Annotated in this window: 46 protein-coding genes and 2 pseudogenes; 24 read left to right on the top strand and 24 right to left on the bottom strand. The window is 42.6% G+C overall.

Annotated elements, in window-relative coordinates; all coding sequences use genetic code 11:
* From AB4161_RS21185 to AB4161_RS21175, 3 genes and pseudogenes are all read left to right on the top strand, one after another.
* Positions 1-445: pseudogene (locus tag AB4161_RS21185) on the top strand (hypothetical protein); the annotation flags it as partial.
* A complete protein-coding gene (locus AB4161_RS21180; protein ID WP_137001468.1) occupies positions 445-1017 on the top strand; it encodes a bifunctional 2-polyprenyl-6-hydroxyphenol methylase/3-demethylubiquinol 3-O-methyltransferase UbiG in 573 nt (190 codons plus the stop codon). The pseudogene AB4161_RS21185 and the gene AB4161_RS21180, both read left to right, overlap by 1 nt.
* A 2-nt stretch (positions 1018-1019) precedes the next feature.
* Positions 1020-2018, top strand: coding sequence for an HNH endonuclease (locus AB4161_RS21175; RefSeq protein WP_137001467.1), 999 nt, complete (start codon positions 1020-1022; stop codon positions 2016-2018).
* Here AB4161_RS21175 and AB4161_RS21170 read toward each other — a convergent pair whose 3' ends face one another.
* Complete coding sequence (locus tag AB4161_RS21170; protein WP_372084216.1) at positions 2019-3968, bottom strand: recombinase family protein; 1950 nt, start codon at positions 3966-3968, stop codon at positions 2019-2021.
* Positions 3969-4352: 384 nt separating this feature from the next.
* Between AB4161_RS21170 and vxrA the strand changes: the two genes are divergently transcribed.
* From vxrA to AB4161_RS21145, 5 genes are read left to right on the top strand one after another with little or no spacing between them, the layout of a single operon-like run.
* On the top strand, positions 4353-5825 hold the full coding sequence (vxrA, locus tag AB4161_RS21165; RefSeq protein WP_017065947.1) for a sensor histidine kinase VxrA: 1473 nt from the start codon (positions 4353-4355) through the stop codon (positions 5823-5825).
* Entirely contained in the window at positions 5800-6459 is a 660-nt protein-coding gene (gene vxrB, locus AB4161_RS21160; protein WP_017060099.1) for a response regulator transcription factor VxrB, read from the top strand. The genes vxrA and vxrB overlap by 26 nt, the downstream gene beginning before the upstream one ends.
* Positions 6459-7346 (top strand): DUF2861 family protein, encoded by an 888-nt coding sequence (locus AB4161_RS21155; protein ID WP_372084215.1) that lies wholly within the window; start codon positions 6459-6461, stop codon positions 7344-7346. Before vxrB ends, AB4161_RS21155 begins: the two co-directional genes overlap by 1 nt.
* Before the next feature lie 50 nt (positions 7347-7396).
* On the top strand, positions 7397-8551 hold the full coding sequence (locus AB4161_RS21150; protein ID WP_017069084.1) for a conjugal transfer protein TraF: 1155 nt from the start codon (positions 7397-7399) through the stop codon (positions 8549-8551).
* A gap of 41 nt (positions 8552-8592) precedes the next feature.
* Positions 8593-8745, top strand: coding sequence for a YoaH family protein (locus tag AB4161_RS21145; protein WP_004731009.1), 153 nt, complete (start codon positions 8593-8595; stop codon positions 8743-8745).
* A gap of 546 nt (positions 8746-9291) precedes the next feature.
* On the opposite strand, the pseudogene AB4161_RS21140 reads toward AB4161_RS21145, so the two are convergent.
* From AB4161_RS21140 to AB4161_RS21130, 3 genes and pseudogenes are all read right to left on the bottom strand, one after another.
* Positions 9292-9781: pseudogene (locus AB4161_RS21140) on the bottom strand (GGDEF domain-containing protein); the annotation flags it as partial.
* Between the two features lie 870 nt (positions 9782-10651).
* Positions 10652-10963 carry a stress response translation initiation inhibitor YciH gene (gene yciH, locus AB4161_RS21135; RefSeq protein WP_372084214.1) on the bottom strand — a complete coding sequence of 104 codons (312 nt, stop codon included), beginning with the start codon at positions 10961-10963 and terminating at the stop codon, positions 10652-10654.
* A gap of 3 nt (positions 10964-10966) precedes the next feature.
* Entirely contained in the window at positions 10967-11335 is a 369-nt protein-coding gene (locus tag AB4161_RS21130) for a DUF3319 domain-containing protein (protein WP_017060095.1), read from the bottom strand.
* Positions 11336-11435: 100 nt separating this feature from the next.
* On the opposite strand from AB4161_RS21130, the gene AB4161_RS21125 reads away from it, so the two are divergent.
* On the top strand, positions 11436-12404 hold the full coding sequence (locus AB4161_RS21125; protein ID WP_017060094.1) for a tyrosine-type recombinase/integrase: 969 nt from the start codon (positions 11436-11438) through the stop codon (positions 12402-12404).
* Positions 12405-12559: 155 nt separating this feature from the next.
* Here AB4161_RS21125 and AB4161_RS21120 read toward each other — a convergent pair whose 3' ends face one another.
* Both AB4161_RS21120 and AB4161_RS21115 read right to left on the bottom strand, forming a co-directional pair.
* Positions 12560-13555, bottom strand: coding sequence for a D-alanine--D-alanine ligase (locus tag AB4161_RS21120; protein ID WP_017064584.1), 996 nt, complete (start codon positions 13553-13555; stop codon positions 12560-12562).
* Between the two features lie 179 nt (positions 13556-13734).
* Complete coding sequence (locus tag AB4161_RS21115) at positions 13735-14298, bottom strand: SPOR domain-containing protein (RefSeq protein WP_017064585.1); 564 nt, start codon at positions 14296-14298, stop codon at positions 13735-13737.
* Positions 14299-14514: 216 nt separating this feature from the next.
* Between AB4161_RS21115 and AB4161_RS21110 the strand changes: the two genes are divergently transcribed.
* Positions 14515-17196, top strand: a complete 2682-nt coding sequence (locus AB4161_RS21110) for a bifunctional acetate--CoA ligase family protein/GNAT family N-acetyltransferase (RefSeq protein ID WP_017069918.1) — start codon at positions 14515-14517, stop codon at positions 17194-17196.
* On the opposite strand, the gene AB4161_RS21105 is transcribed toward AB4161_RS21110, so the two are convergent.
* Positions 17188-18075, bottom strand: coding sequence for a LysR family transcriptional regulator (locus AB4161_RS21105; protein WP_372058331.1), 888 nt, complete (start codon positions 18073-18075; stop codon positions 17188-17190). The two genes, AB4161_RS21110 and AB4161_RS21105, sit on opposite strands and share 9 nt — an antisense overlap.
* A 222-nt stretch (positions 18076-18297) precedes the next feature.
* Here AB4161_RS21105 and AB4161_RS21100 point away from each other — a divergent pair, with 222 nt between their 5' ends.
* Entirely contained in the window at positions 18298-20430 is a 2133-nt protein-coding gene (locus tag AB4161_RS21100; RefSeq protein ID WP_017060089.1) for a TonB-dependent hemoglobin/transferrin/lactoferrin family receptor, read from the top strand.
* Positions 20431-20770: 340 nt separating this feature from the next.
* Here AB4161_RS21100 and galE read toward each other — a convergent pair whose 3' ends face one another.
* From galE to AB4161_RS21080, 4 genes are all read right to left on the bottom strand, one after another.
* On the bottom strand, positions 20771-21784 hold the full coding sequence (galE, locus tag AB4161_RS21095; RefSeq protein ID WP_017060088.1) for a UDP-glucose 4-epimerase GalE: 1014 nt from the start codon (positions 21782-21784) through the stop codon (positions 20771-20773).
* Positions 21785-21866: 82 nt separating this feature from the next.
* A complete protein-coding gene (locus AB4161_RS21090) occupies positions 21867-23843 on the bottom strand; it encodes a diguanylate cyclase domain-containing protein (protein ID WP_372084213.1) in 1977 nt (658 codons plus the stop codon).
* On the bottom strand, positions 23843-24379 hold the full coding sequence (locus tag AB4161_RS21085) for a YfiR family protein (RefSeq protein ID WP_017060086.1): 537 nt from the start codon (positions 24377-24379) through the stop codon (positions 23843-23845). Before AB4161_RS21085 ends, AB4161_RS21090 begins: the two co-directional genes overlap by 1 nt.
* Complete coding sequence (locus AB4161_RS21080) at positions 24369-24584, bottom strand: hypothetical protein (protein ID WP_102394477.1); 216 nt, start codon at positions 24582-24584, stop codon at positions 24369-24371. Before AB4161_RS21080 ends, AB4161_RS21085 begins: the two co-directional genes overlap by 11 nt.
* A 170-nt stretch (positions 24585-24754) precedes the next feature.
* Here AB4161_RS21080 and AB4161_RS21075 point away from each other — a divergent pair, with 170 nt between their 5' ends.
* The 3 genes from AB4161_RS21075 to AB4161_RS21065 all read left to right on the top strand — a co-directional run bounded on the left by AB4161_RS21075 (position 24755) and on the right by AB4161_RS21065 (position 27328).
* Positions 24755-25498: a 5-oxoprolinase subunit PxpA gene (locus AB4161_RS21075; protein ID WP_017060084.1), complete on the top strand. Its 744-nt coding sequence runs from the start codon at positions 24755-24757 to the stop codon at positions 25496-25498.
* Positions 25499-25632: 134 nt separating this feature from the next.
* On the top strand, positions 25633-26385 hold the full coding sequence (locus AB4161_RS21070; RefSeq protein ID WP_017060083.1) for an allophanate hydrolase subunit 1: 753 nt from the start codon (positions 25633-25635) through the stop codon (positions 26383-26385).
* Positions 26378-27328: a biotin-dependent carboxyltransferase family protein gene (locus tag AB4161_RS21065; protein ID WP_372084212.1), complete on the top strand. Its 951-nt coding sequence runs from the start codon at positions 26378-26380 to the stop codon at positions 27326-27328. Before AB4161_RS21070 ends, AB4161_RS21065 begins: the two co-directional genes overlap by 8 nt.
* Positions 27329-27508: 180 nt before the next feature.
* On the opposite strand, the gene AB4161_RS21060 is transcribed toward AB4161_RS21065, so the two are convergent.
* The 3 genes from AB4161_RS21060 to AB4161_RS21050 form a co-directional block, all read right to left on the bottom strand.
* Positions 27509-28963, bottom strand: coding sequence for an FAD-dependent oxidoreductase (locus AB4161_RS21060; protein ID WP_017060081.1), 1455 nt, complete (start codon positions 28961-28963; stop codon positions 27509-27511).
* 532 nt (positions 28964-29495) lie between these two features.
* A complete protein-coding gene (locus AB4161_RS21055; RefSeq protein WP_372084210.1) occupies positions 29496-31934 on the bottom strand; it encodes an ABC transporter permease in 2439 nt (812 codons plus the stop codon).
* A 1-nt stretch (position 31935) separates the two neighbouring features.
* On the bottom strand, positions 31936-32610 hold the full coding sequence (locus AB4161_RS21050; protein ID WP_004730959.1) for an ABC transporter ATP-binding protein: 675 nt from the start codon (positions 32608-32610) through the stop codon (positions 31936-31938).
* Here AB4161_RS21050 and AB4161_RS21045 point away from each other — a divergent pair.
* From AB4161_RS21045 to mrdA, 5 genes are all read left to right on the top strand, one after another.
* A complete protein-coding gene (locus AB4161_RS21045; protein ID WP_017060079.1) occupies positions 32609-33226 on the top strand; it encodes an arylesterase in 618 nt (205 codons plus the stop codon). The two genes, AB4161_RS21050 and AB4161_RS21045, sit on opposite strands and share 2 nt — an antisense overlap.
* Positions 33227-33307: 81 nt before the next feature.
* Positions 33308-34507, top strand: coding sequence for an enoyl-ACP reductase FabV (gene fabV, locus AB4161_RS21040; RefSeq protein ID WP_372084208.1), 1200 nt, complete (start codon positions 33308-33310; stop codon positions 34505-34507).
* Positions 34508-34686: 179 nt separating this feature from the next.
* The gene (locus AB4161_RS21035) at positions 34687-36594 is read left to right on the top strand and encodes an EAL domain-containing protein (RefSeq protein ID WP_372084206.1); all 1908 of its coding nucleotides are present in this window, start codon (positions 34687-34689) and stop codon (positions 36592-36594) included.
* Positions 36595-36714: 120 nt separating this feature from the next.
* Positions 36715-38370, top strand: coding sequence for a P-loop domain-containing protein (locus AB4161_RS21030; RefSeq protein ID WP_372084204.1), 1656 nt, complete (start codon positions 36715-36717; stop codon positions 38368-38370).
* 376 nt (positions 38371-38746) lie between these two features.
* Positions 38747-40645, top strand: coding sequence for a penicillin-binding protein 2 (gene mrdA / locus AB4161_RS21025; protein ID WP_017060075.1), 1899 nt, complete (start codon positions 38747-38749; stop codon positions 40643-40645).
* A 145-nt stretch (positions 40646-40790) separates the two neighbouring features.
* Here mrdA and AB4161_RS21020 read toward each other — a convergent pair whose 3' ends face one another.
* Positions 40791-41411: a DNA-J related domain-containing protein gene (locus tag AB4161_RS21020; RefSeq protein ID WP_029235437.1), complete on the bottom strand. Its 621-nt coding sequence runs from the start codon at positions 41409-41411 to the stop codon at positions 40791-40793.
* Between the two features lie 575 nt (positions 41412-41986).
* A complete protein-coding gene (locus tag AB4161_RS21015) occupies positions 41987-42826 on the bottom strand; it encodes an isopenicillin N synthase family oxygenase (RefSeq protein WP_136974601.1) in 840 nt (279 codons plus the stop codon).
* Between the two features lie 201 nt (positions 42827-43027).
* Between AB4161_RS21015 and AB4161_RS21010 the strand changes: the two genes are divergently transcribed.
* The gene (locus AB4161_RS21010; RefSeq protein WP_372084202.1) at positions 43028-43636 is read left to right on the top strand and encodes a DUF2238 domain-containing protein; all 609 of its coding nucleotides are present in this window, start codon (positions 43028-43030) and stop codon (positions 43634-43636) included.
* 124 nt (positions 43637-43760) lie between these two features.
* Here the strand turns inward: AB4161_RS21010 and AB4161_RS21005 are convergent, their stop codons facing one another.
* The 5 genes from AB4161_RS21005 to AB4161_RS20985 form a co-directional block, all read right to left on the bottom strand.
* Positions 43761-44012, bottom strand: a complete 252-nt coding sequence (locus AB4161_RS21005; protein ID WP_017060071.1) for a hypothetical protein — start codon at positions 44010-44012, stop codon at positions 43761-43763.
* Positions 44013-44033: 21 nt separating this feature from the next.
* Positions 44034-44939 (bottom strand): DMT family transporter, encoded by a 906-nt coding sequence (locus tag AB4161_RS21000; RefSeq protein ID WP_372055038.1) that lies wholly within the window; start codon positions 44937-44939, stop codon positions 44034-44036.
* Between the two features lie 49 nt (positions 44940-44988).
* Positions 44989-46680 (bottom strand): SgrR family transcriptional regulator, encoded by a 1692-nt coding sequence (locus tag AB4161_RS20995; RefSeq protein WP_372055036.1) that lies wholly within the window; start codon positions 46678-46680, stop codon positions 44989-44991.
* 153 nt (positions 46681-46833) lie between these two features.
* Positions 46834-47067, bottom strand: coding sequence for a DUF3389 domain-containing protein (locus AB4161_RS20990; protein ID WP_017064605.1), 234 nt, complete (start codon positions 47065-47067; stop codon positions 46834-46836).
* Between the two features lie 95 nt (positions 47068-47162).
* A complete protein-coding gene (locus tag AB4161_RS20985; protein ID WP_017060067.1) occupies positions 47163-47588 on the bottom strand; it encodes a hotdog fold thioesterase in 426 nt (141 codons plus the stop codon).
* A gap of 139 nt (positions 47589-47727) precedes the next feature.
* Here AB4161_RS20985 and AB4161_RS20980 point away from each other — a divergent pair, with 139 nt between their 5' ends.
* A complete protein-coding gene (locus AB4161_RS20980; RefSeq protein ID WP_017060066.1) occupies positions 47728-48516 on the top strand; it encodes a M48 family metallopeptidase in 789 nt (262 codons plus the stop codon).
* A 136-nt stretch (positions 48517-48652) separates the two neighbouring features.
* Here the strand turns inward: AB4161_RS20980 and AB4161_RS20975 are convergent, their stop codons facing one another.
* A complete protein-coding gene (locus AB4161_RS20975) occupies positions 48653-49735 on the bottom strand; it encodes a site-2 protease family protein (protein ID WP_017060065.1) in 1083 nt (360 codons plus the stop codon).
* A gap of 358 nt (positions 49736-50093) precedes the next feature.
* Here AB4161_RS20975 and AB4161_RS20970 point away from each other — a divergent pair, with 358 nt between their 5' ends.
* The 3 genes from AB4161_RS20970 (at position 50094) to AB4161_RS20960 (ending at position 54562) form a co-directional block, all read left to right on the top strand.
* Complete coding sequence (locus tag AB4161_RS20970; RefSeq protein ID WP_372084200.1) at positions 50094-51341, top strand: porin; 1248 nt, start codon at positions 50094-50096, stop codon at positions 51339-51341.
* 14 nt (positions 51342-51355) lie between these two features.
* The gene (locus tag AB4161_RS20965; RefSeq protein WP_372084198.1) at positions 51356-53776 is read left to right on the top strand and encodes a VolA/Pla-1 family phospholipase; all 2421 of its coding nucleotides are present in this window, start codon (positions 51356-51358) and stop codon (positions 53774-53776) included.
* A gap of 228 nt (positions 53777-54004) precedes the next feature.
* Complete coding sequence (locus tag AB4161_RS20960; protein ID WP_017060062.1) at positions 54005-54562, top strand: PhnA domain-containing protein; 558 nt, start codon at positions 54005-54007, stop codon at positions 54560-54562.
* Between the two features lie 83 nt (positions 54563-54645).
* Here the strand turns inward: AB4161_RS20960 and AB4161_RS20955 are convergent, their stop codons facing one another.
* Together AB4161_RS20955 and AB4161_RS20950 are read right to left on the bottom strand one after the other, a co-directional pair.
* Positions 54646-55797 (bottom strand): BamA/TamA family outer membrane protein, encoded by a 1152-nt coding sequence (locus AB4161_RS20955; RefSeq protein WP_017069662.1) that lies wholly within the window; start codon positions 55795-55797, stop codon positions 54646-54648.
* Positions 55798-56058: 261 nt separating this feature from the next.
* Entirely contained in the window at positions 56059-56964 is a 906-nt protein-coding gene (locus AB4161_RS20950) for a LysR family transcriptional regulator (RefSeq protein ID WP_102394484.1), read from the bottom strand.
* Positions 56965-57140 lie beyond the last annotated feature (176 nt).

Here is a 57140-nt window from a genome sequence, read left to right as displayed (position 1 = left end):
CAATTTAAATTACAGGCTCTATTGCTTTGCTGCTATTACCTTTATTGGGCTTGTTTGCATGGCTGTGTATGTATACTGGAACGGTCAGAACTTCAGTGACACAATCTACCTCTATCACGTGAGTTCATGGGATATCTTGTTGAGCAGACTTCCATTAGTTACAGCAACAACCCTTATCATTGGAGGGTTATCTGGTGTGTTCTTCTATCTGATTAAACACATCGTATCTTTGAACACTGAGAAAATGACCATGCTTAAAGCGGGCATCTTAGCGGAGCAACTCACTAACTCACTAGGCTGCAAAAACATGACTGAAGAGCAGATTTTAGAATTCAAACGTGACACCAAAATCAAACTCATCATGCAGGTATTCTCTAAGCAAGAGACAGATAAAGACACTAACAATCTAATCATCGAAGCATTAAAAGCAGTGAATTCAAAGTAATGAACTACTACGACCAAAATGCTCAAGAATTCTTTGATGGCACTATCAAAGTTGATATGGCGAGCTTATATAATGAATTCCTTCCCCTCATTCCCAAAGAGAGCCTTATCTTAGATGCTGGTTGTGGCTCTGGTAGAGACAGCAAAGCATTTCTAAACCAAGGGTATAAAGTTCATGCTATTGATGCAAGTGAAGAGCTTGGAAAGCTAGCTGAGAATCAAATCAATCAAGCTGTGGAGATAACGACCTTTCAACAATTCAGCTCACCACAAAGCTTTGGTGCAGTCTGGGCGTGTGCTTCGCTCTTACATGTACCAATGAAAGAGCTACCTCAAACGTTTAGTAATCTAGCTAGTCATCTAAAGCCTAAAGGTGTGTTCTATTGCTCATTCAAATATGGTGACAATGAAATTGAACGTAACGGAAGAAAGTTCACTAATCTCAATGAATCTCTGCTCGAACAAGTAATTGCTGATTCAGGTGTCGCTATCTCGAAAACATGGTGTACATCTGATTTGAGGAAAGGCCGTGAATCAGAAAAGTGGCTGAATGCTATTTTGATTAAGGAATAAGCATGAACTTTGACAATGAAGACTTCTTTAAAGGCATCATCTTATTTGGCTTGAATGCTGCCACATACAAGATGGGGCTTGCTCAGACGCTCTTAAAAGCATCTAGAAATCAGCAAACAGAGATTCTTTGGGGTGACTTAGCAGAGAATTATTTTGATGCTTACCTTGCTCGATTAGAGCAAAATCCAATGCCACAGCAAGGCAATCCTAACCGATTAACCAAGATGGAGCGCATTGTCAAAGAGTACCAAATCAATGCTACCAGCAGGCATGAAGCAATTAAGAAAGTTGCTGAAACCGCTTTTGAAGATGTTGTACCAAGATTCCAAACCATTGGTACAGATAAGAGAATCGTTGCTGATTACTTCTATGAAATCGACACTGGTAACAAATTAATATTAAAAGATACGTTGCTTAATTTCGACACTACTCAGTTAGATACGCTAGATAGCGAAATCAATGCTAGATGGGGTTTGTTAGAAGGTGCGTTCAGCATTAACCAAACTAACTTTCAACTTGCTAATGATATTCGTGAAATCTACCTCAAGAACGGTTATGACAGAAAAGCGCTAACTAACAACATTCCATTCTTGTCAGGATACCAAGGCAACACCTGTTTCTACTGTGGTGAGCACATGAGCAACGATATCCATGTTGACCATGTTCTGCCTCGCCAAGTAGTAAACCATGATGAAATCTGGAATCTTGTCTTAGCGCATGGTGATTGTAACTTACTGAAATCCGATAGATTGGTAGGGAAGCACTTCATCGAAAAGTTGATTAAGAGAAATGAAAATATCATGGGTAGCAATCATCCTTGGAAAGCTCAAATTGCTAATGCGTTAGGCACTACACCAAGAAGAAGAGCGGTGTCACTTCAGACTCACTATGACAACGTTAAAACCGTTCTTGGTAATTATTATTGGGGTGGAGCTGAAACTTACAATCCAGCGTCCGACCCATTTTATAGGAGACTAATCACTGTACTTAATAATAAGTAACTAACTAAGCATTTTTACTTTTCTACATCCAAGTAGTTCTAACACTGCTTGTTCATCCCACTCTCGATAGACAACGGTCTTTTTTTGCTTGGTATAGCTTTGTGTTGTTATTTCTAGCTCAGCCTTAGTAAAGCCATATTTGGTGACATCAATATCTTTGAAGTCTTGCCATTGTGTTGTGGTTGCTTCAATGTGCTTGAGTATATAGGCTCGCTTCCATTCATATAAGTTACACTGTAGCAAATCGAAGAACTCTTTTTCTAAGTCTCTGGTATGCCTAGCTCTCTCAATAGTGAGTATTGGATTCGTGATATCCTCAAGATATAAATCTAATGAATCAAGCTCACGTTCAGTTACAAAGTTTACTAGTTCAGGTGCGTGCTCTCTGATTTGCTTAATTTCTTCTTCATTTCGAATATGAACAGGTACAAAGAATCTGTCATGGTTTTTCTTACCATCCTTTCTTCTTAGTAAGTAGAGGTATTCGACTTCACCATCCATCAACTCAATCTTGATTAAATGTCTGTCATCAATGGTAATACGTTTAATAATCATCTTGAGAAGGTCACGGATTTCTTGCTTAGTGTCGCAGTCGCCATTCACCCAATCTTGGAGTTGGTCTTGCTGATTCTCATAGAACAATACTGCTTCTTTAAAGTCTTGAAGAGTGGACAAGTCAATCGTTGAATTTGCAACAGCATTTCGCTCATCTTCAATCTCTTGCTCTAATGAATCTAGTGTTGCTTTCGACTCCGAAATCAGTGTCAAAGCGCCATCACCAGCAGAATCGCCGAGCATCATAAAACGTTGAACCATGCCGTCATGTTTCTTCTTTTGCTCAGAAAGCTGAATCTCTAGCGCATCAATCTTAGTGCTGTCTGTGGCATCAAAGTTGAATACATGAGACTTCACAGCATTCAGAACCATAGTGTCAATGATGTCTTGCCTTAATGATTGGAAGCAGTACTGCTTGCGACTAATACAAGTGTAATACTCAATCTTTTGCTTAACGTTTCTGTGAATGCCCATACTGTGACCACAGCAGCCACAATACAGCTTTTGAATACCACCTAAGATGCTGACTTTCTTTCTTAGGCCATTACTTTCTTTGGTTAGTTTGTCTTTGATTGCTCGAACTCTGTAATATTCATCTAGTGTTGCTAGAGCAGGGTAGTAGCCCTTTAAATGATGGTCAGAGTCAAGGTGATTGATATGCAAATCACCATAAACGGAAGCACTTCGGAACATCTTAGAAACACTCGAATAGCTGAGGTCAAGACCAACTGATTGAGTAAACTTCAATAGTTTTCCAACACCAGCTCCGTCAAGTGCCATGTCAAACATCTGTCTAGCTATCTTCCAATTTTTGTCATGCTTCTGAACAACTCTGTCAGTGATTTGAATCCAGAATGGATGCTTTCCAACACCTACATCATAAGCGGTGCCGTTGTCTGGGATATCTCCGTTTTTAAACTGCTGAATTCTGTGCTGTGCATATTTGTTTGTTAAATGGCTTTTCTTGGCGCTTTCTTCATTAGCTGTTTTGAATGACAGCGTTTTCAAAACTGAAGACATCACACAGTCTTTTTTATAGATGTGATTGTCTATTGTGGTCAAGATACAAACACCAGACTCAACAATGTCATTATATAGACGCTCTGAAGCTGTTAGTGTTTGACGGCTCAATCTGTCCAACGCTCTCATTACTATGATGTCGTTGGGTTGAATAATACCTTTCTCTATATCAGCAATTAGTCTAGCAAGTTCGCCTTCTTTTGCGTTCTTGCCTTTATAGGAACTCACACCCTCATCATGATAGAAAAGGTGACTGACGATTGTATTGTGCTCTTTTGCTATCTTTTCCAGTAAACTAGAATCGCCTTGAAGCTCCATTGATAGACCTTCAAGCTGTTTTCCCGAACTTACTCGCGCATAAGGTATGATTGCCATTGTGTTCTCCACTGTTTTTATAAGTATAACAGATAGAGTATATTGATTTTGGTGATGCTAAAAAGAGTTGTCTAAGTATCTTAGAACATCTATAGAGATCACCTCTAAACAATCTGTAACAACTCGATAAGGAGCTCATTTGAGCTCCTTTTTTTATCTTACGAAAGCGACTCTATGTGTGATCTCAGTTGATACGAAGTTGACGAAGCCTGATGCAAAACTTGTCGCAATTGAGGTTTGGCTTGCCAATCAGCCTACTAGTACGTATGTACAATGTGGCCGTAATATATTGGCCTTTATCTCTGTAGCTCGCCATTCTCAAAGTTTTTCATGCGGTTAAAAATTTATCTTTGATAGCGAATGGTATATATTTGGTTGATCTATATGAATTTGCGTTGGTTTGTGATCATCAAAAGAACATTTACTCTTCTTATCGCTACGTTGTCTGTGTCTGCAAACGCATTTGCTGACTCTTTACCTGAGCGTATCGATAATTTCACCAAGCTCTTTGATCATGAAACGGCAATCGAATCTTACGATATTCGAGTGCTACAGGCTGATTATCCAACACGTTTGATCATGCCGTCTTCTATGCTGCCACAAACAGCAGAGTACCCGTTAAAAGACATTCAGCGCTTGTACCAGTTATCAAAAACCTGTAGTGGTAAACTGCCGTTAAGCCCTTTGATTACTGAGCCTTTAGTTTTTACTCGTGCAATGTGTAAAGGCACCAAGCTTTCTGACCGTTGGTTTAGCCGTAGTGGTTTGATTCACCCTGGCGGCGGTTCTTATGCGGCACGATACGTTGAGAAGTACCCAGAAAAATTCGACTCTCTGAAGCGCTTTATGCATATTCAAGAGCGACCAAACACCGAACACGATGAACTACTGTCTCGCTTGCAACAAATGGATAGCGAAGCAATCACCGCGCTGTTAGCGGGTGCCAGTATGTTTGTTGAGCTTGATGAGATGTGGGTAAAACGCGGCGACAGATATTACCTGTATAAAAAATCAGTCTGGAACGAAAATGCCACGCTTGCTGGGTTATCGTTTAGCTTGTCTTCAGAAGGTAAAAGCTGTTTTGTCCAGCGTGGTAATGTGTGTTGGGAAATAGAAGATCATTCAGAGCTTCTGCAAGTCGCCATGTTTATCTTGGTTATTGCCAACATCATGCTTGTCTTAGGTTGGGCGATTTACCGCTGGAACAGCAAGAAACAAGAGATGAAGAGTCGCATGCTGGTTCTTCAAATCCTAACGCACGAATTAAGAACGCCGATTGCGAGTTTGTCATTGACGGTGGAAGGGTTCAGGCGTGAGTTCGAACACTTACCAGAATCGGTATATGATGAGTTCCGTAGGCTGTGTGAAGATACACGCCGTTTAAGACAGTTGGCGGAAGCAAGTAAAGATTACCTGCAATCAGATAATCAACCGCTCGCAACAGAGTGGGTGCCAAGTGTTGAAGAGTGGCTCCAATACAAAGTTGAAGAAGACTTTGCGCCGGGGATTGAACTCCGTGTAAACAAAGATATAGCTGCAAAAGTGAACGTATATTGGTTGGGAACGTGCATCGATAACCTAATCAGAAATGCCGTGAAATACGGTGTGGCTCCAGTAATTCTAGAACTGAATACTTCTGACAAGAAGCTGACATTCAAAGTTATAGATAATGGAGACTTGTCTCGCAAAGATTGGGGGCAACTAAGAAAGCCATTCGTAAGTAAGAGTGGACTCGGTTTAGGTCTGACGATAGTGGAATCTATGGTTGGAAAAATGGGCGGTCACATGACGCTTATCGGCCCCCCAACAACATTTATTTTGGAGATACCTTGTGAAACAGACATTGCTTCTCGTTGAAGATGATAAAAATTTAGCTGACGGTTTATTAGTTAGCCTTGAGCAAGCTGGATATGAATGTTTGCATGCAGAACTGATCTCTGAAGTTGAAGGCTACTGGGAACAAGCGGATCTAGTGATTCTAGACCGTCAACTTCCTGATGGCGACTCAGTAGATTCACTTCCAGGTTGGAAGAAAAAGAAAGATATCCCAGTTATTTTGCTGACGGCTCTCGTGACAGTAAAAGACAAAGTAGCGGGCCTAGATTCAGGTGCAAACGACTACTTAACAAAGCCATTCGCAGAGGCTGAGCTATTTGCTCGAATTCGTGCTCAACTTCGCCTGCCAGATTCTGAAGAACAAGATGCATCAAAAGTTATCGCTCAGAATCTTGTTATCGATAAAGCGACACGTGAAGTGTTTTTCAATGAACAGGAAGTAACGTTAACGCGCACTGAATTTGACCTTCTACTGTTCTTGGCAAGTAACCTTGGACGTGTGTTTACACGTGATGAACTGCTTGACCATGTATGGGGTTACAACCATTTCCCAACAACACGTACGGTAGACACGCACGTTCTGCAACTAAGACAGAAACTGCCGGGTCTAGAAATTGAAACGCTGCGTGGCGTTGGTTACAAGATGAAAGCGTAATGAGAATAGCCTTACTTCCACTATTAATGTTTTCTTGCGTAGCGAATACCGCGCAAGCAACGGATTGGTTTAAGAGCAGCGATGCTCTGACTCAAGTTCATAAACATCTGCTAGATAATGATTTACCTCAGATGTTTGACTCATTAGTGGAAGTTTGGCAAATCAACTCGTCTCAATCACGAGAAGATCACCTCAATGAACTATTCGATCAAGCATTGAACAAAGATTGTGGTAAAACTCTCACCAGAAAAACACTCCCAGATTGGATTAGTTCAGTCGTCGTTAAAAGACACATCATTCAAAGCCCTGGCCGAGATACCTTTCGTGTATCGATTAATGTTGAATCCGAAAACAACATTCAAGACATTACCTTCGAGAAGTGGGTCGATAAGATCGTTTCTTCGGACAGTGAGTTAACCAAAGACAGTGAAGTGGTTAACAACGCATCGGTGAGTCTATACCGCAAGCGTTACAATTTAGTCTCTCAACTTGAATCCGGTTTATACCGTTTAAGCGTTAAAGGTGATGGCGGAAAGTCTTGGAGCACTTGGGTTGTTTTGGGTGAAGTTGCCATGCGTCAACAAGTTCGCTGGGCATCAAAAGACACGTGGCGAATCGATAAAAAAGAACTACTCAATCCTTATTGTCCGCTCCCTAAGCTCGAAATCGGTTTGTACGATTACGTTGATGAACACTATGAACAGGTCTGGGGCAAGAGCTACGAATCTGATTATCCAATGAACCTTACTGGTGAAGAACTTCCTAATGATCGCTATGTTTTAGCGGTTTCAATGGTGCATTCACGCTGGCAAGGCGACATAGCGATAGAACAAGCACAAACTATCAGTAAAACTTATGATATTTCTAGCGAAGAAGAGTTAAAGTAATTTAAAATTGTGCCGTTAACTATGTAAGGGATCTAACAAAGATAAACGGCATGAAAAAAACTACAAAACTACTCGCAGCGTCAATTGCATTCGCCAGTCTTCCTCTTTCAGCAGCAAACTACGCCATTGAAGCGCGTGGTGATGCGATGGGTGGTGTTGGTGTTGTTTCAGCAAACTTCCTAACTGCTCCATTCTATAACCCAGCACTTGTTGCCATTTATCGTCGTAATGATGACATGGGAATGATCACGCCAAGTTTCGGCGGTAATTATAATGACCCTAATAACTTAGTTGATGATATCGATAATTTAGTTGACAGCATTGAGTCAGGTACTGTGACTGGTTCTGATCTAGATGCTCTTAATGGTGATAGCCTGAATGTTGATTTAGGTGGTGTTGTAGCATTCGCTCTACCAAATCAGTATATTGCAGCAAACGTATTTGCAAAAGCATACACTGAATCATTTGTAACCCCTGATACATCTAGTGACGCTGCTAATAGTGACTTGGTTAATGCTGAGTTAACTGCTGTTAAAGCTGTTTCTATTGGCATTATGGAAGCTGGTATATCATTAGCAAAATATCAAACGTTCATGGGACAACATTTGTCGTTTGGTATTTCTCCAAAACTCCAAAGAATCTATACGTATAACTACATTGCCTCGGCACAAAACTACGATCTAAGTGATGTTCGAGAAAACGACACCGCGGAAACTACATTTAATATTGATGCAGGTGCGCTTTGGTTTTACGGCCCATTTAGAGTGGGTTTTTCTGCAACGAATATTATAGACCGTGAGATTGAAACTAAATCCGTTAGCCAACAGCTAACAAGCAGCACAGGGGCTACAAGAACAGTAACATCGAGTCATTCTTATAACCTGGGGCCTGTCTACACTGTTGGTGCGGGGATCGTTTCTGATTACTTTACGTTGAGTGTTGATTATGATTTGAATGAAGCAGAGAAGTTTACTTCGTTCGAAGACAACGAACAGATGATTCGTGTTGGTACTGAAGTCGACCTGTTACGTCAGCTTAAGCTAAGGGGAGGGTATTACAAGAACCTGGCTTACTCTGATTCAGAAGGAACAGTGACAGCTGGTGTTGGTATCTCGCCATTGAACTTGTTTCAGCTAGATCTAAGTGCTAACTACACGAATGAAAATGCAATGGGTGCATCCATCAATTTCCTTGCTAGTTACTAACAGTCCTTATATAGTTCTGCTCTTAAATAAAGGAGCAGAGCATGCTAAACGACTTACCAACCCTTTCTCACGAAGAACAACAGAAAGCTGTTGAACGAATTCAAGAAATGATGACTCAGGGCATCAGCACAGCACAAGCGATTAAAATCGTTGCTGAGCAAATTCGTGAAGAAATGAGTAATAAAGAAGAGTAGGGCATCAGCCCTTCTTTTTTAACCCTTAATGCACTATAACTAGATATATTACCATCTAGTATATTATCTCGTACATACCAACTCTTTAGCTACCCTAAATTCCCGACCTATCCAAAACCATTAAATTCCTTTTATTCAGTAAGTTATGTCGGAGTGATCCACTTTTCAGGCATTTCTTGGCTTTGGGTTGTAATTAAATTACAGTAAATTCTGAAAGTGGAACAATCGCCATTTTAGGTGTCAGTATTTGTGTCACCGCACCTAAGTGGCTAAATATATGGTGTTTTTACGGCTAGTGACGTTGTGACTTGTATTTTGAACGGATGAGAATCCATGAATGTTCAGAAGCAGACAAATGATGATTTCATCGAAGAACAGAGTGAGACAATCCACAGCGGTAATGTTCAAAACCGATATCGCGAATGGCTTACCACCGCTTAGAGCAAGCTTCATTGCCACATATGTGCTTTACAGAATAAGTATTTAAAAAGCTTACGAGGCGTAAGGTGTTGTGTAGAAGTCGATTAAGGAATGCGGCGCGTATCAATTTGAGAATGCTAAATTGATGTGTTTTCTATTGGGGAATGATAAGTCTAAGCGATAGAACTTGTTAGAAATAAGGGTCGCTTTGAGCGCTGTAGTTGTCGTCGTGGTTACGTATGTAGAATCGAAACCTTGGCTCCTCTTGACCTTCATATTCTATATTGATGGTGACCGAATCGAACGTTGAGAGATCGAGCCCTTTATTTTGGGTCGATATAACGAACTCAATTTCACAGAAGGGTAAGCTATAGGTTTGTTCAAAGTCACACTGTAACTCAATTCCATCTTCTGACTTATGTAATGAGCCTACGGTGCCACCATCGTGGTCTCTGTCCGTATTTACGCGCGTAGGCTATCTGTCAGGTGTGATGATGTAGTTCTTATCCATGAGCGTATTAAAAGAGATCAACGACACTAGCGTGATTGCTAGGCAAAAATACGCGCCCAGCGATAGATATATGCCTAAATAGCGTTGTTTTTGTTCGGTATTTATACGAAAGGTAACGTTTTTAAGGGGATAATAATTTAACTGTGTAAATATACAGTCGTTATTTGGGTTCTTTATTTTGTGTTTCATAGGACCAAGCTTTACCTGTACAGCTAGCTACAGTGTCACTTTACTTATTGATTACATGTGTCGATAAACATTATAAGCTTTCTAATCTCAGGCGGTAACACCATTGCGACTTCAAAGCAGGCATATCAGTTAGAGAAAACAAGTAAAGAAAAACTAAGCGCAATGGGTTTAAAGTAACTACCAAAGCTACCTAAGTCCAATTGAACGTAATTTCAGGGCAAACCGTGATTATGGATCTCCCAAGTATCGGTGTTGTGTACCAGCAATAAGTGTAATGAATCTATGCAAACTGAACACAAAGTACTAACTCTAGAGAGAATCGTTAAGAAGGTTTGAAAAATCTGTGTGCGGGTCTACATAAGACACACGAACTTTATTAGTTGATGGATTTAAACGAGAGCTAAGCATGTGCAGTTGATAAGAAACATTGGTCGCGTGTGTGAAATCTGGAATAGAAACAACAGCAATGCTTACAAGAATTGCACACAGCGCAGCGAACCGTTAGTGCAAACAGAGAAGTGGCATATAAGTTAAACCAGACGGACAAAAGATGAGAATACTACCTTTAGAATTAACTACACGCATTATTAACTGCGTATTATTTACGTTATGTTAAATTGGTTTTGGCGTTTATAAGGCAGGTATCTTTGTGTGATGCCCTGCCTTTATTTGGTGTCGATATTCTCTGATTTATACTGTGTATTTAACCATATTGGCTATTTACCATAAAATACCTAATAACCAGTGATAATAATCTTCGATTTTACCCCTGGCATTAGTTAGAGCTTAACCGCCAGCAAATTTAACTTTGTAGCCTTTCTTTTCAAGGTGCGCTTTGATCTTGTCGCGCGCGTCACCTTGAATTTCGATGTTGCCATCTTTTACTGAGCCACCGCAGCCGCAAACTTTCTTGAGTTCTGCTGCCATTAGTTTTAATGGTGCGTCATCTAGGTCTAAGCCAGTTACGACAGAAACGCCTTTGCCTTTACGGCCTTTGGTTTCTTTTTGGATTCGAACGATACCATCGCCTTTAGGACGTTGGAATTTCTCTTCTTCAGGCTTAATGCGACCTGTTTCTGTTGAATATACTAGGCTCATAATTTACTTCTTTTGTTGCTCTGCTTTTTGTTTTGCGAGTAAGTAAGCTTCTATATGGCGTTGGATTGCAACCTTGCCGCCTTTGATTAAGCGACCGTTAAACATGCAATACCACGCATTAGGCTCACCGGTGTCATTCTTGATTTGGTAGCCGTTGAAGTTTTCAGTCGAGCCACCAGTTCCTCTCGACTTATTTAATGACATGAATTCTTTTGGATCAATAATAGATGCGGTATCAATCCACCAATCAATACTCTTTTTCACGGCAGCTAGGTTGCCCTGAATAACGTTGTTTTTTAACTTAGCACGCCAAACTGTGTTGTTAGCATCTATCGATTGAAGATGGACGCTTCGGTAAATTGAATTAGCCATATCTATTAATCATCTTTCTGTTTTCACTGCATTAATCATAAGTATACTAATAATGATATCAAGCATAATATGGTAAAAACACCTGTCGAGGTATGGTAATTTGAGAAAAAAAGTCCCTATTTTAACTGACTCTGTGATAATTAATTCATTTGTTGAAAAATTAAACAGCAACGCGACAATAGAAATTATAGATGAGTTGACAGGATTTCAATACTCTCGCAATTCACTGTTGGGCATTTACAGTGATTGGAATCGCTATCATGCGTTCTGTACCAAACATCGTATTAACACACTTCCCGCATCTATAACCGCTGTTCGTCGTTTTCTTGAAACGGAGTCTAACGATAGAAAATACGCATCGCTAAAACGTTACACTGCAACGCTTAGCATGTTACATACTGTGTTGAGCTTTGCTAACCCGATCAAGCACAGGCAAGTTCGCTTTACCCTACTCCACTTACAATCTCAAATGGCCGGTGACGCTAAACAAACCAATGCTATGACATCTGTGCATCTCACTGATTTGAATACGTTACTCTCCCATGAGAAAGCAAACCTGAAAGAGATCAGAGACATTGCTATTTATAACGTGATGTTCGAGTGTGCTTTAAAGCGCTCAGAGCTTAAGTTGTTATCGATGAGTGATGTTGAGTACGTTGAAGATCATTACCAAGTAACAGTCAAAGATTCGGCTTATCAGTTGTCACAAATAGCCAGTGTTGCACTTCAACGTTGGCTTTCGTTTACTGGTATACAAGATGACTTGCCAGTATTTCGTGCGATAGACAAGCATGAGAATATTGGTTTGCAGCCTTTAGATGATTCGTCCATCTATAGGATATTGAGAAGAGCTAGCGACTTACTTCAACTGCCAGAAAATCACCATTTCTCTGGAAATTCGATTCGTGTTGGTGCTGCACAAGAGTTGTCGAAACAAGGTCTTAAGGTGAGAGAGATTCAGGACTTTGGTCGTTGGCTTAGCCCGGCAATGCCAGCTCAATATGTCGGTTTCACGGGAACGGCTGATAGTGAGAAGATGAAGTTTAAGGCGTTAATACCTTGGCAATGACGGGTCGCAGATTACTTGGATATTACTATTTTGATATAAGTTATGGTTAAAACGATATTTGTAAAAACGGCTAGCGTTAAAAACAAAAAGCGCCTTGGCGAAAGCTTAAGGCACTTTTGGGTTCAGCTCTAAGTGAACGAAAACGAGTTAGAAACCTAAGAAAGGCTTGTTCTCACGCAGTTTTCTAAGAACTGGCTGAATTTGTGGCCGTCATGCTCAACCATTTTAGGGAACATGGAGATTGGCGTCATACCTGGGAAGGTGTTGACTTCGTTCAGGTAGATCTCGTTGTCTTGCGTTAAAAAGAAGTCGATACGAGACAAGTGACGAAGCTTCATCTGGGTGAAGACTTTTCGTGCGCTGTCTGCAATCAATTCACGCTGTTCGTCAGTTAAATTACTTGCTTCAACTTCAGTGATCGAGTGGCTGTCTGCACTGTACTTCTCTTCGTAAGAGTAAAATGCGCCATTCGGTGCAATCACCTCACCCGGCTTGCTGATGTGTAGCTCGCCATCGATTTCATAAGCAGCAATTTCTAGCTCTCTAGGCACCACTGATTTCTCAACCAATACTTGGTCCGAGAAAGTGAACGCCTTGTTGATAGCCTCGCTTAAATCTTCTACTTGGTTAACTTGGTAACAACCTACAGAAGAACCTTGACGAGCCGCTTTCACAAACACTTTACCCCACTTTTCAAATGCTTGAGTTGCTTGTGAGTGAGCTTGATCATTGTTGTCTGATAAGAACAGGTACGGCGTGTTTGGAATACCAAGTGCGTCGTACCAAAGCTTTGACGTGATTTTGTTAAAGCTGTTGTTGCTTGCTTCTGGACCACAACCTAGGTATGGAATTTTAGCCATTTCAAACAGTGATTGAATGTCACCTGTTTCACCTGGGAAACCGTGTATGCAAGGCACAATGAAATCGACTTTAGATGCTAAATTGTCACCGCGTAAGGTTTGGTCGTTAATATCAAGATAAACCAATTCACCTGAATCAAGACACCAGCCTTCGTTCTTAATTTCAACTCTTACAACGTTAAAATCTGCAACGCTATTCAGTTGTTCAAAAAGGTAATTGGCTGAAACTAAAGATACTTCATGCTCTGAAGATCCACCGCCGCAAAGTAGAAGGATGTTTGTGGTGTTCATGGGTAAATTCGGTCCTTGAAACTAGGAGTACTGACTTCAATGATAAACAAAAGTCGAGATAGGTACAGTGTTTTGATTGTTAAAATTGCGTTCGAAAGATCGAGCGATTAACTATTAAACAAAACAGCGAGTCTTAAAACAAAAGAAGGAGCATTTGCCCCTTCTTTATGAATCAAAACTTAGTTCAACTTGTTAAGCGTTGGGTATTCAGAGTTCTTGATGTCATCAATGCTTTTAACGAACGGCTTCAAGTTTTGGAAAGTGTTCGGCAGTGTTGAGATTGCCTTTTTAGCTTCTAAGCGTGTTGCGTAGTCACCATAAAGTACCGTGAACCACTTAGTGCCGTTAACCATTTTGTAGTTTTCCCAAACTGGCTGAGAAGTCGTAGGTAGCATTTTCACGAAAGAATCGACTTTACTTTGGCTGCCAACAGCAACAACTTGAACTGTGTAACCAAAACGCTGGTTCATGTCTTGTTGTTTCTTCGTTGGTCCTGTCACTACTGCAACTGGCTTAGCTTTAGTCGTTTGAGTGACTTTCTGTTCAACAGGTTCAGTTCTGATCACGTTGACAACGTTTTCTTCAACAACGCCTGTTTGCTCAGATTGAGATACAACTGGAGCTTCAACTTTGGCCGTCTTGTACTCTTCTTGATAACTATCTGAAGTGACATTGGTAACGTAGTCGTCAGATACACACGCAGCCAAGAGCAGTGGCAAAGTCACAATTGCAAATTTTTTCATGGAAAGCTCTATATCCTTAATAATAATTACTATAAATCATGCCGATACGTCGGTTTAGAATCAAGTTAACTTTGGGATTATACACCATTAGTGGGTGACCTATTTCACAAACTTTATGCAGTGTTTGCTTATTCATCTGAATTCGGTGAATTTGCCATCAACCTGTGAGTGCAAAGTAAGTTACGATGAACTTACGTGCATTGCTAGGATATGTCTATGAATCATCTTGATCCCCTACTTAAACCCCGTTCAATCGCTGTTGTTGGTGCTTCTCAACGAGAAACACGCGCAGGATATATTGTTATGAACAATTTGTTGCATGGGGATTTTAAAGGTGCGGTGATGCCGGTTACGCCGAAATATGATTCAGTGGCCGGTGTGCTTTCTTACAAGAACATTTTGTCGTTACCGATTGTTCCTGACCTCGCAATCTTGTGTACCAATGCGACCCGTAATGTCGCTATTTTTGAAGAACTGGCTGAGAAAGGTATAGCCTCTGTCATTGTGCTTTCTTCAGACATGCAGCAAGAAAGCGATAATGGTGAGACGTATGATGAACGATGCCTAGCGATTGCCAAAAAACACAACATTCGAGTGTTAGGTTCCAATAGTTTGGGAGTAATTGTCCCTTGGTTAAATTTAAACGCCTCATTCTCTCCTGTGACAGCATTACCCGGTAAGATCGCCTTTGTTTCTCAGTCTGCAGCTGTGTGTACCACGATTCTCGATTGGGCTAATGACAAAGAGATCGGTTTTTCGGCGTTTATCTCTATAGGTAATGGCAGTGACATCGAATTCTCGGAGTTATTGGATTATCTGAGTACCGATTCTCACACCGAAGCGATATTACTTTATGTAGACAGCATTACTGATGCGAGGCGCTTTATTTCTGCAGCGCGTGCGGCATCGCGCAACAGACGAATTCTAGTGCTAAAAGGCGGACGAACAGCGAAAGGCCGAGCGGCGGCAATGGCACACACCGGTGGTGCCGATACTTTAGATATTATCTACGATTCCGCGATTCGCCGTAGTGGCATGTTGCGAGTTAAGAACTTACATGAATTGTTTGCTGCGGTAGAGACACTGACTCATTCAGTACCATTGCGTGGTGAGCGTTTGGCTATTGTTACCAACGGTGGCGGCCCTGCGATTATGGCCGTGGATACGCTATTTGACCGCGGTGGCAAGCTCGCAGAGTTTTCAGAAGAGACACTTGATAAGTTGAACAAGGTTTTGCCATCGAGTTGGTCTCATAGCAATCCTATCGATATTGTCGGCGACGCTGGTGATCAACGTTATATCGACACTATAAACATCTTACTCGATGGCGATGAAGCAGACGCGATTCTTATCATGCATAGCCCTTCAGCGGTCGCACATTCCGCTAAAACGGCAGAACGAATTATTGAAGCGATTAAGAAGCACCCTCGCCACAAGCGCTTTAACATCCTGACGAATTGGTCTGGTGAGCTAACAGCAAGGCCCGCACGAAAGCTGTTTACCGAAGCGGGTTTCCCAACTTATCGGACCCCTGAAAGCTCTGTGGTCGCATTCATGCACTTAGTCGAGTACAGACGTAACCAACGTCAGTTAATGGAAACGCCGACCACTGCAGAAAAAGTACACATTGAAGATCTAGCAGATGCGAAAGGTTGGATAGAAAGAAAACTACTGGATAAAGATACAGTTAGCCTTGATACTCACCAAAACAGTCAGTTTTTCAAGAGCTTCAACCTCGATGTGTTACCAACTTGGATCGCTTCTGACCCAAGTGAAGCGGTACACATCGCTGAAACGATCGGTTATCCCGTCGCAGTAAAATTACGTTCGCCGGATATTGCACATAAGTCAGACGTACAAGGCGTGATGCTCAATTTGCGAAACAGCAGTGAAGTTGCCAATGCGGCTCAGGCAATTCTCGATCGTTCTCAATTATCCTTCCCTACAGCAAACATCCACGGCTTGTTAATTCAAGGTATGGCTAAGCTCGCGGGCGGCCAAGAGTTGCGTATTAAGGTTACAACAGACGAAACCTTCGGCCCAATCATATTACTTGGACAAGGTGGTTCGGAGTGGGATGAGTCGATTGATGCCGCAGCTGCTTTTCCACCGCTCAACATGACACTGGCGCGTTACTTGATTATTCGAGCGATAAAAAGCGGCAAGATTCGTCTACAAAAACTCCCTAACCCCATCGATATAGAAGGTTTGTCTGAGTTATTGGTACGTATATCGCAAATGGTAGTGGATTGCCCTGAAATACATGATTTGGATATCCATCCAGTACTGGCCAATGGTGACAAGTTCACGATATTAGATGCCGATATCATCTTGAAAGCGTACGAAGGCGATCCACAGGAACGTCTTGCGATTCGCCCTTATCCGGTCGAGCTTGAAGAACGTATCCAGCTAAAAGATGGAACCGAAGTGTTGTTACGCCCTATTCTTCCCGAAGATGAACCGCTTCATGCTGACTTCATTAACCGTGTGTCTAAGGAAGATCTCTATAAGCGTTTCTTTAGTGATGTCGGTGAATTCAATCATGAGGCGTTGGCGAATTTCACTCAGATTGATTTCGATAGAGAAATCGCCTTTGTGGTCGTTCGCGAGGAACAAGGCGTTCCAGCGATCATCGGCGTGTCCCGTGCGCTGATTAACCCTGAGAACACAGACGCCGAATTCGCAATATTGATTCGTTCTGACCTTAAAGGTGTTGGTCTAGGTCGCATTCTTATGACCAAGGTTATCGATTACTGCCGTGCGAAGCAGACCAAGCAGATGTCGGGTATGACGATGCCAACCAATAGAGGGATGCTGACACTAGCTCAAAAGCTCGGTTTTAAGCTAGATATCAGTTTTGAAGATGGTACTGCAGATATGGTGTTACCGTTACTTTAACGCCCATGTCTTTTTAAGATGTTGGATACACCAAGACTTGGCGTCGCCCATTTTGTTGCGTCGCCAAGCCATAACAATATCGATCGGTTGTGGTTCTGTACCGGAGATCTGCTGTAGTACGCCAGATTCAATCAAAGGTTTAGCGACACTATTCGGTAAGGTGCCAATCCCTAGTCCTGATGTCAAAGCCTCTACTTTCGCAGGAAAGCTTGTCACGGTTAAACGAGGCTGTTTCTCTAGAATATTGATGCTTAGTGCTGGCTGATCGCGTGCGGTGTCTGCAATGGCAATAACCCTGTAACTTTCTCTCGCCTTCTGATCGAATTCACCAGAACGCTTGTGAACATAATGGTTTGATGCTGCCACCCAAACCATTTCTATTTTACCTATTACGTCACTTTTAATGTCGTTTGGAATCGTATCAAGCTTTGGGCACACAAGTAAGTCAGCTCGGCCATCGGCCAGAGATTCCCAACATCCAGCTAAGATTTCTTCTTGTAAACGAACGCGTGTTTTACTGATTTTACCTAGTTCATCAACCAGTGAGAAAAAATTACTAATCGGAATAATGCCATCAAAGGCGATAGTTAGATCTAGCTCCCAACCATTAGCAAGAATACTCGCATCGTTAACGAGTTGTTCAGTCGCACCAAGAATTATCCTGCCTTGTTCTAGTATTAACTGCCCCGCTTCCGTGAAATTTGCACGATGCCCAGACCGATCAAAAATCATGATGTCTAGATCTTGCTCCAACTTCTGAATTTGGTAACTCAATGATGATGGCGCTCGGTCCATTTCATTCGCTGCTGCGGCGAAACTTCCACGACGATCGATAGCATCTAGTATGTTTAATGCTTCAAGTGTTATTGGGCTATGCATAGCTTTCCTACTATAAATTGAGATTTACATCACAAAAACAGAAGCATTCACAAAATGAATGGAACTGAATAAGTCTTTTTAATACAAGTGATTAAGAGCATTAATTATGAATTAGTTGATAAAGTTGAAAATTAATTAAATGCAAATAATAGTAATTATCATTTAGATCCAATATCATCTTCGCAAATCAAGATAATACTATGGAACTAAGGTAACTATCAGATGTATAAGCAATCCCTGCTCTCTGCTTCAATCGTTTTAGCGCTTTCATCAACATCAGCCTTTGCTGAAGATTATGCCCTATTTGACGAGGTTGTTGTATCTTCGACTCGTACTAATCAACAACTTGAAGATGTTGCTGCGTCGGTAACTGTGATTAACGATAAAGATATCGAAAAAAACATGGTTACGGATGTAGAAGACTTATTTAAGTACACACCAGGTGTCACGGTGACTACGAATTCTCGCCAAGGGATTCAAGGTATTAACATTCGTGGTATGGAAGGTAACCGAGTAAAGGTTATCGTTGATGGAGTATCACAAACTAGCCAATTTACTCCAAGTGGTACTCAGTCATATAACTTCATTAACTCTTCACGCATTGATGTCGATACGGATATGTTGAAGTCTGTCGAGATTGTTAAAGGTGCGGCTTCTTCTCTGTATGGTTCTGACGCGATTGGTGGTATTGCTGCGTTCGAAACAAAAGACCCGAGTGACTTTTTAAAAGACAAAGACTTCGGTGGCCACGCGAAGTTCAACTACTCTTCATCTGATAATACCTTTAGCGAATCGGTTGCTTTAGCAAATCGTATTGGCGACCTAGAAACGTTAGTTGCTTATACTCGCAGAGACGGTGAGCAAACTGATAACTTTGGTACACCTGATGAGCAAGATACTCAGAACAACAACTTGTTGGTTAAACTTCAGTACCAATTAAACGAACAACACCGTTTAGAGTTTTCTGGTAACTTCATTGAGAATTCTGGTGATACCGATTTAAATAGTGCAAGTTACACCGACTACACTGGCGAAGACACAACTAGCCAACAGCAAATCGGTATCAAACATATTTGGGATGCTGACCTAGCGTTTGCAGATACTATTACTTGGCAAGCTGACTGGCTGAGCAAAGAAGAGAATGGCGTAACTAATCGTACTTCTAATGGCGGTATGTTCCTACCTCCGGCAGGTAATGTTCAGAAAAAAGACTATATCTACGAGGATGAAGGTTATCAATTTGATGTGCAATTCGATAAGTTCTTCATGACGGGTAATGTAGAAAACTACTTTATCTATGGCGCTTCATATTCGGACAAAGACATTAAAAACGTTAATAACGAATATAACTCCATCAGCGCAGACCAAGTTATTTTCTACATCCCTGCCGCATCTGAAAGAAAATATGGATTCTTTGCTCAAAATGAAATGACGATCGGAAATTGGATGATTACTCCGGGTGTTCGTTTTGATGGTTTTGAAACTGATCCAGGTGATACAAGTCAAAACCCAAGTGGTAACCCAGAAGAGTCTTATGCAAAATATTCAGACTCAGCTGTTACCGGACGTTTGGGTACAACTTACACGCTTAATGATGAAAATAAGATCTTCGGTCAAATCAGCCAAGGCTTTAGAGCTCCTGATTTCCAAGAGCTTTACTACTCATTTGGTAATCCTGCTCACGGTTATTTGAATGCCCCTAACCCTGACTTAGAAGCTGAAGAAAGTATTTCATACGAGTTAGGTTGGCGTCATAACACAAATTATTCATCAAGCGAAATCGCTATCTTCTACAGCGATTATGATAACTTTATTGATAACGTAGCAGTTAGTGGCTCAGCCACTCCGGCCGATCCAACAATATATCAGAATGTAAACATTGATGAAGCCGTAATTAAAGGTATCGAAGCGTCAAATACACAGTCTTGGAATAGCTTCATGCCAGTGAAAGGTGTTAGTACTCGTGTTTCTGCAACGTATACTGAAGGTGAAGATGGCGAAGGTAATCCTCTTAACAGTGTAAACCCTTGGAACGCTGTCGTTGGTTTTAACTATGATGCTCCTTCAGCACTATGGGGTACATCACTTAACATAAGCTACACAGCAGGTAAGAAGTCTAGTGATATCAACAGCGATGGTTTGAATGATGAAATTCTACCAATTGATTCAGCAACTGTAGTTGACCTAACAGCATACTACTTGCCGATGAAGGATCTTACGCTTAGAGCAGGTCTCTTCAACGTTACGGATGAAGAGTACTACTCGTGGAATGACGTTCGTGGATTCTCACAAGAAGATAAAGATTACACGCAAGCAGGTCGTAACTGGTCAATTACAGCTAAATACGAATTCTAATTCGTTAAAAAACTGAATTGCAGATACTAAAAAGCCAGCTAAATGCTGGCTTTTATTATTTCACTAAAAAATTGTATAAAAAAGGTAATAAGTGAAATTACTTCTCTGCCATCTCTTTTTTAACCATTACTGCAGCAGCAACGATGAAAGTGATGATTAGGCCTAGTTCCATGATTAACTCCAAAGAAAATTAACATTAAACATATAATTCGCGAGCATAATAACACAGCGGATACAGAATGATACTTTTTAACCACTAATTTACTTTTTATTCGATTAAGATCAAAAAAGATGCCCGAAAGCATCTTTTAATTTTTGAATCATTCACGAAACCACTAGGTTAACCAGGGAATCCATTCGGGTTTGTTGACTGCCAGCGCCATGTATCTTCGGTCATTTCAGCCAATGTGCGGCTTGCATTCCAGCCCAGTTCTTTCTGAGCTTTAGCTGGATCTGCCCAACACTCTGCGATGTCACCAGGACGGCGTTCAACTAGCTTGTAAGGGATCTCTTTACCGCTTGCTTGTTCGAATGCTTTAACCATGTCTAACACACTTGAACCGTTACCCGTACCAAGGTTGTAGATATGAAGACCGTCTTTGCACCCTACTTTCTCAAGCGCTGCGATGTGGCCATCAGACAGATCCATTACGTGGATGTAATCGCGAACGCCAGTCCCGTCTTTTGTTGGATAATCGCTACCAAATACAGATAGGAATTCACGGCGGCCCACTGCTACTTGAGAGACAAATGGCATTAGGTTATTTGGGATACCTTGCGGGTCTTCACCTAGCTCACCACTTGGATGTGAACCTACAGGGTTAAAGTAACGCAGCAGTGTAATGCTCCAATCAGGATTGGCTTTTTGGAAATCGGTTAAACACTCTTCAACCATTAGTTTACTACGACCATATGGGTTGGTAGCGCTTGTTGGGAAGTCTTCAGTAATTGGCACACTTGCAGGATCACCGTATACCGTTGCTGAAGAGCTAAATACCAAGGTTTTTACACCCGCATCACGCATTGCATCAACAAGAACTAAAGTGCCGTTTACGTTGTTGTCGTAGTATTCAAGAGGCTTTTCCACAGACTCTCCGACGGCTTTCAGACCAGCAAAATGGATAACCGCTTCGATGTTGTGTTGCTTCATAGTTTCAGTCAAAAGCGCTTTATCACGAACGTCACCTTCAATGAAGTTGGGACGAACGCCCGAGACTTTTTCGATGCGCTCTAGAACGCTTGGTTTACTGTTGTACAAGCTATCAAAAAGTACAGGTGTCATACCTGCGTTGATCATCTGGATACTTGTATGGCTACCAATGTAACCCATGCCACCTGTAACTAAAACATTCATGCTTAGCAGACCTTTTAATTAAAAATATTCAACCTATCACTTATGATACAACAACTTAGGGTGAGCTCACAAACACCGGTGCCTATTTACCCTCACGAGCGAACACAAACTGACCTTTTCCTTTGCGTTTCGCTTGGTACATAGCCTCATCAGCAACCTTTAGAATCACGTCAATATCACGCTCTGAGCCATCAACTAAATTGATACCTAAGCTCGCCCCAACATGAAGTGAACGCTGTTTATAATTCACTTCTTGCCCGATCAGATCCAACAATCGCTCGGCTAACTTCGCTAATAAGACTTTGTTTGTCTGTTTAATAATAAGAACAAATTCATCACCCGACAAACGTGCAACCAAATCCCCCGCTCTTACCTGAGATAATAACCGGTTTGACACTTCTTTAAGGATTTCGTCACCCGCATCGTGACCATAGTTGTCATTCACTTCTTTGAAGCCATCCAAATCCAAGTAAATAACCGCAAAATGCTGATTTGAATAGTGGCTCGACGTGACAACATCATCCATAACCTTATACAGCTGCGCTCTATTCGCTAACCCGGTTAATGCATCGTGATGAGCCAAGTGTTCGAGTCTTTCCATCTCTTTAACGTTGGATAAATCAGACAGCGTTAATACCATATCAAACTCGTCTTTCTCGTTGTCTGAGGCAATTCGATTCACTTTGACAAACATTGGAACTAACGTGCCGGACGCGCTTTTCTCCCACACTTCGCCTTGCCATTGACCATAGTTGTCTAACGAACTGCGAATTGTCGGCATCAATGATGAAAATTGCTGCCACGAAAATACTTCAAATGGTGTTTTGCCCACCAGCAGATCAGAGTGATAACCGAGAAGTTGTGTGATCGCCGGGTTAACCATGGTTATCACATTGGATGAGTTGAGCACGATCAAGCCGTCTTTACTGTTTTCGAAAACACCCGCAGCAATACGTTGGCGACTCATGGCCGTTTCTATGTCGGTGACATCTTGGATTGCATAAAGAATACGACCATGTTTTGTCAAAGAACGACTGCTCACACGGAGCCAGCGTTTTGATTGAAAGAGATCGGTGGTTTCCAGCAATTCGTCATTAAGTTCAATATTGGCATCAATAACATCTTGTAAGTAACCCGTTTGCTTGGTCGCGATCAACTCTTGGATCAACAAATTCTCAAGAAAGGCTTCCGAGCATTTAAAAATATCCCGAGTAGCTGCGTTCGCATGAAGAATGAGCCCTTTTTCATCCACCACCAACAAAGAGTGCTGAACGGTTTCAATGACCTCATTTGCGAATGATTTTTCTTCTTGTAACTTGTCTAACGTAAAATTGATTTGGTTATCGCGATGTTGAAGCCTTTCTAACATGGTATTGAAAGCTCGAACCAGATCGCCGATTTCATCGCGGTTCGTTACGACTAATTTAGGCTGCTTCGAACGACGCTCAACAAAGGCTTGCATCGCCTCATTGAGGTCAAACATCGGTTCGATAATCAAGCGTTGCACCAATTTGACCACTACTCCGCCTAACATCACCAGAAACAACAGGTAGACGACCGCAACCTTGAAAATATTCGTTAAGATTGAATTAAACGTCTCTTTTGATATTGTCACTCTCAAGTTCGCGATAACAGCGTCATCCAGCGTCACAGGAACGAGCAAGAAGATGAAATGCTCAGAGATGGCAAATTGATGATCCGCGATATCGTCTAATTCTTCTGCGTTTGGCCTTGGAACCAGAGTGTTGCTCACCTGATAGCTGGCAAAAAGCTGTTCGTTGATGTCATAGAGCTTCACTCTAACAATATCTTTATCTGCGACGAAAGCTGACAATATTTCCTGAGCCGATGACTTGTCTTCAAATAAAATCGCGGCTTGCAAGTTATAAGCAACACCTTGTGCTAGCACTTTAACACGCTGAATAAGACTCTCTTTCTCTCTCTCAAACGTGACAGTGTAATTTACCGATTGGATCGTTACAAAAGTGACTGCGATAAAGATGATGATGGGTAATATCAGCTTGTTTTTAATCGATATGTTATTAATGAAAGACAACATTATTGGCCCTCCACTATAGCGATTCGTAACAGGTTCGAGCCAATGACGTAGTCACCGCGCCTTGCGTTCTCTAGATTGATCTTAGGTTTGAGCTTATTATCGATGTGCGTGAGTTCAATGATTCCACCTAAGTCCGTAAAGTTAGGGATATCACTGATTGTCACAGTATGTGGCGAGTGCTCTTGACTAAGAAATTGGTCATTTTTACGGTCAGACAAATACGTAATATCACACTTAGAAGTAATCGACTGTTGAACTCGGATAGCGAGCGAACGAATAGATTTCCCCTCGGTAATTGACGTTAGCACTTGGCTTACCTTTTCATCGCCAATCACACAAAAGTTCACAGCGTTCATTGAGCTTTCATCATTCCAACGTATAAAATTCGCAATTCTAAAAAGGTACACCGCTTTCACTTCATAAGGTTTGAAGCTAGCAGCTGAGGTGTTCAACGGCACAATAAGCATCGTTAAAGCCGCTAAGCCTAGTTTAGATAAGCCGAGCTTAATGCGGTGCTTAAGCCATTTAGAATTCATGAGAGATCCTCACATATACAGACTCTTGGTTGACACAAATCTCGGTAAGTTTTTGTGTCACTTTCGAAGCCGTTTCCATTTCGACATCTAACATAGACAACTCTTCAAGGCTCATCGACATGAGCTGGTCTAGAGAGTTTTCTTGAGCAGAGACAAAAACAGGTATCGTTAATGCTAGTCCTAAGCAAACCTGGCGGGATATCATGTGCTCACCTAATATACAGATAGATATTAATCCTTTAATCAATAGTTCAACTATATATGAAATGCCATACTGGTAAATCTACGGTGTCGAAAGTTTGAGTTAGGTCACTGTTTATTTATGGTATTTATAAGACCGTCATTACTTACCTCAACGTAAAGGATTAGCACCACGTGACAACGAAGATTTTGCTTAATTGCGACATGGGAGAAAGTTTCGGCAATTGGAAGATGGGCGATGACGAGTCGGTCATGGAATGGGTCGATATGGCAAACATCGCTTGTGGCTTCCACGCGTCTGATCCGCACGTTATGTCCAAGACGATAAAACTGGCGCAGCACTATCACACCCAAATTGGTGCTCATCCCGGTTATCAAGATCTCGTTGGTTTTGGTCGCCGTTCTATTCCACACACCATGGACGAAATCAGTGAGCTGGTTTGTTATCAAGTCGGTGCATTACAAGCCCTTTGCCGCTATCACCATACCACTGTTGGCTATGTGAAACCTCATGGCGCTCTTTATAACGATATGATGGCAAACATTGATGTGTTCAATGCGGTAGCCCAAGCCGTCGCTGAGTTTAACATCCCGTTGATGATTCTCTCTTCATCAGACAATCAACAGTATTTGGATATTGCTGACGACCATGACTTGCCTCTCTTGTTTGAAGCGTTTGCCGACCGTGCTTATTTAAATAACGGACAATTAGCGCCACGTACTCAAAAAGGCTCGGTTTACGTCAATCAAGACGATATCTATAACCAAGTTATGCAAATCATTAACTATGGCTCGGTTACGACTTTAGAGGGCGAAAGACTGCCTATTGAAGCTGATACTATCTGTGTTCATGGTGATAACCCTCAATCCATCGCATTAATTAGAAAAATCAGACAAGACCTCAACGCTTTTAATTAGTATGAAGCGTGTGATTGGTATGACGCATGGTCTAATCGCTCGTGAGATCTAATTGATTTGTATTGGCTTGGACACGGAAGTGAGACACGCCAAGTAAGCTAAAAAAGGCAAGATAACAAACGTATGGAAACGAAATGACGACGAATCAGATTGAATTCAATATAGCGCCAGTCGCGGAATGCAGCGTTTTGGTGACCTTGACGCTATCGCCTTCAAATAATCAATCTAGCGCCGAATATGCGCAATACATAGCTCACTTTTCCGATGCCATTCGCCAAAACTTAGCATCGGTGTTGATGAATGTGACACCGGCTTACCAAACAATATTGGTCGATTACCTCCCTTATCGAATATCAGAACAGCAGCTCATTGAACAGCTCAATAATTTGTTGAGTCATGCTCTGTCGTCCTTTTCTAGTGTTAGTAAAACTCGCGATACGATTGAGCTTCCTGCCTATTACTCACCAGAAACGGCGCTCGATTTAGACCGATATCAAAACAAAGGCCTGTCGCTCGACCAGATAATTCAACATCACACCTCACAGACATACAGCGTCAGTGCGATTGGGTTTACGCCTGGCTTTGCCTTTATGTCGGATGTGGTTAATGAGCTTGCCTTGCCCCGTCACTCCACACCCCGCTTAATTGTGCCCAAAGGCAGTATCGCCATCGCGGATACGAAAACAGCTGTGTACCCTTCGGATTCACCGGGCGGTTGGAATATTATTGGCAATTGCCCACTTCCGTTGTTCGATCATAGCCAGTTGAAGAACGCCGATATCACGCAAAGACCACTGTCTCTGCTTAATGTTGGTGATACCGTCCGTTTCATAGCGATTTCAAAAAAAGAATTTGTAGAGTTGGGTGGAGGCATCGTAAATGGCTAAGACAAAAACTAAACCAACACTGACAGTGATTAAGCCCGGCCCGTTGAGTTTGATTCAAGACTTTGGGCGATTTGGTGTTGCTCATCTTGGATTAACGCAAGGTGGACCGGTTGATGACTACTCTTATAGCTGGGCTAACCATCTATTGGGCAACCCAGTCAACCAAGCGGCGTTGGAAATCACGCTTGGGCAATGTGCGTTGAGAATCGATGTTGATTGCGAGATGGCACTATGCGGGGGTGATTTACAAGCGAAACTCGATGGTAAACCACAGGCTAACTGGAGCACTTTTCAAGCTTTTAAGGGGCAAGTTCTCTCATTTGGTTTGCCTAAAAATGGTCTAAGGGCGTATTTAGCCATTAAGGGCGGTTTCGATGTTCCATCAACTCTTGATAGCTGCTCTACAGTCACTCGTGAAAAGATTGGTGGATTAACGCAAGATGGCGAGCCATGCCAGCAAGGGCAACAAATCGCTTTTACCCAACACCAACTCTCTCATCCATTTAAAGCGTTGAGTGTTACCTTCCGATACACGCCTGATTACAATCTACCCGTGAACCTACGAGTGATTGAAGGCTATCAAAGCGAGCTATTCTCCGAGTCAGCAAGAGAGATTTTGTATAACGCGCAGTATCACGTTGACCAAAACTCTAATCGGATGGGTTATCGACTCAGTGGCGAGCCCGTAGACTCGCCTGACATTTCGCTATTGTCAGAAGGCATTGCCCTAGGTGCGATTCAAATTCCACAAGATGGACAGCCTATCGTGCTGCTTAATGATAGACAGACCATAGGTGGTTATCCGAAGATAGGATGTGTCGCCAGAATCGATTTACCACGCTTGGCGCAAGCAAAACCTGGACATGCGATATCGTTCAGCAAGGGCGATCGCTTGGGCTTACAAGATGTTTGGTGCCAATGGGCTCAGTTTTTCGGCTATTAGTTTTTGCGATGTGTTATGTGCTAAATGCTATGTAGCTGAGAATAATCAACTAGGAAGATGTCATTTAGATGAGGTTCGGTATCTAAGCAGATGTTGAAATGAAGATTCGGCTTACCTATTACAGTAAGCCGAATTGAAGAAATTAAACGCAGTCGATGATGATAGACTAATTATAGGCTATTAAGCGTGATCTTGACCTGACACCTTGGCAAGCGCTTCTGGGTATCCACGTTCTTGTGTCAAATCTATCGCTCTGTTTTCAATATCATTTAGATTAAGTGACATTGTCACTGAGTGTGTGTCTTCAATAGATGCCGCCTCTGATACATCAAACCATTGCTCAGCGACCTTTTGTGCCGCTTCTAATGTTGAAGAAGCTTTTACTACTTCAAGTCGAGCATAGCGATCCCCACAGAATGAAACGTCTGAAGCTCTTAAGCTTGGATCGGTTCCCGGAATCTGTTGTGCACCAAACAAAGGTTTACCACCGACCAATGCAGAACTGAAACTTGGGATGAACTGAGACATATGCGTTATTGCCGCGCGAGTTCTTAATTCAAGCTGATCTTCACTCCAACCCGATACGATTTTCTTAAGCAGCTTCGAAGGCAACTGTGGCTGTGACGAGTCTGTTGACGATGAAACAAGCCCACCCTCAAACAGAGTAATCCCTTCTGTCATGCCGTGAAGTTGGAACACACCATCAGCATACGGCGTTAATTGCGCCATGCCTTGCGGTGTGCCTCTCGGGCCATGGAAGATAACTTCTGGCCACTCTTCCTTACATTCTTGCGAATATGGCCACTCTGTAACGTATGCAGCTTTAAACTCAACAAGTCTTTGCTGCTTAGAGCCAACAAAGTCATCTACGATACCCGTTTCAAACCCACTCGCATTAATCAAGTAATCGGTCGTTAGTTGGCAGCTTTGGTTTTCGGCATCGGTATAAGTCAAAGACCAACCTTGACCTGTCGACTCAACAGATTGTAATCGGCTGTTGGTTAACACAGTACAGTTAGCTTGTTGCCCCAAAGAGAGTTGAGCGGTCGCAGAAAGTCGGAATACGCTCCAGCCATACTCTTGGACCATCGCAACAGGATACTTTAGGGTCTCTAAATCCGTATGCTTGGCGAAAGGAATACACCAATCATCAAGCGATGTTGGTTTCAGAGGCTGTGTTTTCGCAGAAAGTGCTAATAAATCTTCTTTGCTGTACAGCTTATAATACTCTTCCGGATCACCGAGCACTTGGTTGCTTTTATCTTGTTTAACAAGATCGGCATAAGCGCTTTTGATTATCTTGAGACGAGGAAGCAGATCCAACGGCTCTCCACCATCACTGTGCGGAACGGCGATGATTGTCGGACGAATATTGATCGTATGAGGGAATAAGCGGACGGTATCAATTGACTGTGTGAGCAATTGAAGACACTGCTCTACAGAAATATCTCGATACAAATTGCCGCCAGCGTGCAGGTGGCAAATTGGTGGACCATTAACCAAACTCGGCCCTTTTTCTAAGATAGTGACCTTAAAACCCAACTCACTAAAGTGAATCGCGCTCGTTGTTCCGGCAATACCACCACCAACAATGGCAATAGAAGGTTGATTTGTATCCGTTTTGTTGTGGTTCATCGTGTTCTGTAGAATAAGATTAACTGCCTCTATTCTACTTTTGTTCTGCGATGAATTAAAACACATTTTTATCAAGGTCTTAGATAGGCGGGATTTAATATCTATGTAAAAAACATAAATAATCTCTTGACTCAATAACTCCAGATAGGGTTTTAAAGGTTATTCTAACAGTCAAATTTGTCCTAAGTGACGCCACATAAAGGCTGCCTCAGTACTCTTAAAACATAGCGGTTAACTTATCCCTAAAGTTATCCACCGTTTTTGTGGATAACTGTTGATAACGTTCTTGCTAAGTTGCGCAAACCCTTTGTTTACAGGGACTAACCGCTGTTCATTAAATCGGCATTATTGGGTAATTAGTTTTAAAAAATGCTAAAAACAGTGGAATCTAAGGTGCGATATTTTTTACTTATGCTACCGGTTGGTTAAATAAAAAACGGTCTAAAGCTACGTATTATAAATAGTGCATGACTAAGTATAAATAATCTCACTTTTAGACCGTTTTAAGCGCTTGGCTAGATCTCGCTAACGACTAGCCAAAATCCTTGTTTACTGGTGCCAACAAACGTTTGATTAAGCTATTCACTACCGCGGCTAATGTGATGAACGTTAGCACCGGTAGCGCTATCCACAACATCGGGTGAAGTGAAGGTTGTAACTCAAAACCAAAGTTCATCATTCCTGCCACGCTGAGCTCAGAACCAAGGGCTGCAATTGAGCCTGCGACTAACGCCATTAAACCGTACTCACACCAAATAGTATTGAGAATTCGCTTCTTACTCGCGCCTAATGTTCGATACAAGCGTATCTCTTGTTGTCTTTGAGATAAGCTCAATCGCAATAGAGTGAAGATAAGCAACAGCCCCGCCACCACACCTAACGCCGCAAGTACGGTAATCGCCCAAACAATCTGCTTAAGCAACTCTTGGATCTTGCTACCCATCTTACGAATATCCATCAAACTCACGGTTGGATGATTTCGAGAGAGTTCGTTGAGCATCTGATTGTGTTGTTCTTCTAATCTGAAGCTCACTAGCCAAGTAGAAGGGATTGAACTCAAGACATCTGGAGTAAAAATGAAGTAGAAGTTCGGCTTCATTTCTCGCCACTCGACTTTGCGGATACTATTCACCTTGGCAGAAACATTCTGGCTGTTGATTGTGAATGACAGCTCATCGCCAATCTTTAGATCCAGTTGCTCCGCGACATCCGATTCCACAGATACGCCATGCTCTTGCGTCCAGTTACCATCTAACACTTCATTGTACTCGGGTAAGCTATCTCCCCAAGTGAAGTTGATCTCTCGACTTAGTGCGTCTGTTTCGCCTGAGGTATCGCTGTATTCCGACGCTTCAACACCGTTTATCGTCGTCAGTCGTCCTCGGATAATTGGAAACGCTTGAGTACGCTCTACTTCGTTTGCATCAATCGTCTCGAGATAACTGTCTTTCTCATAGCTTGCAATGTTAAGTGCAAACGCATTTGGTGCGTTCTCGGGTAAGGTTTGCTGCCAATCTGACAGTAAATCACTTCTTACCAACCAGATGATAGACAGCAACATCAGTGAAAGCGCTAAAGAGCCAAATTGAATCCCCGTCGCTAAAGGTGTGCGATTAATTCTGCTCAATGCTAAACGCATAGACGTAGATGTCGGCAACTTGCCAACCAAACGCAGAACAAGCGTACTAACGACCGCAAGTACTAAGAACAGGCAAGCGATACCCGCTAGAACTATCCATACCAATAGATTGTCGCCATACATCAGCATCATTGGAATAATCGGTACCAGTAACAACAAATATTTCTTGTAGCTTTCATTGGACTGGTGACTTGATTGGATAACGCTGATTGCCGAGGTATTGACCAAGCCAATTAACGGGATACCAAGAGCAGGAACACCAATTAAGATGCTTGATAAAATCGCCAAGATTGCAGGTTCAATACCATAGCTAGGAAGTGGCGTTGGTAATAAGTCACCCAGAGGTATACGAAGCAAAAACTCTAAGCCGATACCGATAGTTATTCCCAGTACTGCACCGATAACCACTAATAAAGATACCTGTACAGACAACCATTTAACGATCCACTGCTTGCTTGCACCCAAACTCTTAAGCATCGCGATGGTTTTACGGCGACTCGCAACATAATGTTGGCAAGTGAGTACCAAAGTGGTCGCAGCCATGATCACAACAATAGCAACGGTTAACGAAAGATATTGAGTCGTGCTTTCGAACATGTCGTTAGTACGGCTCGCAGAATCTTGAGTACGCCAGCGATCGCTTGGTGTTAATTCTACGCTGTCTTGCGCGGCTTGCAGTTTTGTATCATCACCGTTGAGAAACAGCCTAAAACTAACACGACTGCCCGGTTGAATCGCTCCCGTGGCATCAATATCGCTTGTATGAATCAGAACGGCTGGCATCTGTTGGAATGGGTTAAAGCTTAAGCCTGGTTCTTGAGTGATTCGTCCAGTTATCGCTAAATCGGCATCGCCAATAGTGACAACGTCACCAATCTCAACCTCTAACTGTGCAAATATACGCTCGTCTAACCAAAGTTCCCCTGGCTCAACATGGTTACTTGATGCTTTATCAGCACCCACTAAGATCATTTCACCGCGTAATGGATAATTACTTTCAACCGCTTTCACCGTCACTAACTGCATCGAGTTGTCACTGAATGCCATGGTTGAAAAACGAGTCAACTGAGATCTTTCTAATTGTTCAACTTGAGTGAGGTCTAACAAGGATTGCGGAATTGGGTTTGCTGAGATAAACACGCTATCAGCAGTAAGCGCATCTTTGCCCTGTTTAACAATTACCTGCTCCATACGTTCGGCCAACGCCGACAATGCAAATACACAAGCAATAATAAGCGTTAAAGCGATTGAAACTGGCCACAACTGGCCGTGTCGAATCTCTTCGATACTCCATGAAAACAGGCGTTTATTCAGTCCGTTTGATGAATTCAATTTAGACTTCCTCTATCTGACCGACATGCATCTTGAGTGTTCTTTGGCAACGTTGTGCAAGCTTAGGATCGTGTGTCACCAAAACTAAAGTTGTGCCGTGGGATGAGTTCAATTCAAACAACAACTCAACAATTTTGGCTGCCGTTTGTTGGTCTAGGTTGCCTGTGGGTTCATCGGCAAAAAGAATTTTTGGCTTAATCATAAATGCGCGCGCCAACGCGACCCTTTGTTGTTCACCACCAGATAGCTGCGACGGTAAGTGATCAAGCCTGTCTTTCAAGCCTACTGATTCAAGCAGAGCAGTCGCGCGTTCGATGTCTTCATCTTCTCCCTTTAACAAACAAGGTAACGTGACATTTTGTAGCGCTGAAAGACTTGGAATTAACAAGAAGCTTTGAAATACAAACCCTACCGATTCACTGCGGATCTTCGCTCTTGCCTCGTCATCAAGCTGTGAAAGTGGCTGTCCTAATAAACTGATTTCGCCTTTCGTTGGTACATCAAGACCAGCAAGCAGCGTCATTAAGGTCGATTTACCCGCGCCAGACGTGCCGACAATCGCGACAGTTTCGCCTTCACGAATATCGATATCGACGTGCTCTAGGATTGTTAAATGTTCTTGATTAGTAGACACTGTCTTCGAAACAGCTTCTGCTTTAATGATGGATGTATGCATGACTCGACTAATTTCCTTTTTATTCTTTATTTTATTTTCAACCGCTTCTTTGGCTCAAGATACCCGCTTAGATTCTAAGTTACTGGTCCTTGGTGATAGCCTGAGTGCTGGTTACAACATGGACATCAAACAGAGTTGGCCAAGCCTGTTACCAGACGCGTTAGCAAAGCATGACAAAACGGTAACCGTGGTTAACGGGAGTATTTCTGGTGATACAACGGGCAATGGTTTAGCCCGCCTACCACAATTGCTTGAAGAACATGCTCCAGACACCGTTCTTATCGAACTTGGTGCGAATGATGGACTTCGTGGTTTCCCACCTAAGCTGATGTCTGCAAATCTTGAGCAGATCATTGAGCAGATAAAAGCTGCGGGCGCCAAACCTATAATGATGCAGATTAAAATCCCACCAAATTACGGAAAGCGTTACAACCAGCAGTTTGAATACGTTTTTGCAGCGCTTGCTGATCAACAAAACGTGCCACTTTTGCCGTTTTTCCTAGAGCATATCATCCTCAAACCTGAGTGGATGATGAACGATGGACTGCATCCAAAACCAGAAGCTCAACCTTGGATTGCTGAATTCGTCGCCGAAGAATTATATCAGTATCTTTAAGTTTTAATGGTCTAGCTCAATAAATTTTACACAGCTTTACGTTAGCCTGAGTGCATATCACCGTTAACTGTAAGGTTATTTATGCTGATCGAACCTGTTATCAAGGGTGTGGTAGCCAAAAGCGCTCACCCTCTTGGCTGTCAAGAAGCCGTAAAGCAACAAATCAAGTTTGTTAAGAGTGCGCCGCAAATCAAAGATGGCCCTAAACGAGTACTGATTATCGGCGCTTCCTCAGGCTTTGGCCTTGCCGCTCGTATTGCCCTTACCTTTGGCGGCGCAAAAGCTGACACTATCGGCGTCTCATTCGAGCGCGGTCCAAACGAAAAATCCCTAGGTAGTGCTGGTTGGTACAACAACATCTACTTCAAAAAAGAAGCCGAACGAGAGCAGCGCACTGCTATCAACATCGTTGGCGACGCCTTTTCTAAAGAAACACGCTCCCAAGTTGTCGAAGCCATCGAAACCTACTTCGAAGGTGAAGTGGATCTGATTATCTATAGCTTAGCTGCAGGCGTTCGTCCTAAACCAGATTCCGATGAGTTTTGGCGCTCTGCCATCAAACCTATTGGTGAAAGCGTAACTGGCGCAACCATTTCTCTGGAACACGACAACTGGGTCACCAACACGCTTGAAGCCGCGACGGAAGAAGAAGCCGAAAGCACACTCAAAGTGATGGGAGGCGAAGATTGGGAACAATGGATAGATGAGCTCATCAACGCAGAATCTATTGCTCCGGGTTGTAAGACAATCGCGTTTTCTTATGTGGGTCCAGAAGTCACACATCCTATCTATTTAGACGGTACATTGGGACGCGCTAAGATCGACCTTCACCAAACCAGCCACGCTCTTAATCTAGAGTTAGCTAACTTTGATGGCAACGCTTACGCGGCGGTATGTAAAGCCCTAGTCACTAAAGCGAGCGTTTTCATCCCTGGATTAAGCCCTTACTTACTTGCTTTGTATAAGGTGATGAAAGAGAAAGAGACCCACGAAGGTTGTATCCAACAAATGCAGCGTCTGTTTGGCAGTAAACTTTATGGTCAATCCAAAGTACCACTTGATGGTGAGCGATTGATCCGTATGGATGATTGGGAATTAGACCCAGAAACCCAAGCGCACGTAACTGAACTGCTAGAAAAGATGGACGAAAATAACTTCCAAACCTTAGGGGATTACCAAGGGTTTAAAGAAGAATTTCTACAATTAAATGGGTTTGCTCAACCATCGGTAGATTATAGCCAGAAACTTAATACAGAAGATTTTATAAAGTTAAAGCCTTAATCTAAAATTATCTCATTACTGAGACCCGGATTCACATTTGAAAACCTCTGCATAATTGCGGAGGTTTTTTCGTGCAACATTTCTTATACTTATTAAACGTAAGGTTCATAGTTTTCTTTGGTTCATCATAATTAACACAGGATGTGTTGATGCATTTAGCATAATTGACTCGGAGTCATATGAAGAAGATAAAAACAGTAGACTTAGATATCCCAGACGATATGGTGTCTGGTTGGCAAAATATTGTCGACCTCTTGGCTCAAATCACTCAAGTGCCCGCCGCACTGATCATGCGTGTTCACGCCAATTATATTGAAGTATTCTCGACCAGCCGAAATGAAAATAACCCTTACAACAAAGGTGATTCTGAAACCCTAGGCAATGGGCTTTACTGTGAGACGGTGATGGATTCCCAGCAGCAACTTGTGGTACCCAATGCGCTTGCCGATGTTGATTGGGAAAACAACCCAGACATCAAACTCGGCTTAGTCTCCTATTGTGGTATTCCATTACTTTGGCCTAACGGTGAACTGTTTGGCACCATTTGTATCTTGGACTCGAAAGAGAATCACTACACCCCTACTTATATCAAACTGTTAGAGAGCTTTCGGACTTCGATTGAATCTCAGCTTAAAACCCTATTCCAACACGCCAAGCTTACCCAAATGAATCGCGACCTAAAAAACCGCGTTTACAATCGCACTAAAGATCTCGCGAGCCTTAATTACTCGTTGAATCAAGAAATTGATAAACGAAAAGCGGCTGAACAGAAGATTAACTTCCAAAAGAATCACGACCTCGGCACCGGCTTTTTAAACCGAAACGCATTTGAATCTCGCTTAAACCACAAGCTACTGTCACAGAGAAGGCTGACAGACAGCTCATTTGCAGTCGTTCATATTGGTTTTACCAACGGTAGACGCATACAAGCACGCTACGGCTATAACGCGTTAGACCAAGTGCTTGTTGAATACCGAAAACGCATCGACTGTATTTCTGATATCGATGTATTAACTGCACGCCCTACTTCGGTTGACCTCGTATTGGCGTTTAGCGTTAAAGATTTACACCATCGCCTTGAAGAACTTTGCCAGACGCTCGTTAAAGTTGGTCATTCAGAATTCGACATCGAAAGTGACAAAGTGCATTTGCACGCGTTTATTGGGATTGCAATTACGAACGACGAAGATGACGCGGAAAGCATTCTGCAGAAATCTTCTGAAGCGATGTTAGCCTGCAAAGATTCAGGACAAAAGTTCGCTTACTACTCTCAATCCCATACCGAAGAACAAACTCACATTAATAAGATCGAAGGCTATTTGCTTCAAGCCGTTCGTAATGATGACCTTATGCTCTACTTTCAACCCAAAGTTAGCCCGTTGACGCATCGCTGGGTCGGTGCTGAAGCTTTGCTTCGTTGGCGACATCCTGTTTTGGGTGATATCTCTAACGAAACCCTGATCCACATGGCTGAACAAAACGGTTTGATTTTCGAAGTGGGCAGCTTTGTTTTACGCAATGCGATTGAAAAAGCCAAAGAGTGGTCCGAATACGTTGAAGATTTCAAGATGGCTGTGAATGTGTCTGCAATTCAACTCAAGAACGTACACTTTGCGGAACAAGTGGTTCACCTACTCGAAACCTATCATTTAGAGCCTCGTTTCTTAGAACTTGAAGTTACGGAGAGTGGACTGATAGCAGATGAAGTGGTTGCCAAGAATACCTTGGGATCTTTGCACGATATTGGCGTTACATTGTCACTAGATGACTTCGGTACGGGCTACGCCTCCTTCAGTTATCTGAAGAAGTTCCCATTCGACACCATTAAGATTGATAAGAGCTTTATCGACCAAATGCTCAACTCACACGAAGACTCGGAAATTGTTCGTTCTATTGTCCAAATTGCCAAAAAGCTCGACTTAAAAGTGACGATTGAAGGCATAGAAACGGAGGTTCAGGAGCAATTTATTATTAATGAAGGCTGCGATGTGGGCCAAGGTTACCTTTACGGAAGACCAATGCCGAGCCAAGAATTCGAACACAGCTTAATCAATCAAAACTATTTGGGGACAACTCGTTACGCTTAAAGCGAAAAAGAGCAGTTAGTTTTGGATTTAGGCCTACTTTCTCTTTACTCTAAAGGTGGTGATTTTTATAATCGCCGCCTTTCTGTTTTTATCTTTCCCCTTATATAGGCATTCCTCGTTATGGATCAGTTGACTGCAAAGCTTAAAAAGCTCGAAAAACAAAACTACCGTGCATATCAACAAATTAAAGGTCAATACGACTTTGCTGATTTTGAATTACACATCGACCACATCCAAGGTGACCCATACGCGTCAGCTTCTCGTTTTCGTGCAACGCGCGCGTGGTCTTTGACCGGGTTAGATTGGCTGAAAGAAAAATCTTACGAATACCAAGTAGCCGCTCGTGACTTTATCGCACGTAGCTTCTCTGAGTTCGCGAAACAAGAGTCGACCGTTTCTATCGCGCTGACGGGTCAAACCGTATTAGACAACACAGCTGTTGTATTCACAGACCACGGCATCGAAATTCGTTTCCGTATTAATTTACCAGCTGATGGTCGTAGCATTCTTGCTAAGAAAGCGAACAACATCATCACTTTCTACTTACCGAAGTTTATTCGTCGCGCGACGCTTGAGCGTGAGTTAAACATCGATGCAATGATCAAACATTGTGAAACGATTGAAGACCAAGGAGCGCTGCGTGCTCAATTGGATGAAAACAACCTAGCCGCTTTCGTTGCAAACGGCAGTGTGTTACCTCGTATCGCGGGTAACTGCGACCTTCCAATGAAAGACGCGGTACCTTTCGCGGCTCCAGAATCATTGAGTGTTACGTTAAATACTCCAAACCAAGGTGACGTGACCGGCCTAGGCATTCCAAAAGGCATTACGCTGATCGTTGGTGGTGGTTTCCATGGTAAATCGACACTGTTGAACGCCGTTGAACGTTCTATCTACAACCATATTCCTGGTGACGGTCGCGAAGGCATTGTAACTGCGATTGATACGATGAAGATCCGCGCTGAAGATGGTCGATGTGTGCACAGCTTGAACCTGTCAAACTACATCAACCATTTACCAATGCAGAAAGACACATCTGACTTCAGCACACAAGATGCGTCAGGTTCTACGTCTCAAGCGGCTTGGTTACAAGAATCGATTGAAGCCGGCGTTCAAACTCTACTTATCGATGAAGATACGTCAGCGACTAACTTCATGATTCGTGACGAGCGTATGCAAGCGCTAGTGTCAAAAGGCGATGAGCCAATCACACCACTTGTCGACCGCATTGGTCAGCTTCGTGAAGAGATGGATATCTCTACCATTGTTGTAATGGGTGGCTCTGGTGATTACCTAGATGTCGCGAACACTGTGATTCAAATGCACGACTACCAAGCGGTAGATGTGACTGAAAAAGCAAAAGACGTGATTGCTCAGCACCCTACTCAGCGTACTAACGAATGTGAAACTGCTTTAGAAACGTTTGTACCGCGTTCATTGAACCGTGCTTCACTGATGAACATTCTGACTGACGGTAAATTCCGTGTTAATGCTAAAGGCAAAGAGTCACTGCGTTTTGGTAAAGAGTTTGCAGACCTTTCTGCGCTTGAGCAATTAGAATCACCGTCTGAAGTGAATGCGATCGGTTGGGCTTGGTTCCAATTCGCACAAACTCCAGGTTGGTCAAACAACCCTGCTAAAGAGTTTAACGCTATTTTAGAAAACGAATGGCACGCTAACATGCCTAACTACGGTGACCTAGCGAAACCAAGAACGTTAGATGTGATGGCTGCTCTGAACCGTATGCGTAAATCTCAGTTCAAGCCTTCGAACTGATTTCGTTAAATATCGGATTTATTGTGCTTCTAGGTTTTTGAAGTTTTAATCTTCTAATTTACTAAAGCTTCTAAGCCACTAAATAAGCAAATTAACCTTCTACGGCTCTCATTCTGAGGGCCGTAAATTTATCTAACCTCTTTTGACCTAACCTCTAGTGTCGTCAAAACTCTTGAACTTTATAAATTCATAAAACCAATCTTTACATCAATTACTTATCATCTTTTGTAATGAGAAAATTAAAGGCACTGTTTACCACCATCTAATGCTGTCGATCCCTCAAAACATGACACAGCTTTTACAAAACCCTAGTGATATTCAGATAAAGTCCCGATTCGACAAGTGTAACCAAATGTAACAGACCCTTGAGGCTTCAATGAATCATAAACGCGTTAAGATGCGTGACCATAAAATCGAAGTGAACCTATTCAAAAACCGCGTAATCGTCGCGTTTTGTGGGATCTTGATGTTCACTCTTGTCTTAGTCGGCAATCTATACCGACTTCAAGTTGAAAATTTTAAAAGCTATCAAACTCGTGCCGATGGCAACAGAATCAAAGTATTACCTATCGCCCCTACTCGTGGACTTATTTACGACCGTAACGGCGTGTTGCTTGCAGAGAACAAGCTTGTCTTTGATCTAACCATGATTCCTGAGCAAACCGATGATGTCGATGCAATGCTCACCAAGCTAGACAAATATGTCCCCCGTGATGCAGAGCAGATCGCTCGTTTCAAAAAACGCTATCACAACACCCGCCGTTTTAAATCTGTGACTATTCTAGAGAACTTAACGGAGGAAGAGATCGCCAAGTTCTCCGTGCACCAGTACCAGTTCCCCGGCTTATCTATCGATACCAGCTTAAAGCGTTTTTACCCGAATGGTGAGGTGCTTACCCATGTTCTTGGTTACGTGGCGCACATCAATGATAGCGATCTCAGAAAGCTTGAAGAACAAGGGATAGAAGCGAATTATCAAGCTACAACAATCATAGGAAAACTGGGTGTTGAACGTTATTACGAAGATATTCTGCACGGCACCAAAGGTTATCAAGAAGTCGAAGTAAACAGCCGTGGGCGAATAGTCCGAACCATTGAGTACGTGCCGCCAGTAGCTGGTAAAGATATCGTGTTAAATATTGACCTTGAGCTGCAAAAATACGTCTTTGAGCAACTTGATCACCGAACTGGAAGCGCGGTTATTCTCGATCCGAAAGACAACAGCGTGTTGGCGATGGCATCAAGCCCGAGTTACGACCCTAACCTATTTGTCGACGGCATTTCGAGTAAGAACTACCAACGTTTATTGAATGATCCGGCTCACCCGTTGGTTAACCGCACCACTCTAGGCGTTTATCCTCCTGCCTCAACCGTTAAACCATTTATGGCTGTGGCAGGACTGCAAGAACATGTCATCTCTGAAGATACCATCCGTAACGACCATGGCGTTTGGAGAATTCCTGGCTCTAAACGAAACTCCAAATCGTGGCGTGACTGGAAACGTTGGGGTCACGGACCTGTCGATGTAACTCAAGCCATTGAAGAGTCGGTAGATTCATTCTTCTATCAAACCGCTTTCGATTTGGGTATTGACCGAATTTCAAGTTGGATGAACCGATTTGGATTTGGTGAACCGACAGGCATTGATATCTATGAAGAAAGTACCGCCAACATGCCGACTCGAGAATGGAAGATGATGCGTTATCGCACCCCTTGGTATCAGGGTGACACAGTTCCGATTGGTATTGGCCAAGGTTATTGGACATCGACACCTATGCAACTTGCTAAAGCAACGTCAGTATTAGTTAATCATGGTAAGGTGATGCCCCCTCATATCTTAAGAGCCACCTTAGATCATGGTGAAGATTTCAGTACACAACAACTTGTCGAACCGGAGCCAATGCCCTCAATCACCGAAGTACCGGATAGAATTTGGGATGTGCCAATCAATGCGATGCGACTCGTAAACCACGGTAATCGAGGCAGCGGCAGACGTGCATTTAAGGGAACTGAATACACGAGCGGCGGTAAATCAGGAACTGCACAAGTCTTTGATCTTGCGAAAGACCAGGTCTACAACTCGAAGAAACTCGCTAGACACTTGCTTGACCATGCGCTTTACACGGCTTTCGCACCGTATGAACACCCTGAATATGTCGCAACTGTGGTCATTGAACACGGTAACGGCGGTTCAAAAGTCGGTGCGCCTTATATCCGTAAAGTACTCGACTATGCCTTTGAACATAAAAGTGGCGAGAGCAAAGATCACTCCTAACACCAATAACTTAAGTCGCTACAGCACATAACGTAGTTATCCAAAACATAACGTAATGACGACAAAGCCCCACTTGTATCACTCACAATGTGGGGCTTTCTGTTTTAGGGTTCTAAGCAATTAGACTGCTAAAAATGCCTGTCGATTATGAGCTTCTTAATACATGCCATGCTTCACAGAGCGTCTGAAATTTTGCGGTGTTGCCTTCGTCTCTGTCCGGATGCCATCTCAATGCCAGTTGTCGCCAACGTTTTCTAATTTCATGGTGTGTCGCGTCTAAAGGTAACTCAAACAGGTTCAATGCTCGACTTCGATCCATATCGAGTTCATCACCACCCACATACTTTCTATACCGAGTCCAAAATTCGTTCAACAGCCTTTTGACTTCACCTTCATCCGCTTCATAGTTAACCCAATTAATGTAGTATTCTCGAAGTGGGTCTTGATGATCGATGCTGTGACTGCTTCCGTGATAACGACCATTCATCAATTCGATGTCCATCGCTTGGACTTGGAGCCAACCATCTGGGTGTAAGGTTTCTTGAAGCTGATAAAGCGCATTCATGATAAGGAAGTTCTTTTTAAACAACTCTTTCTCAGGCACAGCATCCAACACTGGCACAAACCCAAGATCGTTCAGATGAGCTGCCAATGTGTGTACTTTCCATCCGCTTGGCTTTTGCTTAAGCACTTCCATTATCGGCCAAAGCAATGGGTTTTCCATATGGCAATGAAAGTTTGCTCTCACATCTTGATAATTCGACATAGTTGACTCAGTTAGCTTCTCTGAATTAATGGATTTCTAGAACTGTGGATACTATAAGTAACCTGTTTCGCATCCGTTGCGTATCTTCTTTAATTGAAAGCGATTTTCTAAGATTTGTCGAGCTTAAGGACAAACAACTTTCTAACGTTTGGCTTAAAGGCACCTTTTATCGTCAAAACTGAGTACCACTTCGTTGAATACAACCATTAGGGCGTGTTGACCTTTCGCGGTTAAATTTTGTTCGAGATAAAAGCGTTTTAATCGCGGCGAGGGAGAAGTAGCCTAGTCATTCTAAGCAAATCTCCCTCAACAAAGAGTAAAACGCTTTTAGCCGAACCCTTCGGGCAGCGTTTGCTGGTCATTTCTACTACGTTATCGGCTTCTCATGTTGGCTAGCTACACATCAAAGCCTCTGCCTTGTATAAATACCCAGCAACTCGCTGCAAAAATCAGCTCGAAAGATCAACACGCCCTAGTAATAAAGCCGCAATTCTTTGGTACGGATACAAAAAAGGTCAGCGACTTAGCTGACCTTTCACATCTATCCCAATTTTAGGGACGAAGCATTGAACTGACTAGATAACGCCAAGCTCTCTTAGACGTTCCATTAGGTATTCGTTTGCTGTGTACTTTTCAGATAGCACTACTTCTGGTTTCGGGTGAAGGAATAGAGGCAAAGAGATACGAGACTTCTCTTGGCGTTCACCTGATGGGTTGATTACACGGTGAGTTGTCGATGGGAAGTAACCACCAGATGCTTCTTGAAGCATGTCACCGATGTTGATGATCATGTTACCGAAGTCACATGGAACATCTAGCCACTCGTCATTTTGAGCTTTAACTTGAAGGCCGGGCTCGCTTGCAGCAGGAAGAACCGTCAGTAAGTTGATGTCTTCGTGTGCCGCAGCGCGGATTGCACCTGGCTCTTCATCACCTTGCATTGGTGGGTAGTGAAGAACACGAAGCAGAGTCTGTTCACTGCCGTTGATCATTTCTGATAACGCTATAGAGAATTTATCTTGTACTTCTTTAGGAGCATGAGCTTCAACCCAACCTAGCAGCTCTTGAGCAAAAGCATTCGCACGTTGGTAGTAATCTAGAATCTGTTCTTTCAGCTGTTCAGGGATTTGGCCCCAAGGGTATACGTGAAAGTACTCTTTGATGTCTTTTACAGTGTGGCCTTTAGCAACTTCAGACACTGAAGGTGGAAAATATCCATCTTGTGTTTCAACATTAAAGTGGAAGTTCTCTTTCTCTTCAGAGATGAAGAATTGGTACCAGTTTTCGTAAATTGACTCAACAAGCTCTTTCGGGATTGGGTGGTTCTTAAGAACACCAAAACCAGTTTCACGTAGAGAGCGAACAAATTGTTCTGCTGCGTCGTCAGCAAGGTAATCGACAGTTTCCAGTTTCATGACTTTCTTTCTTGTTATGTAGTAATAGAGCGATTTTAAGGATCGCTTTGTTGTAAATCAAACTTTTGTGAAACTCTAGCAACCGTTTGTCTAGATACTGGGCGATAACACCACTTTTCAACAAATCTGGTGATTAAGACCCAATTGAACACTGTTCATTATTGTGTAACACTATTAAAAACTTCGACGAGAGATCTTGATATGACAATCACGCCACTTGCTCAAAATCGACCATTGCTGTCATTGACGACGCTGTATCTGACTGTGTTTCTATTTTCAGCGTTCGCTCCCTCTTCAAGAGCGGTGTGGATTGCCGAAATTGTCCCAGCGCTCGCGATATTGGTGGGTATTTGGTGGTTATCAACAAAGCTCACCTTCACTAAGACAGCTTACGTTTTGATGTTTATCTTGCTGATTTTGCATACGATAGGCGCAAAATATACCTTCGCGGAAGTGCCATTTGATTGGTTCAATAACATGATAGGTTCAGAACGGAATAACTTTGACCGTGTCGCGCATTTCTCTATTGGCCTTTATGCTTACCCACTCGCTGAGTACTTGATTCGTAAAAAACTGGCTCAACCGGTGCTGGCATGTTTCTTTGCGCTATTTGCGATTATGAGTGTTGCTGCAGGTTATGAAATTATCGAGTGGTGGTACGCGGAGATCGCAGGTGGTGATGAAGGTATCGCGTTCCTTGGCTCACAAGGTGATATTTGGGATGCACAGAAAGATATGCTGTGTGATACGACGGGCGCAATTGTTTCGCTATTACTTCTTAAGCTTCAAGGGCGTGTCAGAGCTTACTGAGCTCAATTCTTTACTCTGAGTATCAAAAGCAACGTTGAAATGCCACACACAAACTGTGCTGTGGCATTTTTAGTTTCAACATTATTTTCTCGTTTATAATGATTGGTCGTTTCATCGTGACGGGTTATTTCATCGTTACCTTGCCACCAACAAACTTGTAGGCTGGCGTACCTCGAACCAAAGTGTCTCGCGCAAATTCAATCCCGCATTCAGGGCACACACATGGTTTTGTCGTGAAATCTTCAACGATACGCTCCTTAAAACATTTCACGAGTGCACCTTTGCCACCTTTCCGATACTTAAAAAGCTGCGTTTTACATTTGGCACAGAAAATCTGAACCGTCTTGGTCGGTTGTTTCTTGTTTGGTTTAGCCATAGAAGTTAATGATTGAACTCTTTATTTCTTAAGTTTAGGGGCGACAAGAACCAAGCTTATCCCTAGAAGTATAACGGTTGATGAGACTATAAATTGCATGGTGACAGGTTCAGATAACAATAATACACCACCAAGTGTTGCGATAACTGGAACAGAAAGCTGTGCAATAGACGCCACCACCGTATTCAGTTTTTTCACTACGTAATACCACAAACTATAACCGATACCAGAAGCCACAGAGCCCGATATAATCGCGTAAATCAAACCTTTCTCAGTGATAGACACTTGCGTTAACGCATTCGGTATCAAAACTAATAAGCTCAATGCCACAAGGATAACTAGCGAACTGAATCCAAAGTTAGCGGTGGTCGATTGCAGTGCGTTTGACGATTTCTTTCCTGCCAATGTGTAAATACCCCAACCAACTCCGGCCAGAGACATCAAGATAATAGAAACTAAGTCGGGTACTTGAGTCGATTCCGTTGGCATTAACAAGTAAACAAGCCCTGCCACAGATAACAAACACCCGCCCCACTCAATGAGTGACATTCTGTTGCCAGAAAGCAAGTGCGCGGCAATCATCGTAAATTGCACTGCGACAAACAACACCAGCGCACCAAGACCTGCGCCAAGCTCTAAGTAAGCAAACGAGAAACCAAACATATACACGAGCAGTGACAGTATTGATGTTAATTGAAACTGTGATTTGAGTTTTGCATATGCCGATGTGTTGTTTGTTAACTCACGTTTAGACTTAGATTGGGAAGATAACGTTAATAAAATCAGAAGCGTAAGCGCACCAGATAAGATGCGAACGATCGAAAAGCTCAAAGGATCAATCGTTTGATCCATTAAGGCCCAGCGACACAAAACTGAATTAGCAGCAAATGCCACCAGCGTAATAAATGTAACCATCAGAGTTTGCATCGTTTTTTCCTAAATGAGTTATTTGGTCCTAACTGAGTTTTCTTGGATTTCAATCAACGTCAGGCTTCACCCAAACTTGGCTAAAGTCGAACCAACCTAATGCATTACATTTCGCGTTTTGCAACGTACCACATTGATCTTTATTAACGCCTAACCAGCAATGGAACATCGGGATCAATTGATTGCTTTGGACCAGTTGTTTACCTAACTGTCGTGCTGGGAATTGCTCGAATTCACCAGAACGCCAACGGTCAATCATGTAACACCATTGGTCGAAGTCTTCTGCCGGGCTAGATTCATCAAGAAAACTGTAGTCCATTAGCCAACCGGCTAAAGCGTCGTCTCTGTTATTAGCGATACCCATAGGGTTAATCCAAACATCAACATCATCGGCGTGCGGAGGATCGGTTTCGTAACCGTAAAGATCAACATCGACGTTGTATTGCTTCAGCACCGTGACAATCGCCTTTGCAAGCGTTGGGAACATTGGGTGTTGGCATTGATACGCTAATCTTATGGTAGGCTTCGAATCTGCTGGTGGACAAACGGGCACTTTTAACTTTATGTCATACCAACCGGGTTTTATCCCATAAGCGTGTAACACGCCCAAATCGATAACAGTCTCTTTTGGAATATGAACAAACAGATCCGCCGCATTCAACGCGTTAGATAAAAACTGTGCCCATGCGGGATCTTGTGCAATACCCTTCTTTCTATTGAGCAGTAAATACGTGCAGCCAGGATCGAGTTCTACTTCATCGCTATCGCCACGGTCGGCCATAACAGGCTTAGATAGGCTTGGGTAAACCATTGAAGAATAAGCCTCATCCACCACCCAAACTTCAACGCGATCAATTAACGGTCTGAAACCAAAGTACCCATTAAAAGCGGTTAACACGAGTTGTTTCTCGTCGTTCTTTTCAATGCGATAAGGTCCTGTTCCAATCGGTCGAATATCGTAGTCTTCACCACGTAAAGTGATCGGTAATGTGACTTTAGCGACCGATTCCGTTAGTGCGAGGGGAAAATACTTGTCTGGACGTGTGAGAAAAACATCTACTACACAATTTGCAGGTGAAGAGACATCTTTGATATGCGAAAACATGTTGAGAGGTTCGAGTGCAAGCAGTGTATCCACAACATGATTGGTTAACAGAGGTTCCCCGTTATGGAAACGAACACCGGGTCTCAAGAAGAATCGCCATTGGTAATCGCTGATTTTTTGCCATGAATGAGCAAGATCGGGTTGAAGTTGGTCATTCTCATCTAGACGAGTCAACCCACTGAATACCTGACAAGCGATATGTTGCTCTGAACGACGCATCGATTTGGTTGGGTTAAGCATGGATAGCGGCCGGTAATAAGGCAAACGAATAACTTGTTCGCCTTCTTGATACTGTACGCCCAAGTAGTTTTGAATAACTTGCGTGAGTTTGGCAGCATTGTGATCAAGCACTGACAGCGCCTGTCCAATTTTTCCTTCCTGCAAGTAGCGTCTTGCTAAGTTCTCGCTGACATCACAACGATTCTGTTTAAAGATAAGTTGAGATAACTTTCCTCGACCTGCTGCAGGTAACCATTCTACCCACCCTTCTTCTTCAAGCTTGTTGAGTACCATTCGGGCATTACGACGGGTACAACAAAGCACATCCGTGATGTCGTCGAGTTGAACATCAGAATCTTTACCATCGAAGTATTCAAACAGGGTTTCAAATTGAACGCGAAGTCTTGGGCTGCTCATAAAGAGGAAAACTTATTCAAAGGACATTGAATTCAGTTTCCCTATTTTATGGCGTAAAATCAATATTACTGACACAATTTTATTGTGAATTATGAGTACGACATCCTAAGATGTTATTCAATCTTAAGGGTTAAGTGCCTTTACCGTAAAGGATTACATTACATCGCAGCCAATTTCATTAGCGATTTCACGGAGCTGCTGTTCATCGTCTAATTTTATCGACCATTTACACTCAGAACCGTTAGCTGAAATAACATTTGCCCCTTTTCCGATCAATTGAATTGCATCAACTTGGGCTTGCAGCGTGACTCTATGCTCCCCATCTAAACGAACAACCAATTCATGTGCGGTTGCGATGACTTTTCCACTTTTAAACGTTATGACCATGGGCTTCTCGGGTTACTGCTTTAAATACTGATTGCTTGTTCTAAGTACTGATTACTTCTTCTAAAGACAAAACCAGCGTACGACTGCCTAGTCTGTTATCGCTTATGTTTCTTAACGGCAATGGTTAAACGGCTGGTACAAACTAAGCGTTGACGATCATCAGTGATATTGATCTGCCATACTTGAGTAGAGACGCCCAAGTGAATAGGCTCAGCAGTACCAATGACATGCCCTTCACGCATTGACCTTACGTGGTTCGCATTGATATCGAGCCCAACGCAATAATAGCCTTCTGGTACGCAGAAGTTTGCAGCCAATGAGCCAAGCGTTTCTGCTAGCACAACCGATGCGCCGCCATGAAGCATACCCAGTGGTTGGTGCGTAAAGTGACAAACCGGCATGGTTGCTACCAAAGAATTGTCATTTACTTCGGTGTAAACAATGTTGAGGTGTTCAATTAAGGTATTTTTTGAGGTCGCGTTGAAGGTATCTAGGTCAACGGGCTTTTTCCAAATACTCATATAGGTTCCTTAATTATTGATCTTGTTATCGCGTGCATAGCTTTTTTCTATATTACCGCTGTTAGTTATCTTACAGCCCTTAGCTATTACGCAAGTTGATGTTAACATGCATAAAAACCGAATACACAGAGGATATTGTATGACGTCATGGATGAAGTTTGCCTCGCTTCTCACACTTGCAGGCCTAACCGCGTGTAGCGCTTCTCCGACAGGCAGAAACCAATTGCTGCTTTTTTCAGATAAAGACATGTCTCAGCTTGGAGCACAGTCTTTTGAACAAATGAAAAAAGAACAACCCATCAGCAAAGATGCCAAAACTAACGCTTATGTACAGTGCGTAGCGAACAGCATCACTCAATATATTCCTAAACAAGGTTTTAGTGAATGGGAAGTTGTTGTGTTTGATAGTGATCAAGTGAACGCATTCGCCCTACCTGGCGGAAAAATCGGTGTATACACAGGGTTACTCAAGGTTGCAGTCAATCAAGACCAACTCGCGACGGTTATCGGTCACGAAGTGGCACACGTTTTAGCGGACCACAGTAATGAGCGCCTTTCTCAGTCTCAAATCGCTAATACGGGCTTATCTATTACTAACGTTGCGTTAGGTGCATCAGAATACAAACAGTATCAAGGTATGACGATGGCCGCGTTAGGGTTAGGCGTTCAATATGGCGTTATTCTACCGTATGGGCGAACTCAAGAGTCTGAAGCCGATGTTGTTGGTTTAGAGTATATGGCTCAAGCAGGTTTCGATCCAAACCAAAGTGTCAACTTGTGGCAAAACATGGCGAAAGCATCAGGGGGTAATCAACCGCCAGAGTTGCTTTCTACGCACCCTTCCCACAGTACGCGTATTAAAGATCTACAAGCAACGATAAAAACGCTTCCTCAATCAGGTTCACCAAGACCAAATTGCAAAGCGTAATCTAAGTAAGAATCGCCTAGCTGGTGTAAATACAAAATGCCCTATCCATATTGGTTAGGGCATTTTCAGTTTCTTGCTTGCTAACAGTTCAAGTGCACTAAGCAGCTGGATAATTCCAACAACAGAAACTCACTCGTTAAGTACCAAGAATTTGTAATGGTAGGCTTAATAGCTGATCACCAGTAGATGCAAAATACCAGATAACACCAATCAAACTGCTCACTAAACCTACATACCAAACGAACGACACGACTTGCCCGTATTTGTCTAACGGTAACAAGTGACTGTGATGACGTCCTTTCCATTCAAACAGTATTTCAACACTGCCCATGATCAATAAGAAACCAAACAGGGTTAAATTCAACTGATAACTCAATACCACACCAGCAACGGCAGCCGCGACACAAAGTACAATGCCAAGCACACTGTTCATCGAGAAACTGATACTTTTAAGAACATGTCCGCCATCGAGAGGCAAAATCGGCAATAGATTGAACAGGTTTAATAGAGCATTAAATACTGCAAGGCCGGCAAAGAACATTTCGCCAGTCGCCCAATACAGCACCATAAATACTAACGACAATATCAGGCCGAACAATGGCCCCATGATTGAGATAACCACATCTTGCCAACGCGTATTAATCTTTTCATCGGATAACGCCAAGCCACCAAGAAATGGTATCAAATAGATCCCTTTGGTTTTCATGCCGAAGTATTTCATCGCTCTAATATGACCGTACTCATGGAACATTAAACAGGCGATTAAGGCCAAAGCGAACTGAATTGAAAACAACCATGAATAGGCCGCTAAACTCGCAGAAGCAAGTACGACCTTGATTAGCTTGGCGCTTTTAAGCGCTTTCATACCAAGCGACACCAACCCAATTAAGCTAAAACGCTTCTCTGGTTTAGGAGCGACAACAGGAGTTTGTTGTTCAATATCTTTGGTGTTTCGATTGCCTTCGGTAATGGTTTGCCCATTCACCGACGCTTTATACGTCATCTCAAACGGTTGCCACTGAACGGTCGATTCAACGTGACACTGCAACGTTTCTTCGCCAGCGCGTAGTGTAAATTCGTGTTTTCGGGCGTCTTCTTGGTCTGTGGTCGCATCTAATTGAGATACCAAAGTGTTATCCCAATACAACTGTTGCCACCCTGCCATTGATCCTTCTAAACGAAGCGGTTTTCCAAGAAACTCTATCGCGAGTAATTCCAAACTTAAAATTCCAATTTAATGACTTCTAACGAGTGTCGATATTATGCCGATTTAGCGAATGGTGGTAAACAGAAACAAAGTTGTTACATATTGAGCTATTGAACACTATTTATACCGCAACGATGCATAAACACTCTGGTCACACCTCCAACCACGAATAAATTATTGATTATACTTATATTATCGATGTTAAAGTGCCGCCCCTTTAAAACATAACCTCACAAAATAACAACTCTTTCTTTGACTTTATATAAAACATGAATTTAACATGCCATTTACATTAGAGCTTCAACACCAAAAATGCTCAGTGTGTTTTCAAACCATAATAACGAAATTCGATGCCCTAGGAGGGTCAAGGATGAAAACAATACAACGCTCTCTCGTTTCACTTTCAGTACTATTTGCATGTAACTCACTTGCGGCTGGTTTCCAAGTTGCTGAGCATTCTGCCTCAGGTCTTGGTCGTGCCTTTTCAGGTGAAGGTGCAGTAGCTGATAACGCGAGTGTACTAGCGAGAAACCCCGCCGCAATGACCCTATTTGATACAGCCCAATTTTCAGGCGCGGTTTCTATCGTTGATCCAGAGGTTAACGTTTACGACGTTGACGCTAACGAGCATTCAAAAGATGTTGCTCCATTACAAGTCGTGCCAGCCGCATATTACATCAGCCCAATCAACGAAAAATGGGCTTGGGGTATCGGTATGTTCACCAATTATGGTGTTGCTACGGATTACCCTGATGACATCTCGGCAGGTGATATGGCTGGTGATACGTCGCTCTTATCTGTAAATCTAAATCCAAATATTGCGTATCGCGTGAATGAATCATTTAGCGTTGGTGCAGGTTTAAACCTTGTGTATGCGGAAGCTGAACTTACTCGCCATAAAGGCGAGCTCGCTAACTTTGTTGGTGGAAATCCATCTGACAAACTTATAGGCATGACCGGTGAAACATTTGCCTATGGTTGGAATGTTGGCGCGATGTATGAGCTGAACGAAAACAATCGCTTTAGTATCGCTTACCGCTCTTCTGTTGATCTTGATTTCGATGACGGTGAATTTAGCAGCTACGACTCAGGTAGAGCAACATCTCCCAAGGTTGATGGTCGTCTTCAAATCGAGCTTCCTTCTATTCTGGAGCTTTCAGCATTTCACCAACTTAACGAACAGTGGGCAATTCACTACGGTTGGCAACAAACTGATTGGAGTACTTTTAAGGAGTTGAAAGCAACAAGTCCAGATTGTACTGACAACGGTATAGCTGGTCAGTGCTTCTACAAACCTGAAAAATATGAAGACAACAATCGATATTCACTAGGCGCGACGTACCAACTAAACAGTAAGTGGACATTAAGAGCTGGTTACGCTTATGACGAACAAGCTGGTGAAGCAACTTTAAGCATTCCTGATAGTGATCGTATGTGGTACAGCGCTGGCTTCACTTATGTTTGGAGCGAAAATATGACTGTCGATGCCGGATTCGCACTTGTTGTAAGTGATGATGGTGAGTTCACTGAGACAAATGGCGCCCAGCAAGAAAGGACGTTCGAAGCAGAAGGTACTGCTTACCTTTCTTCAGTTCAGCTTAACTACACTTTTAACTAAATCAGGATCGTATCATGAAACGTAACTTTAAGATCTCTGTACTATGTTCAGCGATCCTGCTAGCAGGTTGTGGCGACAACACTGAAAGTTCGGGAACAAGTAACCAACAACTTGAAGCCTATCTAGAAACGTCTTTGGCAAGAGCGACAACTCAAAAAATGCTCTTGCAAGGTAGTAATGCATCAGTTCCTTTAAGTAATAACCTATTATTTGACTCTACAGATGGCACGTTAGCGATCCCAACAGGTGGCGATGATAGCATTTCTAACCCAAAAGCAGCATTAAATTATGCCGATGGTTTTTCGACCAGTATGCCAATTTACATCGAGTTTGAAGGCGACGGTTTTGGTGATACTCCTGGAGTTGTTACTTCCGGAGTGACATTGTTGAAGCTTTCTAAAAAGCTAACAGACACATCCACAGCGGCTCAAGTACCAACACCTGTTGCTAGCTCTGAATACACAGTTTACAAAGTAGGCTCAAACCTAGCAATTACACCTAATACTCCTTTTGATGAGAAGTCTGAATATTTGCTTGTTATTACTGATGATGTTACAGATGTAAATGGTAACCCAGTAGGTACATCGCAAAGCTATGCGGCTCTCAAAACAGCCACTAAAACTTATTCAATCGGTGACTTAGCTAGTGCGCAAACTTTAATTAAAGGTCAAGAAGCTATAGCTGCGGCTGTTGGTGTTGATGCGGAAAAGATTGTGTATTCAGCTTGGTTTACTACAACTTCTGTTGGTGATGTTCTTGCCTCTACTGCATCGTTGATTGGTGGAATGATTGATGCTGGAGCCCCACTTTCGACTTATTGGAATGGCAGCGCAAACCCAAATAATATCGATCTGACAAACGCTTACAATCTTAGTTTAGATTCCTCATCAACAACACCATTTGCTACAGCAATCGCTGCAGATGCTGACTTTAAAAAATATCTTGCCGATGACGATGCAACAGAAAATGCCACTTTGATTGGAGGGATAAATCTCCTTTACTCTAACGCTGGTATCAGCACTACGTCGGTAAACGTGACTAAAGGTACTGTTCAACTCCCATATTTCTTGGAAACCGATCCAACTAAGTTCTCTACAACGCCATTTGCATCAGCATTGGACAGTTTAGCGGTTATAAAAAGCGCACTAACGGATAACTCTACAAGTTCTTTCGTTGGTGGAGAGTTGGTTAAATTAGGATTAGACCCAACAAACCTTAGCGCAGCTGATGTCACGACTTTAATGGGAAAAACACTCACAAAGGACGCAAGTGGAACAGCTCTAGATAGTGATCGCATTGTCACTCAGTATTCACCAATACCACAAATTAAATCACTTGAAGCTGTTGATGTGCTTTTGTTTACTCCTGTGACTGACCCAATAACCGGGGTTGTAATCTACCAACACGGTATTACCTCTGTAAAAGAGAATGCGTATGCGTTTGCGGCAAACTTAACGGCTGAAGGTCTTGCTGTCATTGCAATTGACCACCCTATTCATGGGTCTCGTTCACTTGCCGGAGGTGCTATTTCAACTAACGATAATGCTCTGTACTACTTGAATCTAAGCGCTTTGCCCGTTGCGCGTGACAACATCCGTCAAAGTGCACTTGATGTAATAGGTCTTCGTATGGCACTTGAAAAAGTGGGGAATGACTTTACTGGTACACCATTAGCCGGAGTTGATGTAAAAGACACAACCGTTAAATTTATGGGCCACTCATTGGGCGGTATTACTGGATTTACGTCAGTAGCTACATCTGAAATTGCTGGTACACATAAATTTAGCTCGGCGGTATATGCTAATTCAGGTGGGCACATTGCTGAATTACTCTTCGCATCGGAAACCTTTGGCCCCGAAATTAAACACAATCTAGCTAAACAGTTAAATGCAACGTATCGGGATTCAGTGGCTTCAGCTTGTACTGCGGCTGACATTGAAGATGGCGATTGCTATACCGCTTTTGCTAAGGAAAATCCAACTAGTGCCGCAGCAATTGAAACTGAATTAGTTGCATTTAAAGTCGCCGCTCAAACCCTTATTGACACGGTCGATCCACATTCAATAGCAAACACTGAGGACCAGTCATCAATTAGCTCTAGCTATCCAACGTTGTTGATCCAGTCGCAAAATGATGAAACGGTACCAAACAATGGCAATGATGATAATGGTGCACCGTTATCATATACGGCTTCATTTGTTGGCTCTGAAGGGTTAGATTCGACGTTAGGATTGACTGACTCAACAAAAGCTAGCCCTTCAACTGGGAATCGTGTGTTTGTTCAATATAACGAAATAGCTAAACACTCAACGATCATCGGACCGCAAGCAGACCTTTCTGATGCCACTCATACCCTATCAATGAGAGCTCAAGTAGCTGATTTCTTAGAATCGGATAGCCTTGATGCAGCAGCACCGGATGCTTTATTGGAATAACTAAGACTTAAGCTTTTCACTAAACCAAATGCCAGCCTAACCGCTGGCATTTTTGTCTCTGTCGTTCGAACAAGTCCCCTAGTTGACCGTTTGCATAAAACTTTAAAACACAAATGGTTGATCTCAGCTAAAATTAATCAAGACAGAATACCGTACGACCTCTTTCTTTATTGTAAATAAAGTGGATAATAGCCCCGTAATTTAATACCTAATAAATGTGAGTCCATTATGTCTTCTGAAGCTACTATGCTAGAACGCTGCCAATCTAAATGTGAACTATGTGGTTCTGATTCTTCTCTTACTGCATACGCAGTGCCGCCACACAGCCACGTAACAGTGGATCACGGCATCATGGTATGTGACAAATGTCTTGGTGAGATTGACGATCCTAAAGATATCAACCACTGGCGTTGTCTGACTGACAGCATGTGGAGCCAGGAAGCGCCAGTTCAAGTAACGGCATGGCGTCAACTTACTCGTCTGAACACAGAAAGCTGGGCTCAGGACGCGCTAGACATGATGTACCTTGAAGAAGAAACATCAGTTTGGGCACAAATCGGCATGTCTGCTGATGACAAGCCTCTTGATGTGAATGGCGTTGAACTTAAGAAAGGTGACGACGTAACAGTAATCAAAGACCTGCCAATCAAAGGTACTAACCAAGTGATTAAGCAAGGTACTGTTATTCGTGGTATCAGCGTTGGTGACGATCCTAAGCTTGTTTCTGGTAAAACAAACGGCGGTCAATCAATGTACGTAATCGCTGAGTTCTGCCGTAAGAAGTAATCTTACTGTAAGAAAGTGATAGAAAACGAAAAGGCGCTAATTAGCGCCTTTTTTCTTGGAAAAATTTAACCTATTCCGTTGTTCTAGAAACCACTGCCTACGTTAAAGTAGATAGCGCGTTCTTCATGGCTTTGCGCATAATCCATCCCAAGGTGCAAACCGTAACGTCTCGCGATTTGGTATCGAAAGCCGACACCTCCGGCATTGACGGTACTGTCGTGGCTTATGCCGTTATCTTGCTTTGCAACCCCTGAACCGTAAAACCCAGACACCTTCCAACGATGAGTGATGCTATACGTCAATTGGCCTTGAATTGTTTCAATCTCATCTCCTTGGTACCGATAAGATGACACCCCGCGTAACGACACGTACGGTTTCGCTGTGGGTGATACAAACAGGTCTTGCTGTTCGAAGCTTTGATAATTTGCAGCCAAGCCTAACGTCCATTTATTGGCAATTGGGATATAGGCTTCGCCATCTATGTTCAAATTTCGGTAATTGTAATCACTGCCAATCGCATCGTCGTACACCATGTAATCTGCAGACAATTTGTAACCTTTGGTTGGATAAAATAAATTATCTCTTGTGTCATATTCAGCCTCCAACCCTAAACCAGAAGTAACCGATTCGTTACCCAAAATTCGGTCTAAAACCATGTTATCAAATTCAATCTCAGACTTAGCTAATAACTGCTTTATTCCCAACATCCAAGGCGTATGCCCAATCCGGAACTGCACCTTTTGTGAAAGTACGGCTACCGAAGTTGACGTGCCTATTCTAAGGTCATGATCTATGGGGCCCCAGTTGATTGATGTGTACAAATCCAAATTCGCAACACCAAAGCCGCCGCCTCCTGTGTAACGAATGGAATCATTCATCCAAGATCGTCTATGGCCACCAAATACAAACCAAGTTTCGTTCTCTGTCCCTACTGCGCCCACTACTGACATTGCTGAGGGTACTAACTGCGCACCACCATCTATGGCAGAAAGAGCAGCTTGCTTTCTTTGTCGCTTTTCCTCATCCGTCTCATGTAAAAACAAACCAGCCACACCGCCGCCGTACCCCACCGCAGGCTCGGTAATCAAAATTGGGATAGGCAAAAAGCCATATGCGTTTTCCGCAAGGTGATGCCCCATATCAAATTGACCATCAACAGGATCATAAAACGATGCGAAAGAAGATGTTGTAAATAAAAAGCAGGAAAGAAGAACAATGCCGCCGCAGCGAGTCATAAAATTTGCCTCATAAAAAAGACCGGGGGACGAAACCCGGCCGAAAGTTTGCTTCCTTGCAATAAACATAGAAATTAAACACTTATTGCCAATAAAGGGGGTCCTTAATCGACGGGCATAGAATAGGCCAAATAATGGTGTTGCCCTACTCCTATATAGAGGATGTCGCCCTACAAAATTAAAGAGCTTTCGAGATGACAGAAACGCAAAAGGCTCATATAAATGAGCCTCTATTAATAAGTTACCTACATTCTTCCTTTGCTAATATTGACTCAATACTCGATCAACATGTTCTTGTATAACAGATAAAACCGATAATTTTACATCCTTCACTTGCTTAGAATGATTGCACCAAAGCGCAAAACCGAATTTGAATCCTTGGTGCATTTCAGACGACTGTATAGGTTCAATGTCGTAATGGGAAAATTCAGAATGAGCAAACGTTTTTGGTAACAGTGCCCACCCTAAACCGGCTTCAACCATTTTAATAACTAACGCCAATTGATCGACTTCTTCGTTATCGGAGCTGATGGTTACTTTTTCTGACATTCCCTCTTCAATAAACGATCTCAAGATAAACTGCTTTGAATTTCTTAACGCTAAAAGTACATCCTCTTGCGCCAAAGATGAGAACTCACCATTTTTTTGAACGAATGGGGAAAACTCAATGTGACCTAGAAAAGTCGCATCAAAGCTGTGTATACCCCGGCTGTCATGCACATTGACTAATCCAAAGTGGTACTCGCCACTTTGAAGGCCCTTCTTAATATCCTTTTTGTTTCGGATTAAAAAGTTCACTCGCATCATCGGGAAATCACGACGCAGTTTCTTTCGAATATCCAAAAGCATTTGATGAGGTATCACACCAGAATAAGCAAAGGTGATGTTTTCCAACCCGCCATAAGAGAGGCTCAATGCTACCTTATCGAAGGTACGAGCTTGTTCAATGGTTTGTTTAGCGTAATGGTAAAGAAGATGCCCGTCTTCTGTCGGCTTTACAGAGCGCCCAACCCTTTCAAATAGGCTTACCGCGAGTTGGTCTTCAAGGTTAGTAATAACCTGCCCGATTGTCGTTCTGTGTTTATTGAGTTTAACGGCGGCTTTGCTGAAAGAGAGTTGGTCATAAACGGTAACGAACGCGAGAAGTTGTTCAATGCTGAAATTCATTTTGTTGTGCTTACTTTTAATCGTTATGTATTTAAATTATCACAGGTTGGCGAAATATCTACTTTGTCAGAATAATATTAGTGAAAATAACTCGTCAATTTGAAACAAAAAAAACCACTTAAGATAGTAGGTTTTATCGTTGATGTCAAACGAATGACTTAAATGTATTCGATAAC

The sequence above is a fragment of the Vibrio sp. 10N.286.51.E5 genome (assembly GCF_041469125.1).
GTDB classification, from domain to species: domain Bacteria; phylum Pseudomonadota; class Gammaproteobacteria; order Enterobacterales; family Vibrionaceae; genus Vibrio; species Vibrio crassostreae_C.
This window is presented reverse-complemented; position numbering and strand designations above follow the sequence as displayed.

Excerpts from the sequence above, each read along its gene's own strand:
- AB4161_RS21180 (WP_137001468.1), top strand. The coding sequence starts at position 445 with ATGAACTACTACGACCAAAATGCTCAAGAATTCTTTGATGGCACTATC.
- AB4161_RS21175 (WP_137001467.1), top strand. The coding sequence starts at position 1,020 with ATGAACTTTGACAATGAAGACTTCTTTAAAGGCATCATCTTATTTGGC.
- AB4161_RS21170 (WP_372084216.1), bottom strand. The coding sequence starts at position 3,968 with ATGGCAATCATACCTTATGCGCGAGTAAGTTCGGGAAAACAGCTTGAA.
- vxrA (WP_017065947.1), top strand. The coding sequence starts at position 4,353 with ATGAATTTGCGTTGGTTTGTGATCATCAAAAGAACATTTACTCTTCTT.
- AB4161_RS21155 (WP_372084215.1), top strand. The coding sequence starts at position 6,459 with ATGAGAATAGCCTTACTTCCACTATTAATGTTTTCTTGCGTAGCGAAT.
- AB4161_RS21150 (WP_017069084.1), top strand. The coding sequence starts at position 7,397 with ATGAAAAAAACTACAAAACTACTCGCAGCGTCAATTGCATTCGCCAGT.
- AB4161_RS21145 (WP_004731009.1), top strand. The coding sequence starts at position 8,593 with ATGCTAAACGACTTACCAACCCTTTCTCACGAAGAACAACAGAAAGCT.
- yciH (WP_372084214.1), bottom strand. The coding sequence starts at position 10,963 with ATGAGCCTAGTATATTCAACAGAAACAGGTCGCATTAAGCCTGAAGAA.
- AB4161_RS21130 (WP_017060095.1), bottom strand. The coding sequence starts at position 11,335 with ATGGCTAATTCAATTTACCGAAGCGTCCATCTTCAATCGATAGATGCT.
- AB4161_RS21120 (WP_017064584.1), bottom strand. The coding sequence starts at position 13,555 with ATGAACACCACAAACATCCTTCTACTTTGCGGCGGTGGATCTTCAGAG.
- AB4161_RS21115 (WP_017064585.1), bottom strand. The coding sequence starts at position 14,298 with ATGAAAAAATTTGCAATTGTGACTTTGCCACTGCTCTTGGCTGCGTGT.
- AB4161_RS21110 (WP_017069918.1), top strand. The coding sequence starts at position 14,515 with ATGAATCATCTTGATCCCCTACTTAAACCCCGTTCAATCGCTGTTGTT.
- AB4161_RS21105 (WP_372058331.1), bottom strand. The coding sequence starts at position 18,075 with ATGCATAGCCCAATAACACTTGAAGCATTAAACATACTAGATGCTATC.
- AB4161_RS21100 (WP_017060089.1), top strand. The coding sequence starts at position 18,298 with ATGTATAAGCAATCCCTGCTCTCTGCTTCAATCGTTTTAGCGCTTTCA.
- galE (WP_017060088.1), bottom strand. The coding sequence starts at position 21,784 with ATGAATGTTTTAGTTACAGGTGGCATGGGTTACATTGGTAGCCATACA.
- AB4161_RS21090 (WP_372084213.1), bottom strand. The coding sequence starts at position 23,843 with ATGTTGTCTTTCATTAATAACATATCGATTAAAAACAAGCTGATATTA.
- AB4161_RS21085 (WP_017060086.1), bottom strand. The coding sequence starts at position 24,379 with ATGAATTCTAAATGGCTTAAGCACCGCATTAAGCTCGGCTTATCTAAA.
- AB4161_RS21080 (WP_102394477.1), bottom strand. The coding sequence starts at position 24,584 with ATGATATCCCGCCAGGTTTGCTTAGGACTAGCATTAACGATACCTGTT.
- AB4161_RS21070 (WP_017060083.1), top strand. The coding sequence starts at position 25,633 with ATGACGACGAATCAGATTGAATTCAATATAGCGCCAGTCGCGGAATGC.
- AB4161_RS21065 (WP_372084212.1), top strand. The coding sequence starts at position 26,378 with ATGGCTAAGACAAAAACTAAACCAACACTGACAGTGATTAAGCCCGGC.
- AB4161_RS21060 (WP_017060081.1), bottom strand. The coding sequence starts at position 28,963 with ATGAACCACAACAAAACGGATACAAATCAACCTTCTATTGCCATTGTT.
- AB4161_RS21045 (WP_017060079.1), top strand. The coding sequence starts at position 32,609 with ATGACTCGACTAATTTCCTTTTTATTCTTTATTTTATTTTCAACCGCT.
- AB4161_RS21050 (WP_004730959.1), bottom strand. The coding sequence starts at position 32,610 with ATGCATACATCCATCATTAAAGCAGAAGCTGTTTCGAAGACAGTGTCT.
- fabV (WP_372084208.1), top strand. The coding sequence starts at position 33,308 with ATGCTGATCGAACCTGTTATCAAGGGTGTGGTAGCCAAAAGCGCTCAC.
- AB4161_RS21035 (WP_372084206.1), top strand. The coding sequence starts at position 34,687 with ATGAAGAAGATAAAAACAGTAGACTTAGATATCCCAGACGATATGGTG.
- AB4161_RS21030 (WP_372084204.1), top strand. The coding sequence starts at position 36,715 with ATGGATCAGTTGACTGCAAAGCTTAAAAAGCTCGAAAAACAAAACTAC.
- mrdA (WP_017060075.1), top strand. The coding sequence starts at position 38,747 with ATGAATCATAAACGCGTTAAGATGCGTGACCATAAAATCGAAGTGAAC.
- AB4161_RS21020 (WP_029235437.1), bottom strand. The coding sequence starts at position 41,411 with ATGTCGAATTATCAAGATGTGAGAGCAAACTTTCATTGCCATATGGAA.
- AB4161_RS21015 (WP_136974601.1), bottom strand. The coding sequence starts at position 42,826 with ATGAAACTGGAAACTGTCGATTACCTTGCTGACGACGCAGCAGAACAA.
- AB4161_RS21010 (WP_372084202.1), top strand. The coding sequence starts at position 43,028 with ATGACAATCACGCCACTTGCTCAAAATCGACCATTGCTGTCATTGACG.
- AB4161_RS21005 (WP_017060071.1), bottom strand. The coding sequence starts at position 44,012 with ATGGCTAAACCAAACAAGAAACAACCGACCAAGACGGTTCAGATTTTC.
- AB4161_RS21000 (WP_372055038.1), bottom strand. The coding sequence starts at position 44,939 with ATGCAAACTCTGATGGTTACATTTATTACGCTGGTGGCATTTGCTGCT.
- AB4161_RS20995 (WP_372055036.1), bottom strand. The coding sequence starts at position 46,680 with ATGAGCAGCCCAAGACTTCGCGTTCAATTTGAAACCCTGTTTGAATAC.
- AB4161_RS20990 (WP_017064605.1), bottom strand. The coding sequence starts at position 47,067 with ATGGTCATAACGTTTAAAAGTGGAAAAGTCATCGCAACCGCACATGAA.
- AB4161_RS20985 (WP_017060067.1), bottom strand. The coding sequence starts at position 47,588 with ATGAGTATTTGGAAAAAGCCCGTTGACCTAGATACCTTCAACGCGACC.
- AB4161_RS20980 (WP_017060066.1), top strand. The coding sequence starts at position 47,728 with ATGACGTCATGGATGAAGTTTGCCTCGCTTCTCACACTTGCAGGCCTA.
- AB4161_RS20970 (WP_372084200.1), top strand. The coding sequence starts at position 50,094 with ATGAAAACAATACAACGCTCTCTCGTTTCACTTTCAGTACTATTTGCA.
- AB4161_RS20965 (WP_372084198.1), top strand. The coding sequence starts at position 51,356 with ATGAAACGTAACTTTAAGATCTCTGTACTATGTTCAGCGATCCTGCTA.
- AB4161_RS20960 (WP_017060062.1), top strand. The coding sequence starts at position 54,005 with ATGTCTTCTGAAGCTACTATGCTAGAACGCTGCCAATCTAAATGTGAA.
- AB4161_RS20955 (WP_017069662.1), bottom strand. The coding sequence starts at position 55,797 with ATGACTCGCTGCGGCGGCATTGTTCTTCTTTCCTGCTTTTTATTTACA.
- AB4161_RS20950 (WP_102394484.1), bottom strand. The coding sequence starts at position 56,964 with ATGAATTTCAGCATTGAACAACTTCTCGCGTTCGTTACCGTTTATGAC.